This window comes from Streptomyces sp. CB01635, from assembly GCF_002803065.1.
In the GTDB taxonomy this organism is placed as follows: domain Bacteria; phylum Actinomycetota; class Actinomycetes; order Streptomycetales; family Streptomycetaceae; genus Streptomyces.
On the sequence record NZ_NNBL01000003.1, the window covers coordinates 1433762 to 1491432 of the forward strand.

General features: G+C 68.9%; 49 protein-coding genes and 5 pseudogenes (1 of these 54 cut by a window edge). 31 read left to right on the forward strand and 23 right to left on the reverse strand.

What is annotated here, in order from left to right:
• Both CG723_RS14680 and ligD read left to right on the forward strand, forming a co-directional pair.
• Window positions 1-967, forward strand: the 3' portion of a protein-coding gene (locus CG723_RS14680) for a transketolase (RefSeq protein ID WP_100593701.1). It extends 881 nt beyond the left edge of the window; the window shows 967 of its 1848 coding nt (coding positions 882-1848); its start codon lies off the left edge, out of view; its stop codon occupies window positions 965-967.
• A gap of 15 nt (window positions 968-982) precedes the next feature.
• A pseudogene (gene ligD / locus CG723_RS47525) lies at window positions 983-1195 on the forward strand (non-homologous end-joining DNA ligase LigD); the annotation flags it as partial.
• A gap of 32 nt (window positions 1196-1227) precedes the next feature.
• Here the strand turns inward: ligD and CG723_RS14690 are convergent.
• A complete protein-coding gene (locus CG723_RS14690; protein ID WP_442802548.1) occupies window positions 1228-1479 on the reverse strand; it encodes a hypothetical protein in 252 nt (83 codons plus the stop codon).
• A gap of 130 nt (window positions 1480-1609) precedes the next feature.
• Window positions 1610-2266 (reverse strand): endonuclease, encoded by a 657-nt coding sequence (locus tag CG723_RS14695; RefSeq protein WP_100593703.1) that lies wholly within the window; start codon window positions 2264-2266, stop codon window positions 1610-1612.
• An 888-nt stretch (window positions 2267-3154) separates the two neighbouring features.
• Between CG723_RS14695 and CG723_RS14705 the strand changes: the two genes are divergently transcribed.
• The 6 genes from CG723_RS14705 to CG723_RS14730 are packed head-to-tail and all read left to right on the forward strand — an operon-like array spanning window position 3155 to window position 9438.
• Window positions 3155-4435, forward strand: a complete 1281-nt coding sequence (locus CG723_RS14705) for an ABC transporter substrate-binding protein (protein WP_100593704.1) — start codon at window positions 3155-3157, stop codon at window positions 4433-4435.
• A 41-nt stretch (window positions 4436-4476) separates the two neighbouring features.
• A complete protein-coding gene (locus CG723_RS14710) occupies window positions 4477-5445 on the forward strand; it encodes a carbohydrate ABC transporter permease (RefSeq protein ID WP_100593705.1) in 969 nt (322 codons plus the stop codon).
• A 2-nt stretch (window positions 5446-5447) separates the two neighbouring features.
• Entirely contained in the window at window positions 5448-6326 is an 879-nt protein-coding gene (locus tag CG723_RS14715) for a carbohydrate ABC transporter permease (protein ID WP_199841745.1), read from the forward strand.
• Between the two features lie 15 nt (window positions 6327-6341).
• Entirely contained in the window at window positions 6342-7082 is a 741-nt protein-coding gene (locus CG723_RS14720) for a DUF624 domain-containing protein (RefSeq protein ID WP_107489199.1), read from the forward strand.
• Window positions 7079-8080, forward strand: a complete 1002-nt coding sequence (locus CG723_RS14725) for a LacI family DNA-binding transcriptional regulator (protein WP_100593708.1) — start codon at window positions 7079-7081, stop codon at window positions 8078-8080. Before CG723_RS14720 ends, CG723_RS14725 begins: the two co-directional genes overlap by 4 nt.
• Before the next feature lie 2 nt (window positions 8081-8082).
• Entirely contained in the window at window positions 8083-9438 is a 1356-nt protein-coding gene (locus tag CG723_RS14730; protein WP_100593709.1) for a Gfo/Idh/MocA family protein, read from the forward strand.
• A 59-nt stretch (window positions 9439-9497) separates the two neighbouring features.
• Here the strand turns inward: CG723_RS14730 and CG723_RS14735 are convergent, their stop codons facing one another.
• Both CG723_RS14735 and CG723_RS14740 read right to left on the reverse strand, forming a co-directional pair.
• Window positions 9498-10676: a Gfo/Idh/MocA family protein gene (locus CG723_RS14735; protein WP_100593710.1), complete on the reverse strand. Its 1179-nt coding sequence runs from the start codon at window positions 10674-10676 to the stop codon at window positions 9498-9500.
• A 569-nt stretch (window positions 10677-11245) separates the two neighbouring features.
• Window positions 11246-12154, reverse strand: coding sequence for a LysR family transcriptional regulator (locus CG723_RS14740; RefSeq protein ID WP_100593896.1), 909 nt, complete (start codon window positions 12152-12154; stop codon window positions 11246-11248).
• A gap of 78 nt (window positions 12155-12232) precedes the next feature.
• Here CG723_RS14740 and CG723_RS14745 point away from each other — a divergent pair, with 78 nt between their 5' ends.
• The 3 genes and pseudogenes from CG723_RS14745 to CG723_RS47530 form a co-directional block, all read left to right on the forward strand.
• Entirely contained in the window at window positions 12233-13207 is a 975-nt protein-coding gene (locus CG723_RS14745) for an EamA family transporter (RefSeq protein WP_100593711.1), read from the forward strand.
• On the forward strand, window positions 13204-13899 hold the full coding sequence (locus CG723_RS14750) for an NAD(P)-dependent oxidoreductase (protein ID WP_442802549.1): 696 nt from the start codon (window positions 13204-13206) through the stop codon (window positions 13897-13899). Before CG723_RS14745 ends, CG723_RS14750 begins: the two co-directional genes overlap by 4 nt.
• Window positions 13900-13911: 12 nt before the next feature.
• Window positions 13912-14781: pseudogene (locus tag CG723_RS47530) on the forward strand (beta-1,3-glucanase family protein); the annotation flags it as partial.
• Between the two features lie 64 nt (window positions 14782-14845).
• Here CG723_RS47530 and CG723_RS46190 read toward each other — a convergent pair.
• Together CG723_RS46190 and CG723_RS14760 are read right to left on the reverse strand one after the other, a co-directional pair.
• Window positions 14846-15139, reverse strand: a pseudogene (locus CG723_RS46190) (TetR/AcrR family transcriptional regulator); the annotation flags it as partial.
• Window positions 15140-15515: 376 nt separating this feature from the next.
• Window positions 15516-16541, reverse strand: coding sequence for a LacI family DNA-binding transcriptional regulator (locus CG723_RS14760; RefSeq protein WP_100593713.1), 1026 nt, complete (start codon window positions 16539-16541; stop codon window positions 15516-15518).
• Between the two features lie 1172 nt (window positions 16542-17713).
• Here CG723_RS14760 and CG723_RS14770 point away from each other — a divergent pair.
• The 3 genes from CG723_RS14770 to CG723_RS14780 all read left to right on the forward strand — a co-directional run bounded on the left by CG723_RS14770 (window position 17714) and on the right by CG723_RS14780 (window position 22709).
• Window positions 17714-19090: a lectin gene (locus CG723_RS14770; protein WP_100593715.1), complete on the forward strand. Its 1377-nt coding sequence runs from the start codon at window positions 17714-17716 to the stop codon at window positions 19088-19090.
• A gap of 135 nt (window positions 19091-19225) precedes the next feature.
• Window positions 19226-21382 (forward strand): RICIN domain-containing protein, encoded by a 2157-nt coding sequence (locus tag CG723_RS14775; protein ID WP_234374318.1) that lies wholly within the window; start codon window positions 19226-19228, stop codon window positions 21380-21382.
• A gap of 34 nt (window positions 21383-21416) precedes the next feature.
• A complete protein-coding gene (locus CG723_RS14780; RefSeq protein ID WP_100593716.1) occupies window positions 21417-22709 on the forward strand; it encodes a ThuA domain-containing protein in 1293 nt (430 codons plus the stop codon).
• Window positions 22710-22713: 4 nt separating this feature from the next.
• On the opposite strand, the gene CG723_RS46195 is transcribed toward CG723_RS14780, so the two are convergent.
• The 8 genes and pseudogenes from CG723_RS46195 to CG723_RS14810 form a co-directional block, all read right to left on the reverse strand.
• The gene (locus CG723_RS46195) at window positions 22714-22878 is read right to left on the reverse strand and encodes a hypothetical protein (protein ID WP_159032456.1); all 165 of its coding nucleotides are present in this window, start codon (window positions 22876-22878) and stop codon (window positions 22714-22716) included.
• A gap of 56 nt (window positions 22879-22934) precedes the next feature.
• Complete coding sequence (locus CG723_RS14785; protein WP_199841746.1) at window positions 22935-23873, reverse strand: hypothetical protein; 939 nt, start codon at window positions 23871-23873, stop codon at window positions 22935-22937.
• A 12-nt stretch (window positions 23874-23885) separates the two neighbouring features.
• Window positions 23886-24722, reverse strand: coding sequence for a GMC family oxidoreductase (locus tag CG723_RS49205; RefSeq protein WP_442802550.1), 837 nt, complete (start codon window positions 24720-24722; stop codon window positions 23886-23888).
• Window positions 24723-24780: 58 nt separating this feature from the next.
• Window positions 24781-25482 (reverse strand): annotated as a pseudogene (locus CG723_RS49210) (GMC family oxidoreductase N-terminal domain-containing protein); the annotation flags it as partial.
• A complete protein-coding gene (locus CG723_RS14795; RefSeq protein ID WP_100593900.1) occupies window positions 25479-26048 on the reverse strand; it encodes a DUF5987 family protein in 570 nt (189 codons plus the stop codon). The gene CG723_RS14795 and the pseudogene CG723_RS49210, both read right to left, overlap by 4 nt.
• Before the next feature lie 146 nt (window positions 26049-26194).
• Window positions 26195-26794 (reverse strand): hypothetical protein, encoded by a 600-nt coding sequence (locus CG723_RS14800; protein ID WP_100593717.1) that lies wholly within the window; start codon window positions 26792-26794, stop codon window positions 26195-26197.
• Between the two features lie 520 nt (window positions 26795-27314).
• Entirely contained in the window at window positions 27315-28454 is a 1140-nt protein-coding gene (locus CG723_RS14805; RefSeq protein WP_100593718.1) for a PQQ-dependent sugar dehydrogenase, read from the reverse strand.
• A gap of 348 nt (window positions 28455-28802) precedes the next feature.
• Entirely contained in the window at window positions 28803-29867 is a 1065-nt protein-coding gene (locus CG723_RS14810; RefSeq protein ID WP_199841747.1) for an ROK family protein, read from the reverse strand.
• A 203-nt stretch (window positions 29868-30070) separates the two neighbouring features.
• On the opposite strand from CG723_RS14810, the gene CG723_RS14815 reads away from it, so the two are divergent.
• The 5 genes from CG723_RS14815 to CG723_RS14835 are packed head-to-tail and all read left to right on the forward strand — an operon-like array spanning window position 30071 to window position 36917.
• A complete protein-coding gene (locus tag CG723_RS14815) occupies window positions 30071-31366 on the forward strand; it encodes an ABC transporter substrate-binding protein (RefSeq protein WP_234374294.1) in 1296 nt (431 codons plus the stop codon).
• On the forward strand, window positions 31363-32316 hold the full coding sequence (locus CG723_RS14820) for a carbohydrate ABC transporter permease (RefSeq protein WP_100593721.1): 954 nt from the start codon (window positions 31363-31365) through the stop codon (window positions 32314-32316). The genes CG723_RS14815 and CG723_RS14820 overlap by 4 nt, the downstream gene beginning before the upstream one ends.
• Entirely contained in the window at window positions 32316-33161 is an 846-nt protein-coding gene (locus CG723_RS14825; RefSeq protein WP_100593722.1) for a carbohydrate ABC transporter permease, read from the forward strand. Before CG723_RS14820 ends, CG723_RS14825 begins: the two co-directional genes overlap by 1 nt.
• The gene (locus tag CG723_RS14830) at window positions 33158-34483 is read left to right on the forward strand and encodes a Gfo/Idh/MocA family protein (RefSeq protein ID WP_100593723.1); all 1326 of its coding nucleotides are present in this window, start codon (window positions 33158-33160) and stop codon (window positions 34481-34483) included. Before CG723_RS14825 ends, CG723_RS14830 begins: the two co-directional genes overlap by 4 nt.
• Before the next feature lie 46 nt (window positions 34484-34529).
• Complete coding sequence (locus CG723_RS14835; protein WP_100593724.1) at window positions 34530-36917, forward strand: Ig domain-containing protein; 2388 nt, start codon at window positions 34530-34532, stop codon at window positions 36915-36917.
• 184 nt (window positions 36918-37101) lie between these two features.
• Here the strand turns inward: CG723_RS14835 and CG723_RS14840 are convergent, their stop codons facing one another.
• The 3 genes from CG723_RS14840 to CG723_RS14850 all read right to left on the reverse strand — a co-directional run bounded on the left by CG723_RS14840 (window position 37102) and on the right by CG723_RS14850 (window position 38641).
• Window positions 37102-37563, reverse strand: coding sequence for a DUF2269 family protein (locus CG723_RS14840; protein ID WP_100593725.1), 462 nt, complete (start codon window positions 37561-37563; stop codon window positions 37102-37104).
• Between the two features lie 2 nt (window positions 37564-37565).
• The gene (locus CG723_RS14845) at window positions 37566-37886 is read right to left on the reverse strand and encodes a hypothetical protein (RefSeq protein WP_100593726.1); all 321 of its coding nucleotides are present in this window, start codon (window positions 37884-37886) and stop codon (window positions 37566-37568) included.
• Between the two features lie 65 nt (window positions 37887-37951).
• Entirely contained in the window at window positions 37952-38641 is a 690-nt protein-coding gene (locus CG723_RS14850) for a DJ-1/PfpI family protein (RefSeq protein ID WP_100593727.1), read from the reverse strand.
• Window positions 38642-38851: 210 nt separating this feature from the next.
• On the opposite strand from CG723_RS14850, the gene CG723_RS14855 reads away from it, so the two are divergent.
• Together CG723_RS14855 and CG723_RS14865 are read left to right on the forward strand one after the other, a co-directional pair.
• Window positions 38852-39790, forward strand: a complete 939-nt coding sequence (locus tag CG723_RS14855) for a GlxA family transcriptional regulator (protein ID WP_100593901.1) — start codon at window positions 38852-38854, stop codon at window positions 39788-39790.
• Between the two features lie 712 nt (window positions 39791-40502).
• Window positions 40503-40937 carry a hypothetical protein gene (locus CG723_RS14865; RefSeq protein WP_234374295.1) on the forward strand — a complete coding sequence of 145 codons (435 nt, stop codon included), beginning with the start codon at window positions 40503-40505 and terminating at the stop codon, window positions 40935-40937.
• Between the two features lie 599 nt (window positions 40938-41536).
• Here the strand turns inward: CG723_RS14865 and CG723_RS14870 are convergent.
• Window positions 41537-43369 (reverse strand): glycoside hydrolase family 15 protein, encoded by a 1833-nt coding sequence (locus tag CG723_RS14870; RefSeq protein ID WP_100593729.1) that lies wholly within the window; start codon window positions 43367-43369, stop codon window positions 41537-41539.
• 290 nt (window positions 43370-43659) lie between these two features.
• Window positions 43660-44235 (reverse strand): NADPH-dependent FMN reductase, encoded by a 576-nt coding sequence (locus CG723_RS14875; protein WP_100593730.1) that lies wholly within the window; start codon window positions 44233-44235, stop codon window positions 43660-43662.
• A gap of 189 nt (window positions 44236-44424) precedes the next feature.
• Here CG723_RS14875 and CG723_RS49215 point away from each other — a divergent pair, with 189 nt between their 5' ends.
• The 3 genes and pseudogenes from CG723_RS49215 (at window position 44425) to CG723_RS14890 (ending at window position 47368) form a co-directional block, all read left to right on the forward strand.
• Window positions 44425-45042 (forward strand): MarR family winged helix-turn-helix transcriptional regulator, encoded by a 618-nt coding sequence (locus CG723_RS49215; RefSeq protein WP_442802559.1) that lies wholly within the window; start codon window positions 44425-44427, stop codon window positions 45040-45042.
• 2 nt (window positions 45043-45044) lie between these two features.
• Window positions 45045-46310: an RNA-guided endonuclease InsQ/TnpB family protein gene (locus CG723_RS14885; RefSeq protein WP_442802551.1), complete on the forward strand. Its 1266-nt coding sequence runs from the start codon at window positions 45045-45047 to the stop codon at window positions 46308-46310.
• A 283-nt stretch (window positions 46311-46593) separates the two neighbouring features.
• A pseudogene (locus CG723_RS14890) lies at window positions 46594-47368 on the forward strand (transposase family protein).
• A gap of 48 nt (window positions 47369-47416) precedes the next feature.
• On the opposite strand, the gene CG723_RS14895 reads toward CG723_RS14890, so the two are convergent.
• The 3 genes from CG723_RS14895 to CG723_RS14905 form a co-directional block, all read right to left on the reverse strand.
• On the reverse strand, window positions 47417-48229 hold the full coding sequence (locus CG723_RS14895; protein ID WP_100593902.1) for an alpha/beta fold hydrolase: 813 nt from the start codon (window positions 48227-48229) through the stop codon (window positions 47417-47419).
• Window positions 48230-48475: 246 nt separating this feature from the next.
• Complete coding sequence (locus CG723_RS14900) at window positions 48476-49705, reverse strand: metallophosphoesterase (protein WP_100593733.1); 1230 nt, start codon at window positions 49703-49705, stop codon at window positions 48476-48478.
• Window positions 49706-49988: 283 nt separating this feature from the next.
• Complete coding sequence (locus CG723_RS14905; protein WP_100593734.1) at window positions 49989-50552, reverse strand: TetR/AcrR family transcriptional regulator; 564 nt, start codon at window positions 50550-50552, stop codon at window positions 49989-49991.
• Between the two features lie 188 nt (window positions 50553-50740).
• On the opposite strand from CG723_RS14905, the gene CG723_RS14910 reads away from it, so the two are divergent.
• Window positions 50741-51604, forward strand: a complete 864-nt coding sequence (locus CG723_RS14910; protein WP_100593735.1) for an SDR family NAD(P)-dependent oxidoreductase — start codon at window positions 50741-50743, stop codon at window positions 51602-51604.
• 110 nt (window positions 51605-51714) lie between these two features.
• Here the strand turns inward: CG723_RS14910 and CG723_RS14915 are convergent, their stop codons facing one another.
• Window positions 51715-52278 carry a TetR/AcrR family transcriptional regulator gene (locus CG723_RS14915; RefSeq protein ID WP_100593736.1) on the reverse strand — a complete coding sequence of 188 codons (564 nt, stop codon included), beginning with the start codon at window positions 52276-52278 and terminating at the stop codon, window positions 51715-51717.
• An 87-nt stretch (window positions 52279-52365) separates the two neighbouring features.
• On the opposite strand from CG723_RS14915, the gene CG723_RS14920 reads away from it, so the two are divergent.
• From CG723_RS14920 to CG723_RS49220, 6 genes are all read left to right on the forward strand, one after another.
• Window positions 52366-53175, forward strand: coding sequence for an SDR family NAD(P)-dependent oxidoreductase (locus CG723_RS14920; RefSeq protein WP_100593737.1), 810 nt, complete (start codon window positions 52366-52368; stop codon window positions 53173-53175).
• A 527-nt stretch (window positions 53176-53702) separates the two neighbouring features.
• A complete protein-coding gene (locus CG723_RS48930; RefSeq protein ID WP_324903161.1) occupies window positions 53703-54083 on the forward strand; it encodes a DUF6417 family protein in 381 nt (126 codons plus the stop codon).
• A 272-nt stretch (window positions 54084-54355) separates the two neighbouring features.
• A complete protein-coding gene (locus CG723_RS14935; protein ID WP_234374296.1) occupies window positions 54356-54652 on the forward strand; it encodes a hypothetical protein in 297 nt (98 codons plus the stop codon).
• 280 nt (window positions 54653-54932) lie between these two features.
• A complete protein-coding gene (locus CG723_RS14940) occupies window positions 54933-55304 on the forward strand; it encodes a nuclear transport factor 2 family protein (RefSeq protein ID WP_234374297.1) in 372 nt (123 codons plus the stop codon).
• A 507-nt stretch (window positions 55305-55811) separates the two neighbouring features.
• Window positions 55812-56540 carry a glucose 1-dehydrogenase gene (locus CG723_RS14945; protein WP_100593740.1) on the forward strand — a complete coding sequence of 243 codons (729 nt, stop codon included), beginning with the start codon at window positions 55812-55814 and terminating at the stop codon, window positions 56538-56540.
• Between the two features lie 541 nt (window positions 56541-57081).
• On the forward strand, window positions 57082-57303 hold the full coding sequence (locus CG723_RS49220) for an LLM class flavin-dependent oxidoreductase (RefSeq protein ID WP_199841748.1): 222 nt from the start codon (window positions 57082-57084) through the stop codon (window positions 57301-57303).
• Window positions 57304-57671: the final 368 nt, after the last annotated feature.

Genomic DNA, 57671 nt, shown 5'->3' on the forward strand with positions numbered 1-57671 from the left:
CGACCTTCCCCGTTACGAGACGGGTGACGAGGTCGCCACCCGCGACGCCTACGGGAAGGCTCTCGCCGCTGTCGGAACCGCCCGTGGCGACGTCGTCGCCCTGGACGGCGAGGTGAGCGACTCCACGCGCTCCGAGTTCTTCGCCAAGGAGCACCCCGACCGCTTCTTCGAGTGCTACATCGCCGAGCAGCAGATGGTCGCCACGTCGGTCGGGATGGCGACGCGCGGTTGGGTGCCGTACGCCTCCACGTTCGCCGCGTTCCTCACCCGCGCGTACGACTTCGTGCGCATGGCCTCGATCAGCGGGGCCGGGATCAACCTGGTCGGGTCGCACGCGGGCGTCGCCATCGGTCAGGACGGGCCCTCGCAGATGGGGCTCGAGGACCTGGCGATGTTCCGGGCGATGTACGGCTCGACGGTGCTGTACCCGTGCGATGGCAACCAGACGGCGAAGCTCGTCGCGGAGATGGCCGACCTCGAGGGCATCCGCTATCTGCGCACCTCCCGCGGCGACACCCCCGTCATCTACAGCCCCACCGAGGAGTTCCCGATCGGCGGAAGCAAAGTGTTGCGCGCATCCGGCGAGGACCGACTGACCGTGGTCTCGGCGGGCGTCACCCTCCACGAGGCGCTGAAGGCCGCCGAGTTGCTCGACCGCGAGGGCATCCAGGTCCGGGTGATCGACCTCTACTCCGTCAAGCCCGTCGACCGCAGCACCCTGCGCGAGGCCGCCGAAAGCACCGGCTGCCTCCTGACAGTGGAGGACCACCGCGCGGAGGGCGGTATCGGGGACTCGGTGCTCGACGCCTTTGCCGACGGCCGTCCCGTACCGCGCCTCGTGCGCCTGGCTGTCCGGACGATGCCCGGCTCGGCGACTCCCGCGGAGCAACTGCACGCAGCCGGTATCGATGCCGAGTCGATCGCGGCGGCGGCGCGGCTGCTGGTCGAGACGGCCGTCGTGCGCTGACCGAAGGACACCGAGATGACCAGCTCCGAGACGGTCCGTGTGGGCCGTCGGACCGTCGACGTCCACCGCCCGGACAAGGTGCTGTCTCCCGCGAGCGGGCGCGGCGAGGCGTACACGAAAGGCCACCTCGTCGAGCACTACCGCGCGGTCGCACCTGTCATGCTGCCGCACCTGCGGGGCCGCCCGCTGATGCTGGAACGGCACCCGGACGGCATCGACTCCGGGCCCCCTGTGCCGGAGCTGTCACCTGGCGCGGAGCGTCAGCCGGACGGTTCGTCGGGCACGGGGTGCTCGGGGCTCGGGCTTCCGGAGTGCGGGGTGGTCCCCCGTCGGCCGGTACCCGCTTCGTCTGTGTCGGGGATCTCCGGGTCGGGCTCGGGCGGCTCCCCATCGGTCGGCTGTGCCACATCGCCTGCGGCGTCCCAGGGATCAGCGCCGGTGCCTGCCTGCTGGTCGGGCATGTCCCTCGGGGTGGGCCCCGGTACCGGTTCCTCGGGTCGGCGGTCACTCACAAATCTCTCCCTTCCTCGGTGGGCTGGTGTGGCACGCGGGTACCCACGTGGATGGAAAGGATGTCTGATACTGGCGGCTCTGTGTCCCAGGTTCCCCGCACAGGACGGGTCGTGCCGTTGAGAGGAGCCGTCAGGCGACGCGGTCCAGGCAGTCCGCTGCGACTGCCTCGTCCAGGGCCGCACGCACCAGCGCCGAGGCCATCTCCGCGTGCGTCCCATCACCGGCGAGCCGGACGAGCTCAGAGGCTCGCCGCGGCAGTCCCAGACGCGTGGCGCCCTGAAGAGCCTTGGAGTCCACGAAGGGGGCGAACTCCGGCCACACGTCCTGAACCTCCCGCAGGAAGATGTCCGCCCCGACCGGACCGACCCCCGGCAATTCCCGCAACAGGTGCCGCAACTCGTCCGCATCTCCGTCCGCCTGCTCCCGCATCCTGCGCAGGTCGCCGCCCCAGTGGTCGATCAAGATGTGGCCGCCCTCACCCAGTTGGGTTGCCGTGCGCTCGTCGTAGCGGCGGTAACCACCACGCCCGAGGGCATCGACGCGCTGCTGCCAGGTGGCTGCGCACATGCGTTTCGGGTCCCTCAGTCCGGCCTCGTACAGGGACCGCGACGTCGAGACCGCGGCAGAAGCACGGATCCGCGCGCTGAGCAGGTGCGCCAGGACGAGCGTCCGGTAGAGGGGCTGCGGTGTGTTCTTCAATTGGATGTGGGCCTCGGCGGCATAGGTCTGCCCGTGATAGCGGAGCAGTTCCCGCATGACTTCCTTGTCTCTCTTGTTGTGGGTCATGGCTACAGCTGCTCCTCTGCGTGATTGCTCAGCCCCTACCGCGGGCAGCTCGCCCGGCGACGGCTGGTGTAGGGACCACGTACGCATGGCAGATCGCGGAATGTCACGTTCCCCGGGTGTCCCGGGACGGCGGGGGTATTCGTGGTCAGCCGCGGGCGGCGCTCGGTGTTCGGATGCCGCCGACGATGAACCGCTGGTCCACCCCGTGGACCAGCCGACCGGATTGATCGGAACGTGATCGGTGAGGCGCTGCGGCTATGGCCCGCGAGCCTCGCCCCTGGGGGCGGCGTGACGCACGTGGGACCGCCCCCAGGCCCGGCTCCGGTGCAGGGGCAGGGCGCGCGGGACGGCGTACCAGCACGGACATCTGCAAGACCGTGGGGCAGCGAGGAACAGCGCCCTCGTAGGAGCCGATCTCTCCCTGTCCGTCGGCGTCATACGATCCGCCGACCTCGTACAGAACGTAGGGATTGTCCGGGTGCTCGGTCAGCAGTTGCTCGAAGAAGTCGACGGTCGGCTGTAGGTTCGCCCGGTCCCGGCGGGCGAACGCGTCTTCTATCGTCGCGGCCAACTCGGGTCGGGGGCCAGCGTTCGAAGACGCCGGTCAGGCGGCCGCCCTCGGCCGCGCTGTCCCCGGGTTGGGCGCCGGGGTGGCCGCGACGTCAAGCCTGCGACCTTGCGGCCATCGTGCTCTGCGAGCGCTCGCAGGAGTTGTCGAGAGTACCGATCCGCAGAGCGGACGCGGCTGCATGCCCGCTGCCCGTCCCATTGCGACCCTTGTGAGAAAGCGCTTGCTGGAAGCATTGACGGCTCTGCGAGCGCCTGCAAGAGTCGCGCCTCAACAAGAAATTGACGCAACGCAGTTGACCTACCTCGCGGAGGAGCCGCATGGGCAATGACGCCCCCTCCCGCCGTACCGCCCTGGCAGCCCTGCTGTCCGCGGGACTCGCCACGGGCTGCAGCAGCGGCGCGCGTTCGGTCGCCTCCGGCGGCACGGCCACGCTGCGCTACTTCTTCTGGGGTGATGCCGGCCGGGCCGAACTCATCAACCAGTGCATCGCGGTATTCGAACGCGATCATCGGCGTATCCGGATCAAGACCAGCTTCGTAGGCTTCGACGCGTACTGGCAGAAGGTGACCACCGCGCTCGCCGGCGGCAATCCGCCCGACCTGCTGCACGTCGACTATGCCTGGCTGCGCACCTTCGCCAGTCACGACCTCCTCGCCGATCTCGCCGAACTCACCGGTGCCGGCAAGGAGATCGACGCGAGCGCCGTCGTGCCCGCGCTGCGGACCGCCGGCCTGATCGAAGGTCGCCGCGTCGGCGTTCCGCTGTCGCGCAACAGCATCGCGCTCATGTACGACGCCGGGCTCTATGCCGAGGCGGGGGCCACTCCGCCGGATCTGAAGACGGGTTGGGAGACGTTCGCCGAACAGACCGCCAGGATCTCCAAGTTCACCAAGGGCGCACAGGTCGGTGTCGACAACCCCGGCCAGAACTACATGGGCGTCGAGATGTGGATGATGCAGCACGGTAAGACGGCGTGGACCGAGGCCGGTCAACTGGGCTTCACACCCGACGACTTGCACGGCTACCTGTCGTTCATCGAGCGCTGGCGGGACGCCGGCGGGATCGCGGGTGCCCGGGTCATCCTGGAGGCGAAGCCGGGCGCTCCAATCACCGCGCGCCGCGCGGCCTCGATGTTCGAGTGGGACAACCAGGTCGGCAGCCGGAGCGAGGCGCGCGGGACCCGCCTGAAGCTGACCACCCCGCCCACCGACACCGGCACGAGCGGCCTCTACGCCAAGCCGGGCATGCTGCTCAGCGCTTCGGGCGCGACGCCGTACCGCAGTGAGGCCGCGCAGTTCATCAACTTCATGATCAATGACCGGCGCGTCGCGAAGATCCTCGGCACCAACATCGGCATGGCGCCCACCACCCGCCAGGAGGGCGCGGCCAGTACCGACGACCCGTTCGTGCGCCTGACCCAGGGCTACGAGAAGCGGATCGCCGGCGTGGCAGCGGCAACACCGCCTGCCCCCGGAGTCGGCGGCTCCACCCTGAACGTCCGCCTGGAGCGCATCGCCGAGAAGCTCGGCTACGGCGTCATCTCCGTGGACGAGGCCGTCGACCTCTACTTCGACCAGGCGAAGGTCGTCCTCTCCTGACGACTGCCGGCCCGAGAACCCCCACGACCTATGGAGAACCCATGGCCGGTACGACGACGACCGAGGCCGCGATACCGGCGGCCCGCCGAGACCCCCACACTCGCCGCGTCGCCCCGGGCAAGCGCCGCCGGGGCAGCGATCGTGCGGCGTATGTCTTCCTGACTCCCTGGATGATCGGCGCGGGTCTGCTGACCCTCGCTCCGATGTTCTATTCGCTGTTCATGTCCTTTACGGACTACAACCTCTTCGACACCCCGAACTGGATCGGCCTCGAGAACTACCGGCGTATCCTCTTCGACGATCCGCAGGTGCGCGACTCGGTCCTGGTCACGCTCCAGTACGTGCTGATCGCCACTCCGCTCAAGCTTGCCGTGGCCCTCGGTGTGGCGCTGCTCCTGCACACCAAACGCAGGGGCCGCAACTTCTACCGGGCCGCCTTCTATCTGCCCTCGCTCATCGGCGCCAGCGTCGGCGCGGCCATCGTCTGGAGGTTGCTCTTCTCCACCGGCAGCGTCGTCGACCGCGCCGCCGGCATCCTCGGCATGGACACCGGCGGCTGGGTGTCCAACCCCGACTGGTCCATGATGTCCCTGGTCGCCCTCTCCGTCTGGCAGTTCGGCGCGCCCATGGTCATCTTCCTGGCCGCGCTGCAACAGATCCCGCGGGACCTGTACGAGGCGGCCGAGGTGGACGGCGCCGGGCCGATCCGCCGCTTCGTCTCCGTGACCGTGCCGATGCTCTCTCCGGTGATCTTCTTCAATCTGGTCCTGGAGATGGTGCACGCCTTCCAGATGTTCAATTCGGCCTTCGTGCTCTCCAACGGCACCGGCGGCCCGGCGGGCTCCACGTACGTCTACTCGATGTACCTGTACGAACTCGGCTTCAACGACTTCCGGATGGGCTACGCGGCCGCCCTGACCTGGGTGCTGCTGATCGTCATCGGTGTCGTGACCGCGGTCCTGTTCAAGACGTCGGGCCGCTGGGTCCACTACGCGGGCGAGGAGAAGTGACCATGACGACCCCGACCATCCCTCGAACCCAAGGGGTCCGGCACAGGCCGTTCGACCGGGGCGCCCTGCTCTGGCACGGTGGCGCCGCCGTGCTGCTGCTCGCCCTTCTGTACCCCGTGGTGTGGGTGTTCACCTCATCGGTCAAGCCGCCCCAGGAGATCCTCTCCAGTTTCGACCTGCTTCCCTCTCGGCCCACGTGGGAGGGGTTCCGCACCGCTCTCGAAGGCATCGCGGAGGTGCCGACCTGGCGATTCTTCTCCAACTCGCTGATCCTCTCGGTGGGTTCGGTGATCGGCAACGTGCTGTCGTGCTCGATCGCGGCGTATGCGTTCGCACGGCTGCGCTTCCGCGGCCGCGGCGTCATGTTCACCGCGATGATCGGCACCATCCTGCTCCCGCACCACCTGCTGCTCATCCCGCAGTACACGATGTTCCAGCAGGCCGGCCTGGTCGACACCTTCGTGCCACTGCTGCTCGGCAAGTTCCTCGCCACCGACGCGTTCTTCGTGTTCCTGATGGTGCAGTTCATCCGCAATCTGCCGCAGAGCCTCGACGAGGCCGCCCTGATCGACGGCTGCGGCCACTTCCGGATCTTCTGGCACATCGTGCTGCCGCTGCTGCGACCCGCACTGATCACCACGGCCATCTTCACGTTCATCTGGTCGTGGAACGACTTCTTCGCCCCGCTGATCTACCTCCAGTCGCCGGAGAACTATCCGCTGCCGCTGGCCCTGCGTCTGTTCGTCGACTCCTCAAGCGCCACCGACTACGGAGCGATGCTGGGCATGTCGGTCCTCTCCCTGTTGCCGGTGATCGCCTTCTTCGCCGCGTTCCAGCGCCTGCTCATCGAGGGCGCAGCCACCTCCGGGCTCAAGGGCTGAAGGGCGGTCACGGTCATGACGTATGCGATGGCGACCCGGCGCGACCCCGGTCACCGAGACGGCCGGGTGCGCGATACCCCGTACGGTGAACGCTTCACGCTCTTCGCCGAAGTCATCTGGATTGGCGTGCTCGTGACGCTGGCTTCCCTGCCCCTGGTGACCTGGCCCGCAGCGATGGCAGCGGGCTGCGCGGCGGTGCGCCGCTGCGTGCCCGACGGCCCGAGCGTGGGCACGGCCCGCCGCTTCGCCGCCGACTGGCGCCGCGCACTGCGCGGTGGAACCCTGCGCGGTACGGCGGGGCTCGCGTCCCTCGCGTTCCTCGCGGCCGACCTGCGGATCGCCGCTGTGGCCGGCGATCTGCCCGGCCACGGACTGCTCGTCGTGGTGTGTGCGGCGGCCGGCGTCGCCGTGGTCGTCGTGCAGCTGCGCGCGGCTGCCGCGTGGAGCGAGCCGGGCGATGCCGGCCCTGCGACCCTCGCCAACGGCTTCGCCGGGTGGCGGCGCGTCGCCCTGGCGCGCTCCCGCGACGACCTCGTGGGCTCGGTGATACTCGCGGCCGCCGTATGCGCGACGGCAGTCTGCGCCTGGCAATTGCTGCTCCTCCTCCCGCTGGTGTCGGGCGTCCTCGCCCTCGCGGCTGTGGCCGTGGAGCGACGCGGACGCGAGGAGAAGGCCGCGCGGACAGAGTGTCGCCGTCACGGTGGGACGGTCCTGCGCACAGGACAGTCGAGCTCTTCTGACGGGTCGAGTTCATGACTGCAAGCGCCGAGGACGTGGCAGGGGAGGCCGGGGTGTCTCCCTCCACCGTCTCCCGCTGCTTCGCGTCGCCCGAACAGGTGAGACCCGAGACCCGTGAGCGGGTCCTCGCAGCGGCGGCCCGGCTCGGCTACACACCCAGCCGCGTCGCCCGCTCGCTCGCCCTCGGCCGCACCCGGACCCTCGGCCTGATCGTGCCCGACATCGCCAACCCCTTCTTCGCGGTGGTCGCCAAGGCAGTACAGGCCCGCGCCCGCCGCAAGGACTATGCGGTGTTCCTGGCAGACACGGACGAAGACCCCGACGACGAATACGAGTTGGCCCTCACCCTCGCCCGCCAGGTCGACGGGCTGCTCCTCGTCGCGCCCCGCATGGACACCGAGCGCCTCGACGAGATTATCCAGCAGGTACCCAGTGTCATTGCCAACCGGCCCGTGCGGGGAGTGCCGACGGTCGTCATGCCCACAGCCGACGGGTTGCGTCAGGCGGTGGCGCATCTGCATGCCCTCGGGCACCGTCACCTCGCCCTCGTCCTGGGCGCCCGCGACTCCTGGTCGAGCGAGCAGCGCGGCCACGCCGTGCGCGCGGCGTGCGAGGAACTGGGCCTGAAGATCAGCGAGTTCGGCCCGCACGAACCGAAGTTCCATACCGGAGCGCAGGTCGCCGACCTCGCCCTTGCCTCCGGTGCCACTGCCGTCGTGGCGCACAACGACCTGCTGGCCTTGGGGATCCTGTCCCGGCTGAGCGAGCGCGGTGTGCGCGTGCCCGACGACGTCAGCCTCGTCGGCGTGGACGACATACTCCTCGCCGCGACCTCCACCCCGGCGCTCACCTCGGTGCGCCTGCCGCTCGATGCGCTGGGGGAGCAGTCCGTGAATCTCCTTCTGCGCCGCATTGAGGGCGGCGGACCGCAGTCGGCCGGTCCCCAGCAGGTCGTCCTCGACAGCGAGTTGATCGTCCGCCGTTCCACCGGCCCCGCCCCACGGAAGGAACCCTGACCATGACCGCCCTCACCACCCGGCGCGCCGCCGTCGTCGGCACCGGACACCGTGCCCAGATGTACACCCGGGCCCTCGGCGCCCGCGCCCACTACGACGTGGTGGCGCTCGCCGACCCCAGCCCGACCCGAATCGCCCACCACAACCGGCTGCTCACCGGCCTCGGCCGTCCGGAGGCAACCGCCACCGCGCCCGACGACTTCGCGGACCTGCTGCGGCGCGAACGGATCGACGAGGTCGTCGTCACCACCGTCGACGCCACCCACGACCACTACATCATCACCGCCCTTGAGGCGGGCTGCCGCGTCGTCACGGAGAAGCCCCTGACGACCGACGCCGCCAAGTGCCGTGCGATCCTCGACACGTTGGAGCGCACCGGCGGCGACCTGTCGGTCGGCTTCAACTACCGCTACAACCCGGCCCACGAAAAGGTCTGGCAGCTGCTCGCCGACGGCGCGATAGGTGACGTGCGGTCGGTGCACTTCGAGTGGCTCCTCGACGTACGTCACGGCGCCGACTACTTCCGCCGCTGGCACCGCGAGAAGCGGCACAGCGGCGGTCTCCTCGTGCACAAGTCGGGCCACCACTTCGACCTCGTCAACTGGTGGTTGAACGCGACCCCCTCACGCGTCCACGCCGAGGGCGGGCTCGTCTTCTACGGCCGGGGCAACGGCGAGGCGACCGGACTGCGCCGCGACTACGAGCGCGCGCACGGCGACGCGGCGGCAGCCGACGACCCGTACGCGATCCACCTGGCGGACGACCCCGGGCTCACCGCTCTGTACCTCGACGCGCAGGCCGCGGGTGACACCTATGTGCGCGACCGCAACGTGTTCGGTGACGGCATCGACATCGAGGACGACCTGGCGGTCCTGGTCCGCTACGACACCGGCGCCACCATGACGTACCACCTGACGGCGTACTCGCCCTGGGAGGGCTACCGCGTCATGTTCAACGGCACCGCGGGCCGCCTGGAGCTCGAGGTGGAGGAGAACACGTGGCAGCCCCCGCGTACCGCGGCCCCTGGGGGAGAGGCTGCGCATGGCGGCGTGCCGATGGCCAACCCGGGCCGTACGCGCATCCTGCTGCGTCCCCTGTGGGAGGAGCCGCGCGAGGTGACCTTCGAGGTGGCGGCGGGCTCGCACGGCGGTGGGGATCTGCGCATGCTCAAGGAACTCTTCGGTCCGCTCGGCGACGGCTCCGACGAGGGGGCGGCTCCGGCAGCGGGCAAGGGTGCCACGGCCCGCGACGGCGCGTTCGCACTGGCGGTGGGCATCGCCGGCAACGAGTCCCTTGCGACGGGGCGGCCCGTGGACGCGACGGACCTGTTCGGGGAGCGCCACTCGACGAAGCACTGACGGCCGCGGCCGACATGCTGTCGCCCCGAGGGCAGCAGCCGTGGGGCGGAGGCCGGAGGTCAGCCCTCCGTCGCCTTCGCCCAGGGCGCGTCCAGTTCGGAGAACAGCGCGAGGCGACCGGCGCTCGATGCGGTGAGGGCGTCGATACCAGGGATCACCCGACGCTGCTCGGCACCCTCGCCGAGCATGTGCCAGACGCCCGGGGGCAGGCGAACCGGCTCGGGCGCGATGCGGACAGCCTCCAGCACCCGGGTGAAGGCGCCGCTGCGTTCCAGCGGGCTCAACAGCTCGTCGCCGTCACGGAGATGAGCGATCAGGTTCTCCAGGAGGTCCGTACGTGGATGTTCGTACTCCTGGGATACCTGGCCCCGCCGTTCCAGAAGTACACGGTCCTCGGTGTAGTGCAGTGTGATACGGCCCTGTTCGCCGTGCACGACGATGTAGGGCGCGACGTTCTGCTCGGCGCACAGGGTCGCGGCCAGCGTGATGGTTGTGTCGTGTGCAGTCGTCACACGGACACATGAGGTGTCGTCGGCCTCGATGTCATGGGCCCGGTAGAGCTCCAACTCCACGCCGGCCACGTCGTCCTGGCGATCGCTGCCGTCCACACGCAAAGCGGTGGCCAGGGCGTGGGCGAGGGGATTGGTCAGCACGCCGTCGACGACGTCCACCATGTCCTGCGCCCCGGGGCCGACGGCAACGCGGCGGCGTCCGGCCCAAGGCGAGCGGGCGTAGTACCGGGCCTCTCGCACCCACGCCCCGGCGGCACCGATGCCCACGGGCCGCCCGATTGCGCCGTCCGCTATCAACTGCCGTACGGATGCCACCGCCGCGGAGCCGAAGGACTGGAACCCGACCTGACACACGCGACCGGACCGGTCCAGTTCCTCGGCGAGCTGCTGGAAGCCGGCCAAGGAGGACGCGGGCGGCTTCTCGAGCAGTACGTGCGATCCGGCCCGGACGGCGGTCAGCGCGAGTGGGACGTGCGTATGGAGGGGTGTGCTGATGATGGTCACCGCGGGGCGGGTGCGCTCCAGGAGTGCCTTGAGGTCCGTGGACTGCGAGATGGACGCGAAGGGCCCGAGCCCGTCCAACTCTTCCGCGTCGAGGGGGCTTTGGTCGCAGACCCCGACGACCTGGACCTGCCCTTGTCCGGTGAGCCGACGCAGGTTCGCACGGTGGATGCGGCCGAAGCCACGGCCGCCGACGAGGACGACGGCGACGGGCTGCGCCGTCACCGTGCGGTGCGGCGGACGAACGCCGTCCGGGTGCACGGGCTTTGATCGCGGATGCAGTCCGACGCCAACGCGTTCATGTGTCTCCTAGTGGGCCGTCCTGTAAGCCGGCCTGGACGGTGGGCTGGTGTGGAACGGGCCTACGGCTGGCGTAAGGGGCTTGCGGCCACAGCCTTCCAGACGTGACCCGGTAGTTGGTCACATGGTCGGACCCTGTCCCGCGGGTTTTTGGCACTTCGTCTCGTTGTTGTCCGACCGCCCGAACACCTTGTCTCGCGTCGTGAGATGGGTGCGGACGAGGTCAACTTCCGTTCGGCCGGGGGTTGTTTCGGCATGGTACAGCGCTCTGGGGCCATGATCCAGAAAGCGCTTTCTCCGAGTTCTGCAATCAGCTCTGGAACGGAAGCCGAAGGAGCAGCCCCACATGCCCGCAGCGCCCCCCACCTCACATCCGTGTCGCCGCGATCGAGTGGCAAGAGTGGAGCGCCATGTACAAACACGGCGATGACCGGCCTGGCGAGACGAGACCCTCGAGTGGACGAGTGGTGAGAGGCTCCCTACCGGCCATCGCATTACAGGACCTCCTGTTCCAGCGCCTGTCGTCCGACCCCGAGTACCTTGAGCATGGCTCGAGTGGCTGGGCTGGGGTTGAATCGGCTCCAGGCCAGATACTCGATGCGATGAGGGCCGTCGACCACTGGGACCAGTGCCAGTTCGGGGGTGTCCGTGACCAGTGGTCGGATGAAGGCTGATGGCAGCAGCGCAATGCCGAGCCCGCGCGCAATGAGCCGGGTGATCAGCTCGACGACGCCGGACTCGTACGCAACGTCGCGGACCAGGCCTGCGGCGGCGAACGCCTGATCGGACTGGGCTCGGGCCGGTGTCCCGGCCACGAAGTCCACGAACGTCTCGTCGGCGATCTCCCGCAGGGTGACATGGGATACGCCCGCAAGACGGTGACCGGCCGGTACCGCCAGTACGTGCTCGTCGTGATCGAGCACAACGCTCTCCACACCGGACGGCCGATCACCCTCCGGAAGGCCGAGGAAGGCGATGTCCAGATCGCCGTTCCGGATCGCCGTCGCCAGTTCGTCACTGCGTCCGGAGCGGAGGGCGACGTGGACGTCCGGGTGCTGGGCGCGGTACCGCTGCAGCAGATCGGGTACGTCGACGGCGGCCGTGGTCACGATCACGCCGACGGCGAGGCGGCCGCGTATCACGCCGGTCGCGGCGGCAGCGTCGGCGACTGCGCGGTCGGCAGCGGCCAGACACTCACGCGCGCCCGCGACGAACGCCGCACCGGCGCTGGTCAGTTCGACCCGCCGGCTGGATCGGGCGAACAGCTTGATCCCGAGCTCTCGTTCCAGGCCGGCGATCCGGTGACTGAGTGACGACTGCACCACGGAGCAGCGTTCCGCGGCGCGGGTGAAGTTACGGGTTTCGGCGACGGCGATGACGTAGCGCATCTGCTGGAGGTCCACACTGCAATCGTTCTGGTTCATGGCTGCCATCGCAAGCATGCGTTGGATTCATGACGCGTTGTGCTGAGACTTCATCACATGCACTCCTTGACCAAGCGGTCACCCGGCCTGCGGCGGACCCCGCACGCGCAGCAGGTGGCAACCGTCGCACTGACCGCACTCGCTCCCGCTTCCTGGGGCACCACGTACGTCGTGACCACGGAACTGTTACCGCCAGGGCATCCGCTCTTCGCCGGGCTGATGCGCGCGTTGCCGGCCGGGTTGCTCGCGCTGGCGATCACCCGGGTGCTCCCGCGCGGGGACTGGTGGTGGAAGGCCGTCTTCCTTGGCGTGCTCAACATCGGAGGGCTGCCTCTGCTGTTCTTGGCGGCCGAACGACTCCCCGGCGGCGTCGCCGCCACACTCGGCGCTGCCCAGCCGCTGCTGGTCGCAGGCTTGGCCATCGCGGTGCTCCACGACCGACCCACGCTCTGGCGACTGACCTGGGGTGTGATCGGCGTGGCCGGTGTCGGACTCGTCGTGCTCGGTCCGGAGGCCCGGCTGGACGTCGTCGGGGTGCTCGCCGGCCTCGGCCATACGGCCCTCATGGCCGGCGGGGTCGTCCTCACCAAGCGCTGGGGCCGCCCCGCGGGCGTCGGTCCGTTGACCCTGGCCGGCTGGCAACTGACGGTCGGCGGCCTGCTGCTGCTCCCGCTCACCCTCGCGATCGAGGGGGTGCCGCAGCGGATCGATGCCGGAGCTGTCGGCGGCTACCTATGGCTCGGCAGCATGGGTGGGCTGATCGCGTATGCCCTCTGGTTCCGCGGGATCGCAGAGCTGCCGGTCGGCGCGTCCGCACCGCTGGTACTGCTGTCACCGCTGGTCGCGACTGTCATCGGAATCGTGCTGGGCGAGTCACTGAGCCCGCTGCAGACCCTTGGCTTCGTTGTTGCCCTGGCCGCCTTGCTCGCCGCGCAGTTCAACGCCCCGAGCCTGTCCGGCCGCATCGCGCGCGGCAGGTCGACAGAACGTCACATTCGAGAAGGCCAAGTTCGAGAAGGACGGATTCGATGAAGACCGATTCGACGAGGGCAGGCATGACGATCGCCGTGCTGGGTGCCACCGGGATGGTCGGCAGCCGGGTGATCACCGAGGCCAGTGCACGCGGGCACCACGTGCTTGCCCTGTCCCGGAAGCCTGCAAGCAAGGACCCGAACGTGACGCCACTCGCAGTCGAGGTGAGCCACGCGCACGCTGTGCGTGAGGCCCTTACGGGCTCCGTCGCGAACGGCACCGCGGACGCCGTGGTGTTGACCGTGCGGACCGTCCCGGTCGACGAGGAGTTCTTGGTCGGCGCTACCCGTACGGTGCTGGACATCGCGGCACGGCTCGGGATTCGTGTCCTCGTGGTCGGCGGCGCCGGCGCCTTGCGCAGCCCCGACCGTCACGATCTGCTGGTCGCCGACAATCCCGCGTATGTGTCCCCTGAATTGAAGACCGTCGCCGCTGCCGGGATCGCTCAGTTGCGAACCTGCCAGGCTCATACCGGCGCCGATTGGGCCTACTTGAGTCCGCCCGCCCTGCTCGAACCCGGTGAACGTACCGGCCACTATCGCCGGGGCACCGACACCTTGCTCACCAGCGACGAGGGCCGATCGTGGATCAGCGCCGAGGACCTGGCCGTCGCGGTGGTCGACGAACTCGAAGCCCCTGGCCCCGAACATCACATCACGGTTGTCCACCGCGACAAACGGCCATCAGCGTAGGCGGTCAGCCACGTGCTGTGGCGGCAGAACGTCAGCAGCCTGCCGAGCGGCTTCGCCCTCGAGTACTGGTTCACGTACGAGAAGAACGGCCCGCTCTACGACACCCCGCACTTCACCTACACAGTGGGCAGCGGAGGAGGTGGTGGCGGGGGAGGAGGTGGCGCGGGCACCTTCCCGATCACCTTCCAGAACAACACCCGTGGCGTCTACGCCGGTTCACAGATCTACATCACCGTGCTGGGGCAGGTGAGGCCCGGCCAGTGGTCGTACATGAAGGCCGACGGGACGATGGCCCACATCAGCCACCTGGACCCGACAGCACCAGGCCATCTCACCAAGGGTGGCGTGAACTACCCCAACATGTCGTTCACGCTGACCCAGGTGGGAGGCTCCGTCCCCTCACCCACATCCATCCGCGGGGGACGGATCTACGTCTCGCTCGGATCCCCGATGTACATCCCGGTCTCTCCCGACGACCAGGGCTGGGGCGGCCCTGACCTGCGCAACCCCAATGACCCCAACACCGACGTCTACTACGACTGGTACGAGTACACCTACGTCCACGGGCAGGTGGCGTTCGGCGGAAACACCACCCAGGTCGACCAGTTCGGCTTCCCCATGACCGCGCACCTGACGCAGGCATCCAGCGGCTATGACAACACCCAGGGCATCACACTGACCCGCGCGCAGGTCATGTCCCGGTACGCGGCCTCGGTAGGCGAGGCCTTCAAGCCGCTGCAGAGCACCCATCGCATCATCGCCCCGCGCTCCTCCAACCTCTTCCTGGCAGGAGGCCCGCAGGCGAACTATCTGCAGGCGTACATCGACCAGGCCTGGAGCTACTACGCCACCCATCCCTTCAAACTGACCCGGCTGGGCGAGACATTCAGCGGCCAGGTCAGCGGCACCACGCTCACCTTCACGAAGAATGGCACGGGCTCCTTCCGCCGAGAGGGCCGCCACCGCCGGGGCGCAGCAGCGTCCGGTAGAGGCCGGCGTGCGGGACGACGCCGGCGAAGAAGGCGCTCAGCGCGGGCGGCGGGCTCGCGGGGTCCGGGGTGCCGCGCCAGGCGTGGAGGGCGTCCACTGCTTCGCGGACCACGTCGGCGCAGGCGTCCACGGCCAGCGCCTCCAGGTCGCCGTAGTGGACGTAGAACGTGGCGCGGCCGACCCCGGCCCTGCGTGCCAGCGCGGCGACGCTGACGTCCGCCAGTGGGCGCTGCGCGCACTCGTCGAGCACCTGCGTTACGGCAGTTGCACCTTGTTCCGCCTCCGGGTCGACGAGGGCGCGACGCTTGGCCTACGACCTGAGCAGTGACAGCACGTTCGACCGGCCGAGAGGTGCCCGTGGTTTCGCGATCGCCCCGGTCACGCGCTGGGAGGAGTACGAGCAGTCCCGGGCCCTGTGCGTCGGCCACCGCACTCCGCCGGCAGTCCGCTCGGTGGCATGGTCCGGCTCGAGGCCTGGAGTGCGACCGGCAATGCCGCGTCGAATCTGCAGACCGGCAGGGAAGCCGGCACCGATGACGCCTTACAACTGATCACTGGGCGGGCCGCCGCAAGGGGCAGCTCACGCCGGGGCATGCGGCGTCCCGTGCCGCGTTCCCTGGGAGCTCTCAGGCAGAGGCGCGCCGCACCAGGGTCGTCGGGGTGATCACCGACGCCGGGGCCTCGCCGTCCGCGTTGTCGAGCCGCTGCATCAGAAGCTTGACCATCAGCCGGCCCATTCCCTCGATGTCCTGCCGGACCGTGGTCAGCGCAGGCTCCGTGGTCCGCACGACGGACGCCATGTCGTCGAAGCCGACCACGGCCACGTCCTCGGGTACCTGCACTCCCCGTTCGCGGAGGGTGCGCAGCGCGCCCGAGGCCATGAGGTCGTTGGAGACGAACACGCCGTCGACGTCCGGCCGCCGGTCGAGCAGTTCGGCCATGGCGCGGGCGCCGCTCTCCTCGGCGAAGTCGCCCTGGCACAGCAGGGCGGGATCGGCCTTGAGCAGCACGTCGTGGTAGCCGTCGATCCGGTTCAGCGCGGACATCTGGTCGCGCGGGCCCGCGATGTGCGCGATGTGCCGGCGGCCGAGCGACACCAGATGCCGGACGGCCTCCCGCGCGCCGCCCCGGTTGTCGCAGTCCACGAACGGCACGTTCAGGCCGGAGCCGGCGGCGGGCCTTCCGCCGAACACCGCCGGTATGCCCGTCCGCCCGATGAGGGCGGGCAGTTCGTCGTCGTTGTGCAGGGAGAACGCCAGCGCCCCGTCCACGTGCCCGCCGCCGAGATAGCGGGCGATCCGGTCATGGTCGCCGGGCCCCTCGACCCACAGCAGCACCAGCTGGGCGTCGTGCTCGGTCAGCTCCCGGCTGATGCCGCGGACCTGTTGCTCGAAGAACGGGTCGGAGAAGATCCGGAGTTCGGGCTCCGCGATGATCACCGCGACAGCACCGTTGCGCCGGGTGACCAGTGTGCGGGCCGCGTGGTTGGGAACATAACCGAGCTCCTCGACCGCCCTGCGCACCTTGTCCACCAGCGGGGCGCGCACGCCCGCGCCGCCGTTGACGACCCGGGACGCCGTGGCCCGGGACACGCCGGCATACGCGGCGACAGCTTCCAGCGTGGGGCGGGACCCCGTGGTCTGCTCGGGCAAGGCGGGCGCTCCTTCTGCGGCGCTGCTCGGTCTGCGGTGTGGGCTCGGGTCGGCCGGGCGGTCGACGCCGACCAGGATATCCGCAGACGCAGACGCAGACGCAGACGCAGACGCAGACGCAGACGCGCTGAGAGAGCTCCCGCGTGCCCGGGGTACGGCAGGAAAGTGCCCGGTCGGCGCCTTCGTCAGATAGGGCGGCTGCGGGCGGGCGGGACTTCAGGCTCCGCGCGTGGCGGTGACGAGGAGCCGTACTCATGACGGCCATGCGTCTCGACCGTGAGGCCGGGGACGCGGCTGCCGCCGGCCTGCGCATCGGGCCGGCGGGGCAGTCGACGATCGGCCTCGGCGCCAGTCCGGCGACGGGGCCGATCCCCACATTGACCACGATCGTGTCCAGGCCGCCCAGCTCGCGGGCGCCTCCTCGACTACGGCCGGCCGACTGCCGCGCCTCCATGGCGTCCCGGGCTGTTCAGCCGGATGAACGCGACGATGCGGTTCCTGATCGGGGGGCGCGATCCCCTTCGGGGCGCTGCTCATCGGCCTGCTGGTCTCGACGACCGGCGTCCGCGGCACGCTGCTGGCCGGGGCAGTCGGCCAGTCGCTCACCTTCCTGCCCGTCTTCCTGTCGCCGTTACGCCGGATGCGCGAACTGCCGTCCTACGCGGAGCCGTCGGGGGAGGGGCGCCCCGGCGCCGGCCCGTTGGCGCCGAGATAGTCCTGAGAACGGGGGTGACCGCAGCCCGTACGGTGATGAGACGGGATGGATCGGCTCGAGAGGCACGTGCGGCAAGGCCTTCTTGCCGGGACCGGCCGGGCGTCGTGCAGTCGACGTGTGCGATCAGTAGGACGACAGCCGGTTGCGCAGCAAGCCCTCATTGCCCCCGACGTGCGGGCTCCGGAGCCGGACATCTGGCGCGGAGTCGTTCGCCGAGTAGGTAACGCGCCTTGGGTCAGCAGAGGTTGAGGCCACTGGGACGTCCTACGGGGCCCTTCGCGCGTTCAACTCCTTGCGAGCACAGCTCGGTTCAGGCCCTTCTTGCTTCACCTCTTGACGTCGTTGGTGCAGACCTTTAGGTTCCGGATCGCCACAGCTTCATGAATGCACTCTCTGTTCATCAACGTGGACAGAGGGACCCCCACCGCCGGCCTCCCATGAAGGGCTGTGATCCCCGATGACCAGACCACCCCTCGCGCGATCCACCGTGATCCGCGGCGCGCTCACCACCACGCTGCTTGCGCTCTCCGCCGGCGCCTTCGGTGCGGCATCCGCTTCTGCCGCTACCGGCACGATCACGGGTCTCGCCGGCAAGTGCCTCGACGTGGCCGGGGCGAGCTCGGCGAACGGCGCGGCCGTTCAGCTCTACGACTGCAACGGCACCGCCGCCCAACAGTGGACGGTCGGTTCCGACGGAACGATACGAGCCCTCGGCAAGTGTCTTGATGTCACCGGCAATTCGACCGCCAACGGGGCCAAGCTCCAGCTGTGGGACTGCACGGGCGGCTCGAACCAGAAGTGGTCGGTCTCCGCGGCCGGCGACATCGTCAACCAGCAGGCCGACAAGTGCGCCGACGTTACGGGCAACACCTCGACGAACGGCACCCCCGTCCAGATCTGGAGCTGCACCGGCGCCGCCAACCAGAAGTGGACCGCGCCCACCGGCGGCGGCACCACCCCCACCGCGCCGATGGCGGTCGCCCCGTACCTCTACAACGGCTGGGGCAGCCCGCCGAACCCGACCACGGTCATGAACGCCACCGGCGTCAAATGGTTCACCCTCGCCTTCGTGCTCAGTAACGGCACCTGTAATCCGCAGTGGGACGGCAGCCGCCCGCTGACCGGTGGCGTCGACCAGCAGACCGTGAACACCGTGCGGGCGAACGGCGGTGACGTCATCCCCTCGTTCGGCGGCTACAGCGGCAACAAGCTGGAGAGTTCCTGCACCAGTGCCGGCGCGCTGGCAGGCGCGTACCAGAAGGTCGTCAACGCCTACGGGCTCAAGGCGATCGACATCGACATCGAGGCCGACGCCTACAGCAATCCGACGGTCCAGCAGCGCACCGTGGACGCACTCAAGACCATCAAGGCCGACAACCCCGGCATCAAGGTGTACGTCACCATCGGCACCGGCCAGTCCGGCCCCGACACCAGCCTCATCAACCGTGCCGCCAACTCGGGTCTGACCGTGGAGAGTTGGACGATCATGCCGTTCGACTTCGGTGGCGCCGGCCAGAACATGGGCACGCTCACCCAGCGCGCCGCCGAGGGACTCAAGACGGCCCTCAAGAACGCCTACGGCTACAGCGACGACCAGGCGTACCGGGACATGGGCATCTCCTCGATGAACGGGATCACCGACCAGAACGAGACGGTCACCGTCGCCGACTTCCAGACCATCCTCACGTACGCGCAGCAGCACCACCTGGCGCGGCTGACGTTCTGGTCGGTCAACCGGGACCGCCCCTGCACGGGCGGCGTCGCCGACAGCTGCTCCGGCGTGAGCCAGCAGAACTGGGACTACACGCGCGTCTTCGCGAAGTACACCGGCTGACCTTCCCCACCCCCCCATCAGCGTAGGAGGGCCACCATGCTCAGAACCACAGTCGCCCCAACCACATCGAGAAGAGCCTCCGGCCGCCACCGGATACCGAAGGTGCTCACCGTGCTCGCCCTCATGGCGAGCAGCATGTCCGGCGTGGCAGTCGCCGCACAGGGCAACGCGACCGCCCGGGAGCCGGTCACCGCCCAGGCGGCCGCCCCGCCGACCGGCTGGGCCACCGTCGTCAACGCGGGCAGCGGCAAGTGCGTCGACGCGCGGGCCGCCGGGACGACGGACGGGACCGCCGTCCAGCAGTACACCTGCAACAGCACCCAGGTTCAGCAGTGGCGGATCGAGGCCACCTCCGGTGGGTACTCCCGGGTCGACAACCGGGCCGACGCCGGCAAGGCATGGGACGTCACCGACGTCTCGACGGCGGACAGCGCGCCGGTGCAGCTGTGGACGTACAGCGGCGGCGCCAACCAGCAGTGGCAGGCCGTCGCCGAGTCGAGCGGCGCGTACCACTTCGTGAACCGCAACAGCGGCAAGTGCCTCGACGTGCCGAGCGCCTCCACCTCGGACAGCGTGCAGCTGACGCAGTACACGTGCAACGGCACCGCGGCCCAGTCCTTCTACGTCAATCCCGTCGATGTCACGCCGCCGCCCGGGACCCCGGATCTCGGCCCGAACGTCACCGTCTTCGACCCGTCGACGCCCGCCGCCACGATCCAGAGCAGCCTGAACGCGGCCTTCGCGCAGCAGGAGACCAACCAGTTCGGTACTGCTCGCAAGGCCTTCCTCTTCAAGCCGGGCACGTACGACGCCAACGCCAACGTCGGCTTCTACACACAGGTCGCGGGCCTGGGTCTGTCCCCGGACGACGTCACCATCCGTGGTGCGGTGCACGCCGAGGCCGACTGGTTCCAGGGCAACGCCACCCAGAACTTCTGGCGGTCGGCCGAGAACCTGTCGGTGACCCCTACGGGCGGCACGGACCGCTGGGCGGTGTCGCAGGCCGCCCCGTACCGGCGCATGCACCTGCGCGGCAACCTCGCCCTGGACGACGGCGGCTGGTCCAGCGGCGGCTACATGGCCGACACGAAGATCGACGGGCAGGTCAACTCGGGTTCCCAACAGCAGTGGCTGTCGCGGAACACCGAGTGGGGCAGCTGGACCGGATCCAACTGGAACATGGTTTTCGTCGGCGCCAAGAACGCTCCCGCGAACAGCTTCCCCAGCCCGCCGTACACCACCGTCGCCCAGGCGCCGGTCACTCGCGAGAAGCCGTTCCTGTACGTCGACGCGGCAGGTTCCTGGAAGGTGTTCGTCCCCTCCGCGCGCGCCAACACGAGTGGCACGACATGGAGTTCAGGCACACCTGCGGGTGCGTCACTGCCCCTCGACGACTTCTTCATCGTCAAGCCGGGCGCCACGGCCGCGCAGATGAACGACGCGCTTGCCGCAGGTAAGAACCTCCTCGTCACGCCCGGGGTCTACCACCTCGGCCAGACCCTGAAGGTGACACGACCCGACACCGTCGTCCTGGGCCTCGGCCTCGCCACACTCATTCCCGACAACGGCATCACCGCGATGACGGTCGCCGACGTGGACGGCGTCCAGCTCGCCGGTCTGCTGATCGACGCCGGGACCACCAACTCCGCGCAACTCATGGAAATGGGCCCCAGCGGCTCCTCCGTCGACCACAGCGCCGACCCCAGCGCGCTGCACGACGTGTTCTTCCGCATCGGCGGGGCGGGAGTCGGCAAGGCCACCACCAGCCTGACGATCAACAGCGACGACGTCATCGGCGACCACCTGTGGCTCTGGCGAGCCGACCACGGCAGCGGGGTGGGCTGGACCAGCAACACCGCCGACACCGGGCTCGTCGTCAATGGCGATGACGCGACGATGTACGGCCTGTTCGTCGAGCACTACCAGAAGCACCAGACCATCTGGAACGGCAACGGCGGACGCACGTACTTCTACCAGAACGAGATGCCGTACGACCCGCCCAACCAGGCAGCCTGGATGAACGGCTCCACGCAGGGCTACGCCGCCTACAAGGTGGCGAACTCGGTGACCAGCCACCAGGTGTACGGCTTCGGCAGCTACTGCTACTTCAACGTCAACCCCGGCGTCGCCGCCGAGCACGCCATCGAGGCGCCCAACAACGCGAATGTGCGCTTCAAGGACATGGTGACGGTCTCACTGGGCGGCACCGGCACGATCCGGCACGTCGTCAACGACCGGGGCGGCCCCTCCAACTCCTCCACCAACGTCGCCAACCTCGTCAGCTACCCGTGAGCGCGTGACCAGCCTGGAAAGGACCGATCCAACGATGCACACCTTCAGATCCGGCTCGGCGCGCGTGACCCTGCGAGTCCTCCTCCTGCTGGCGACGCTGCTCACCCTGGCGGCGCCGCCCGCCGCCCGGGCGAGCACGGCGGCCGCGCCGTTCAAGGTGCTCGGGCTGTACAGCGGCACCTGGGACGCGGCGCATATTGATTTCGAGAAGGAGGCGAACGACTGGTTCCCCAAGCAGGCCGCGGCGAACGGTTTCACCTACACCGCCAGCAACAACTGGGACCTGCTCAGCAACGGCGGCGTAGATGCCTATCAAGTCGTGCTGTTCCTCGACGACGTGCCGCAGACCTCCGCCCAACGGGCCGGATTCGAGCAGTACATGCGCGGTGGTGGCGCCTGGATGGGTTTCCACGTCTCGGCCTTCACCACCGACGCGGCGAGCTGGCCGTGGTACCACAACCAGTTCCTCGGCAGCGGCAATTTCAAGTCCAACACCTGGGGCCCGACGACCGCGGTTCTGAAGGTCGAGGACCGCACCCACCCGTCCACCAGGAACCTGCCGGCCACGTTCACCTCGTCGGTCAGCGAGTGGTACAGCTGGTCCAACGACCTCCGGCAGAACCCGGACATCAAGATCCTGGCCTCCGTCGACCCCAGCAGCTTCCCGCTGGGCACGGATCCCAACCAGTCCTGGTACAGCGGCTATTACCCGATCCTGTGGACCAACACGAAGTACAAGATGCTGTACGCGAACTTCGGCCACAACGCGATGAACTACGACACCAACACCCGCCTTTCGTCGACGTTCGCGAGTGAGACCCAGAACCGGTTCCTGCTGGACGGGCTGAAGTGGCTGGGCGGCGCAGACCCCACTACACCGCCGGAGGATTCGATCTCCGAGACCTCCTGGTACACGCTGGGGAACAGTGGCAACGGCACCTGCGTGGACGCCCGTTCGGCTGCCACGGCGAACGGGACAGCGATCCAGCAGTACGCCTGCAACGGCACGCAGGCGCAGCAGTTCCGGCTCCGCTCGACCGAGGGCGGATACCGTCAGATCGGCATACGCGCCAACCCGCAACAGGTCATCGACGTCACCGGCGCCTCGACCGCCGACAAGGCGCCGTTGCAACTTTGGAGTTACGCCGGAGGGCAGAACCAGCAATGGCTGCCCGTCAAGGAAGGTGCTGGGCGTTACCACTTCACCGCCCGACACAGCGCCAAGTGCCTGACGGCGGCGAGCGCCGCGACGAACAGCACACAGCTCACCCAACGCACCTGCGACGGCTCACCTGCGCAGAGCTTCATGCTGACGGCACAGTCCTGACCGTTCAGAGCGGAGGCCGTAGGAGGGTGCCCCCGTCGCCGCAGGCCGGCGACGGGGGCACCTTCGCTTCCCTGCTGGTCGAGTCCCAGGTGGCGATGCCGTCGGCGTCCGAGCGCCAGTAGCAACAGGCCTTGCCGCCCTTGGACGGGTGCCCCACGCCGGCATTCACCGATATTCCCCTCCCCAGGAGCGCAGCAGGACCGCCGCAGGCCGTGAGTACACCCCTCACGGGCGCGTTCCCACCTCCGCGTGACCCGTGCGATCCAGATGCCAGCGGTGTTCCACCTCGAAGCGGTGCAGCCCGGTGCGGCGTTCGACGATCACGTCGACGGTGGCGCGTTCCGTGTTGGTGCACGTGGCGGTCGCTCCGTCGGGGTCGGTGTAGGAGAGCTGCACACAGTCGGCCGGGTCCTGGGTCACATCGATCCGTACCCTGCGCCGCGCGGTGCCGCCTGCGACCGACCAGTCGGGCAGCCCCATCCGTGCGCGCAGCAGTGGCGCGGTCAGCAACGGGTCGCGCGGCCAGTCGGTGCCACCGATCCGCAGTTGGAGCATGGGCAGAGGTGGCAGCCACCGCATCGTGGGACGGCGGGCGACAGCGGCCACCACTTCCAGTACGTCCCCGCCGCCGAGGCCCGCATGGAGCCACGCCCATCGCTGGGCATTGCCGTGACCGGCGATCCGGGCGACGCCTCCCACGGCCCCGGAGGGGGTGAACCGCCGCTCCCCGACGACGAGTTCCCCTTCGAAGACCGCGTCGGGGGCAGGCAGGATCTGGGCGGCGGGCAGCAGTTCACGCTGCCAGGACCAGCGCGGAAAGGTGTAGAGGGGCTCGCCGCCCCCGGTGACCGTCAGGCGCCAGGTGATCGCGCCCGCGGTGCCCTCCAGCAGCCGGGGCGTTGCCCGCACCCCCGGCACCTCGAAGTACGCCTCGCCCTGGGGCGGCGGGGAGTCCGGGACCCCGAACCGCTCGGTGACCGGCGGCCCGTCCGGCGGGAAGACAGATATCCAGCCATGCGCCCGGGCCGGGCCGCCATGCTTGGGCGCCACCACTCCGTGGTGGATCCACACGCCGGTCCCGGTCCGGGGATCGGTCAGCGTCGCGTACCAGACTTCGAGCCGCCCTGGACGACCGGTCATCCGCGGCGGATAGAGCGAGCTCACGAGGGATTCCTTTCACCGGGGCGCGGGGGCCCCGTATCGTGCGCGGACGCCCGTCTCGGCGGTGCTCTCCACGATGCCGGGACAGGCCCGTTCGGCCAGCGCCGCGATCGTCAGTGAGGGGTTGACGCAGAGCGAGGTCGGTACTGCCGAGCCGTCGGTGACGAACAGGCCGGGATGGCCTCGCAGTTCGCCGCGTTCGTCGAGCGCCGAGGTGGCCGGATCGTCACCCATACGGCAGGAGGCAAGAGGGTGCGCGCTCACGGACCCGGCGGCGTTCTCGCTCCAGGGCCGCACCCGCGCAAGACCGTCGCGCTCCAGCACCGCCCGGGCCTCGGCATCCGCGGCGGCCCAGCCACGCAGGGTGTTCGCTGTCGGCCGGTACGAGAGGGTGGACAGGCAGAGCGATGTGGCCACGCGCGTCGAGCTTCCGGTGGGCGGCGGCGGGCCGAAGACGCCCTCGTTGTCGTCCTCGGTCATGGCGAGCACGGAGAGCCACGAGGGCCAGCGTGCTCGCATCTCCTTCTTCCGGACGCCGAACCAGCTCGTCGCCGGGGTGTCGGTGGCCTGGGCCAGCAGGTCGGTGATGCCGGGGAAGTAGATCTGCTGAAGGGAGAAACGGGTGAACTCCGCCGTTGCCGGGTCGAGCCGGTCGTACGACATGGAGCCGATGGGCTTCCCGATGGGGAAGCCCTGGTACGGGATGCCCGGGGCGCGCTCGAGACCGAGCAGGTCGCGCACCTTGCCTTCGTCGACGTCGGCGATGGACACGCGGTCGCCGTTGCCCGAGAAGTAGCGACCGACGGCTTGCGGGACACCGCCGAGCAGGGGAGCCGAGCGCTGCAGCAGCACCGGGCTGGGCCAGAGCGCCCGCGGCCAGCACCACGGTCTTGGCCTCGATCGCCCCCACGCCGGCCGGCAGCCGGTAGTCGCCGGCGTCGAGCTGTGTGTACGAGACGCGGTAGCGGTAACCGGGTGTGGTGGCCGGTGCGATCGTCTGTGCCTCGTGGAGTGGGCGGATCTCGGCGCCGTGCGCGGTCGCGGCGGGGAGGTAGTTCAGCAGCATGGAGCGCTTGGCGTCGAAGTGGCAGCCGTTCAGCATCCAGTTGCAGTTGGTGCAGCGGGCCAGGTCGACGGCGACGGGCACAGGGTTGCAGGTGCGGCCCGCACGGGCACACGCTGCAGCGAACAGCCCTCCGGGGTAGGGGACTTGGTCCCAGCTCGGCTCGGCGACGGGCAGAGCCTCCTCGACCCGGTCGTACCACGGGTCGAGTGCCGCGCGCGTCAGGGTCGAAGGCCACAGGCGGTGGCCCAGACTGCCGCGGCGGTCGAAGACGAAGCCCGGAGCCCGCAGCGAAGCGGCGAAGTAGACCACGCTGGACCCGCCGACGCAGTTCCCGGCGACGACGGTGATGCCGTCGCCCTGCACGAGGTCGACGATCCGGGTATAGCTGCCCAGTCGCAGGTCATGGGTGAAGTCGGGGGCATTGAGGTGCGGTCCGCGTTCGAGGATCACCACCTTGGCGCCACCCGCGGCCAGATGGTAAGCGGGGATGGCGCCCCCGAAGCCGCTGCCGATGACCAGCACGTCGGTGCGTTCGGTGACGCTCATGCGGGGTGCCCTCCGGGGGTGGTGAGCGGGTGCTCGGAGGCGAGCCTTCTGCCGTACGAGTAGTCGGGGAAGCGCCACAGTCCGTCGGCGTCGGGCGCCGGGAAGCCGATCCAGGCCAGGCCCGGGTGGCGTTGCCGGATGGCTGCGGCGGTGTGCAGGTGGGCTGCGGTGTCGAAGGCCGCGGCGGCGAAGAGTGCGAGCAGCACGTACAGCTGGCGGTCCGGGGCGCCGGGTGTGAGCAGCTCTCCGGCGAGCGCGGTGCGGTCGGTGAACCGCAGGGCGACGAAGGGAGGTTGAGTGGGCAGCAGGACCCGGCCGTGGGTGGCCGCGTAGGCGAGGGCGCGGGTGTTGACGAGCAGTGCCAGCTCGGGCAGCAGTACGCCGATGCCGAGATCGGGAAGGTTGAGCAACTCGACGGCCCCCGCCTGTACGGCGCCGGGACCGGGGGCCGCCCCGGCGATCGCCACGTCACCGCCGTACCGCTTCTCGCCCGGGACCATGGTGTCCGCAAACGCCTCCAGCGTGGCGGTCGTCGGGTCGGGCAGCGCGAGGGAAGCCGGCTGCAGCCCGGCCCCAGCCACCGGGACCGACTCGGACACAGGACGCGCCGACGGCGCGGCCTCGGCGGTCAGCTCCCCTGCCCGCAGGGCGGCGACGGCAGCGGTCAGCCCGACGAGCAGCCGGCGCCGATCGGGACGTGCGGGCGGTTCGCTCAACACAGCCCGCTCACCGGCAGCCGCACCTTCACACCCGCGGCGTCGCGCACGAGCGCGTCGGCGAGCCGGGCGTCGTACGCCCGGATCACCTTCGCGGCGTCCTCGGCCCGCGCGGGCTGCCCGGCGACGGTGATGTTGCGTACCCTCGCTGCGGCGCTGCCCTCCGCCTTGTCGAACCAGTAACTGCCGTCCCAGCCGACCAGTTCGGTTCCGCCGGCCGTGGCCTGCACGCTCCAATGGTCCAACTGCCAGTAACGGCAGGCCGGTACGGCGATCGCGAAGCGCGCCGGCTCGGCCAGCAGAAAACGTGCCGCGCCGCCGTTGGTCACGGTGATGTCCCGCTTGGCGTACTCGACGCACAGCGGGTCGGCGGCGAACAGGGAGAGCGGCGGCGTCTCGCCCTCGCCGTAGCGGTGGAAGGTGCACGCGGAGGCGTACGGGGGGTCGGTGTAACCGCCGACGCCTGGTTCTGCAGCTGAGACTGATGTGGCGGGGATCAGGGCGGCGGCTGCCGCCACCACTGCGCCGAAGACGGTGAGGCGGAGGTTTGTGGACAGGGCGCCGAGGGCGTTCGGCGTGTGGCGAAGTACGGGCACAGTAGGACCTTCTTCACGTCCTAGCCCTGATGGGCGACGGTTACCGGCGGTCACATGCGGTCAGTATCTTGATCGCTGCGCGCCGTCGGCACAAGACATGGGACGGAGGTGATCCCGGTCGCTGGAGAGGCATGGGTGGCAGAGCGGACCTGCTTCGGCCCCGTCCCAGTGAAGACCACCGTCGAGGGAAGCAAGATTGCCGACATCATGGTGCTCCAGCACCTCAGCGACAACCCGCGGTCACGGTGTCTCGGCCGGGCGGGGGCCAGGGCGAGGGTGTCCGGCGCCCAGTTTCGTCCACGTTTCACAGCGGCAGCAGGATCCCGTAGCAGAAGACGCAGACGAAGTCTCTCAGGCCGTGTGGCCACTGGTGGTGGCCGTCTCCTGCCGTGGGTGGTCCGGCGGGTCGCCGGCGACGGGGGCGCGGTGAGCCCGGGCACGACGACGACATCCCGCCCGATCGAGACGATCGGACGGGATGCCGCGAGCGGCTTACGCTCCTACGAGCCGACTGAAGCTGTTACGCCGGGTCGATGCGGGAGATGCTGCCGCCAAGAGCGAGCACGTACAGCTCCCCGTCGCCGTCCTCCACGAACGAGACGACCTCGCCGCCGTTGACTCCGAGGTCGCTCCGGCCGGTCACCTCGCCGTTCTCGATCGTCAGACCGCGCATGGTGCCGTCGCAGTAGTCGCTGTACAGGTACTGCCCCTGAAGGTCCGGGATCGCGTCGCCGCGGTAGACGTATCCACCGGTCACCGAGCAGCCCAGCCCGTTGCGGTCGTACTCATGGACCGGCGGCACGTGGTTCGCGGGCTCCGTGCCACCCCGGAAGGGATGAGTACCCTCCATCGAGGCCCAGCCGTAGTTTTCGCCGCCCTCGCTGTCCGCCGAGGCCCAGTCGATCTCTTCCCAGTCGCTCTGGCCGACGTCACCGATCAGCAGGTCGCCGGTGCCCGAGTCGAAGGAGAACCGCCACGGGTTGCGCAGCCCGTACGACCAGATCTCGTCCTTCGCGTCCGGGTCGTCCACGAACGGGTTGTCCGCCGGGACCGCGTACGGCTCGCCGCCGCTCGGGTCGATCCGCAGGAGCTTGCCGAGCAGCGTGTCGAGCCTCTGCCCGTTGCCTTGCGGGTCACCGCCCGAGCCGCCGTCGCCGAACGCGATGTAGAGGTAGCCGTCGGGGCCGAACTTGATGTCGCCACCGTTGTGGTTCTCGTACGGCTGCGTCTGGGTGAGGACCGTACGCCGGGAGTCCGTCTGGATCGCGCCGTACTGCACGGCGAACTCGTCGATGGTGCTGGTGCCCTCGAGGTCCGTGTACGAGATGTAGAAGTGCTCGAACCCGCTGTCGAACGCCACGCCCAGCAGGCCGCGTTCACCGTCGGTGGTCGTCTCACTGGATATGTCGAGAACGGGCTCACCGAGCCCTCGGTCGTCCAAGACCCGTACGGTGCCCGCGCGTTCGGCTATCCAGACAGTGCCGTCGGGCCCGGCGGCACCTGCGGTCGGATTCTGGGCCGTGGCCACTTCCGTGAGCGCGACACCTGCCGCCGCCCGGGGCGGGGCGGCCGGCTCGTCGGCGTACGCCGTGGCGAAAGCGAGGGAAGCGGCAAGACAGATGGTGCCGATGATCGCCGAGCTTCTGGTGCGAAATTTCACCGTGACTCCTAGAGGCGGCGAGTGGGGGGAGTTCACCCGGCTGCTTTGGGCGGAGTTCAGCGGGCGTCGCCCGCGCCGGCACGCAACGTGGGTGGGGGGATCGTGTGCCACTGGCTACGGGCGAGGATACTGGGGACAGGGGCGGTTGGCCTAGACCAATGCCTCACCTGTCTGTGCCGAGCACCTTGACCCTTCTTGGGGCAACCGAGCGCCACTTGGCCAGGCGCGCCAACTGCAGTGCTCTTCCACCGGCCCCGGCCGACCTGCTGTTCTCCGAGCGCGGCCGCGATCACGCGGCGCGCGGGCGGGCCTGAGGGGCCGTCCCCGTGCGTGCTGCCGAAGGTGGCTTCAGTGCTCGATGCTGAACAGGCGGCTCTCCACTCCGTCGAGGGCGAGCCGGAGCGCTCCGTGGGCCACCGCCTGGTCGCTGAGTTGGGAGGCGACCACGGTCACGGGGAAGAGGCAGAGCTCGGCGAGGCGGCTGCGCAGGGGAGCGAGGAGGAGTTCGCCGGCACGGGAGAGGCCGCCGCCGATGACGACCGCCTCCGGGTCGACGGTGAGGACCACGGCGGCGACGCCCTGGACGAGGTCGGCGGCGAAGTCGTCGAGGGCCTTGATCGCCGAGGGGTCGTCGCAGCGCGCCGCGTCGAAGAGCCGCTCCGGCGTGCCCCACCGGTCCAGGAGCCGCCGGTGTGCGTTGTGCCAGCCGGAGCCGGGCAGTACGCCGATCTCTCCGGCCGCGCCGTGCCGGCCGTGCAGGACGGTGCCGTCGAGCAGGATGCCGGCCGAGATGCGGCGCCCCACATGGATGTAGACGACGTCGCGGGCGTCGGTGGCGCCGCCGCGCCAGCGCTCGCCGAGCGCGGCCAGCTTGGAGTCGTTGCCGGCGACGACGGGCGCGCCGAAGGTCGTCTCGAACGCGGACGCGAGATTCGTGCCCTGCCACTCGGGCAGCACGGCGCTGATCGTGACGGTGTGGTCGGTGTCGACGATCCCGGTGGTGCCGACGCCCACAGCCCGTACGGCGCCGGTCTGCTGCCCGGCGCCGCGCAGCGTCCGGTGGCCCAACGCCCGTGCCGCGGCGATGCGTTGGTCCGGGTTCAGCTCGGGCCCCATGGCGGTGCGGCGCACCCCGAGCACGGTGCCGGCCAGGTCGCAGACGATGGCGAGCGCCTTGTGGACGCCTATGTCGAGGCCGAGGACGCAGCCGGACTCGGCGCGGAAGCGGTAGCGCTTGGCGGGGCGGCCCAGGCGTCGGGGCGCGTCGGGGTCGGGGGCGACCTCGGCGGCCAGGCCCTGGTCGACGAGTCCGGCAAGCGCGTTCTCGACGGTGGCGCGGGCGACTTCGGTGGCCTTGACCAGCTCGGTGAGGGTCAGCCCGGTGTCCGCGGCGGCGTGCAGGGCGCGCAGCACGGCGGCCTGGTTGAACCGGCGCAGCAGTGAGGAATCGGCCCCCGATGTGGCAGCGATGTGAATCGACCCCCTTGACGTGGTGGCGGCCCGGGTGGACTATCGAGCCGCTTTATTTCAGAAGGTAGCAGAAATAAAACCGCACGGGCGGCAGCGCGTTCCCGTCCGCCGCGGCCGTCGACCTCCGCCTGAAACGAGCGTGATCCGTGCACCGTATCGCCCGAACCACCATGCCCCTGCTGCTTCTTGGCCTTGTCGCCGGTGCGTGCAGCCCGGCCGGCACGACGTCCGCCGACGACGGGGACGGCAAGGCCACCTTGACCTTTCTGACCTTCGAGACGCCGAACCTGGACGCGAAGTACTGGGACGCCGCCATCGCCCGTGCGGAGAAGAAGGTGCCGGGGGTGCGGATCAAGAAGCTCGTCGCGCCGAGCGCCGACCGCACCGGGTACGCCAAGCAGCTGCTTGGCTCGGGTCAGTTCCCGGACGTGATGATCGCGGTGTCGCCGTCGGGGTTCGCCGAGTCAGGGCAGCTCGCGCCGTTCAGCGACGCGGAGTTGAAGTCGTTCACCTTCCCCCGCTCCAACCCCATCGGCGGCAAGATCTACCAGCTCCCGTACAACACCCAGCCGACGCCGCTCGTCTACTACCGCAAGTCCATATTCCGCACAGCCGGTATCGAAGCGCCTCCGAAGACGTACCGGGAGCTGCTGGAGGACTCCGCCACGCTGAAGAAGGCGGGCGTCGACCCGTTCGTCGTGGGCGGCGGCGGCAAGGACTCCTTCGCGGCCTCGTACCTGTGGACCGCGCTCGTCGGCACCGACGTGTACGGGAAGAGGCCGGACTGGCTGGCCCAACGCCGGGCGGGCAAGGTCAAGTTCACCGATCCGCTGTTCAAGAACGCCACCGGGAAGTTCGTCGGTCTGGTCGACAAGGAGTACGTCGACAAGTCCGGCCTCTCCCGCGACTACGCGGCGACCGAGAAGGCGTTCCTGGCCGGCAAGGGTGCGATGTACCCGATGGGCGGCTGGTTCGCCACCGCCGCCGACAAGAGCCCGGTCAAGGACGACATCGGTGTCTTCCCGTTCCCGACCGAGGACGGTTCGACCGTGCTCCCCTCCTACACCGGCGGCGGCATGTCGGTCAGTGCGAAGTCCGCGCACGTCGACCTGGCCAAGAAGTTCGCGCTCGCCTTCAACGAGGACCGCCAGAACCTCGACGCGGTGGTGAAGTCCGACGGCGCCATCATCGCCGAGAAGGGCTATACGCCGCCGCGGGGCATGGGCCCCGTCTACCGGGCCACGGCCGAGGTCTACGACAGCGCGGTCGCGGCGGACGGCGTCGTCAACGCCTTCCTCGTGGAGACGGGCGACGACGCGATGCTGCCCGGCACGGTCGACCAGTCGTACGCCTTCGCGCAGGACATCATCGCGGGCCGCAAGAACGCCGACCAGGTCACCAAGGCCCTGGACGAGGCGTGGGCGAAGGCCGACACCGAATGAGCACGCTCACCGACGACCGTGCCACCGCCGTGCGGTCCCGCCGCACGGACCGCGCCGACTCGTCCGCGCGCCGCAGCCCGTGGCCCGCGGTGCGGCACTTCCTCGGCTTCGGCGCTCCGGGGCTGCTCTTCTACGCCTGCTTCGTGGTCGCCCCGATCGCCCTCAGCGTGGGCTACAGCTTCACCAACGCCAACCAGTTCGCCCCGCACACCCGCTTCGTCGGCCTCGACAACTACACCGAACTCCTCACCGACGACACCTTTCTGACGGCCCTCAAGGTCACGACGATCCTCTCGCTGGTCATCGTGATCGTGCCCAATGTCGCGGGCCTCGCGGTCGCCGTCCTGCTCGACCGGCGCGGCCGCCTCTACCACGCGCTGCGCGGTGTCTTCTTCGTCCCGGTCGTCCTGTCGTCGGTGGTCGTCTCCGTTGTGTGGCAGGCGATGCTCACCGACGACGGGCTCGTCAACACCCTCCTGCGCTCGGCGGGAGTCTCCTCGCCGCCGGGCTGGCTGTCCGACCCCGATCTCGCCCTGTACTCCGTCGGGTTCATCATCAGCTGGCAGATGCTCGGCTTCTGCGCCGTCGTCTATCTGGCCGGACTGCAGGGCGTGCCCGGCGAACTGCGCGAGGCGGCGCAGCTCGACGGCGCGGGGCCGTGGCTCCAGTTCCGCAAGGTCACGTGGCCGATGCTGGCGCCCGCGCTGACCATCAACACCGTCATGCTGCTGATCACCGGCTTCAAGGCGTACGACCACATCCAGGTCCTCACCGCCGGCGGGCCGGGCACCGGCACCACCGCCACGCTCGCCTTCAGCGTGGTCCGGACCGGGTTCACCGCCAACCGCACGGGCGAAGCGTCCGCCATGGCCCTGCTGATGCTGGTGATCGTCGCCGCCGTCTCCAGCGTCGCCCTGCGATTCCTGCAGCGCCGAGAGGTCGACTTGTGATGACTGCAGCCAACTCCCGTACAGCAAAGGCACCGTGGGTCCGACCCGTGGCCGCCCTCGTAGTCACCGCCGCGTTCTTCCTGCCTCTCTATCTCGTCCTCACCAATGTCTTCAAGCCGGGCAAGGACATCGCCGGGCACCCGGCGTCCCTGCCATGGCCGCCCACCCTGGACAACCTTCGCGCCGCCCTGGACCGGCCCGACCGGCTGTTCTGGAACGGCCTGATCAACTCGGTGACGATCACTCTCTTCTCGATCGTCGTCCTCACCGTCGTCTCCGCGCTGCTCGGCCACTACCTCTGCCGCTCACGCAGCCGCCTCGCGCGCCTGACCCTGCTCGTGCTGCTCGCGGGCCTGATGATCCCGCCTCAGGTGATCCTCGTCCCGGTCACCGAAGTCCTCCGCCTGACCGGGATGATGACGACTCTTCAGGGGATCGTCGCGTTCAACGTCGGCTACTACGTGCCCTTCGGCGTCTTCGTCTTCTCCGGGTTCATCCGCACCGTACCGCTCGAACTGGAGGAGTCCGCACAGCTCGACGGCGCCGGCCGGTGGCGCACGTTCTGGCAGGTCGTCTTCCCGCTGCTGCGGCCGGCCACCGCCAGCGTGCTGATCTTTCTCGGCGTGTGGATCTGGAACGACTTCCTCAACCCGCTGATCATCCTCGGCCCGGCCGGCGGCACCACCGTCACCGTCGGCGTCTACCGCGCCATCGGCGAGCACCAGGCCGACTACGGCCAGGTCTTCGGCCTGATGTTCCTTGCCGCGCTGCCCGTCCTGATCTTCTACCTCGCTCTCCAGAGGCATTTCGTCAAGGGCCTCACCGGAGGAGCGGTCAAGGGATGACTTACGTGACCCAACTGCACACCCACACCGCCCCGTTCGCCAATCTGCACGCCCATCACGGCCGCACCCTCGAACGCCCGCTGACCCTCGCCGTCGCCGGGGCCGGGGCGCGCGGCACCGGATATCTGGAGCTCGCCCACCGCGCGGAGACACCCGTACGCATCACGGCGATCGCGGAACCGCGAACCGGGCGCCGTACCGCACTGGCCCTGCGTCACGGCGTCCCGGACGACGCCCGGTTCGCCGACTGGCGCGAACTGGCCGCCCGGCCACGGCTCGCCGACGCCGTAGTCGTCGCCGTACAGGACGCCCAACACCTGGAAGCCGCCCAGGCGTTCGCGGCGCTCGGCTACGACCTGCTGCTCGAGAAGCCGATGGCGCTCAGCGCCGAGGACGTCGACGCGATCGCCGCCGCAGCGCAACAGGGCGGGGTCTCGCTGACCGTCTGCCACGTGATGCGGTACGCGCCGTACACGCGCCGCCTCAAGGAGTTCCTGGACGCGGGACGCATCGGCGACATCGTCTCCGTCCAGCACCTGGAACCCATCGGCTACTGGCACTACGCCCACTCCTTCGTCCGCGGCAACTGGCGCCGCACGGATGAGTCGACGTTCGCGCTGCTGTCCAAGTCCTGCCACGACATCGACTGGCTCAGCCACATCGTCGGACGGCCTGTGCGCGCCGTCTCCTCATTCGGTTCGCTGCGCCACTTCCGGCCGGAGAACGCGCCCGCCGGCTCGACCGAGCGCTGCCTCGACTGCCCATTGGCACAGCGCAGTTGCCCCTACGCGGCGCAGAAGCTGTACCAGGTGGGTCTGCGCGAGGGCGGCGTCAAGCAGTACTTCACCCGGATCGCGGCAGAGGAACTGACCGAGGAAGCAGTCGACCAGGCCCTGCGCACCGGACCGTACGGACGCTGCGTGTACCGCAGCGACAACGACGTCGTCGACCACCAGGTGGTGAACCTGGAGTACGAGGGCGGGATCACCGCCGCGTTCACGCTGACCGCGTTCACCCCGCAGGAAGACCGCCACACCAGGATCTTCGGTACGCGCGGCCAGCTCACCGGTGACGGCCGGACCATCGAGATCTACGACTTCGCCACCGACGAACGCACCGTAGTCGACACGGACAACGGCGGCTCATCGGCCCCCGAGGGCCACGGCGGCGGCGACGAAGGGCTGATGTCCGCGTTCCTGCGGGCCCTGCACGAAGGGCGCCCCGAACTGCTCCTGACCGGGGCCCAGGAGAGCCGCGAAACCCACCGCATCGTCTTCGCCGCGGAACACGCGCGGCGCACGGGACAGGTCGTGCACCTGTAGCCCGTGCCACCCCGACCTGTGACCACTGTGGAAGAAGGAGAGAGCCATGAGCACGCACCCGTCCCGCAGATCGATCCTCGGCGTCGGCGCACTGGCGCTGGGCATCGGCGTCACCGCGACCGCACCCGCCGGCGCCGCCGGACAGTCCGCTGAGGCCGCGCCGCAGCACACCAAGGGCACGCTCACCCTCACGGCAGGACACCTCGCCGTCGGCCTCGACGCGGCAGGCACCGTCGTGTCCCTGCTCGACACCCGCACCGGCCACGAGTACGCCGCCGACGGGAGATCGGCCTCGCTCGTCAGCCTCGTCGTCGACGGGAAGCAGGTTCGGCCGACCCGCGTCGCCCGCGTCAGCCACTCACTGCTGCGGTTCACCCACGACACCGCGGGAGTGACCGTCGACGTGGAGGTGCGGGCGAGGAGCACCTACACCACGCTCGAAGCCGTACGGGTCCAGGGCCCCCGCGGTGCGGACGTACAAACGCTGCTGTGGGGCCCGTTCGCGACGAACGTGACGCAGACGGTCGGCGAGTGCGTCGGCGTCGTACGCGACGACACGTTCGCGCTCGGGCTGCGTCCGCTCACCGACCGCACCGAGGGCGCCTGGCCGCAGGAGTACCAGGACCTCGGCTGGGAGAGCGAGGTCGCCGACAACCCCTCCGACCTCCAGGTGGCCCCGCACGAGGAGTGGAGCGTGGCCGGGCGCACCCCATGGGGCTCCGTGCTGCGCGCGTTCACCTTCGACTACACCAAGGAGCGCCCGCGCGGGACCCGCGCCGGATACCGCATCCCCGTCGGCCCGCTGCCCGGCGGCCAGGGGCGAGTGACCGGCTCGCGCATCGCCCTGTTCGGTGCCGCACCCGACCTCACCCCGACCGTCCTGTCGGCCGTCGCCGCCGGCGAAGGACTGCCGTACCCCACGCAGAACGGCCAGTGGCAAAAGATGGCCCAGGCCAGCAGCGAGTCCTTCCTCGTGTTCCACGACCTCAAGAGCGCGAACGTCCCGGACGCGGCCCGTCTCGCGCAGGCCGCGGGCGTCGGCTGCGTCTACTCCCTGCCCAACGCCGTCGGCCCCTGGCAGACCACCGGCCACTACCAGTTCGACTCCTCGCTCGGCGGCGACGACAGCGGCGCCGCGGCCGCCGTGCGCGCCGCCGAGGCCGACGGCGTCCACCTGGGCGTGCACACCATCTCCGACTTCATCTCCACCAACGACGCCTACGTCAAGGCCCCCGCCGACCCGCGCCTCGCGCTCGGCGGCCGCGCCCGTCTCACCCGCCCGCTCACCGCGACGGACACCACCCTCACCCTCGACGCCGGCGCGCTCCTCGACAGCGGCCCGTACGGCCAAATGCTGCGCATCGGCGACGAGTTCGTGCAGTACACGTCCGCCACCCAGGCAGGTGACGCGTGGGATCTGACGGGCATCAAGCGCGCCCAGTGGGGCTCGACCGCCGTCGCCCACGCCGACGGCGCCACCGTCGCGCGCGTCCTGCTCAACAGCTACAACAGCCCCATCGGCGGCATCGGCATCATCGACGAGATCGCCGACCGCCTCTCCACCGCCTGGAACACCACGGGCATCCGCGCCAACTCCTACGACGGTGTGGAGTCGGCGGGAGAGTCGGGCTGGGGCACCTACGGTATGGCGCGCCTCATCAACGGCACCTACAGGAAGAACCAGCGCAAGGACGGTTTCATCACCGAGACCAGCCGGATGTCGTCCAACACCTGGGACGCGCTGACCCGGGCCAGCTGGGGCGAGGTAGGCGTCACCTCCTGGAACCAGGTCCTCGTCAACAACGACTTCTACCGCGCCAACTTCCTTCCCGGGATGCTGGGCTGGATCAGCCTCAAGTCGTCCGAGACGCTCGTCAGCATCGAGGGCAAGCTGGCGCGCGCCGCGGGCCTGAACGCAGGCGTCGGCTTCCAGGGCAGGATCGCCGACCTGGGCGCGGGCGGCGACCAGGCCCTGCGCATCCTCGACGCCATCAAGCAGTGGGAAGCGGCCCGCAACCTCGGCGCGTTCACCGACGCACAGCGGACCCGGCTGCGGGACCTGACGACGAACTGGCACCTCGACCTCGTCACACCCGGCAAGGAGTGGTCCCTCCAGCAGACCGATGCGGACGGCACCCCGATCGGCACGCCCGAAAGCGTCCTCACCCCTACCCCCGCCCTGTCCGCCGACGCCCTGCCCACCGCAAAGCACAACCGCCTCTACGGGGCCCGCGTCACCACCAACACCCCTGCGACGGTCCGCTACGAGATATCTGCGGGCGCCCTGCCCCACGGCCTGCACCTCAACCAGGACACCGGGGGCATCACGGGCACACCCACCGCGCCGGGCACAGACCGCTTCACGATCACGGCACGCAGCACGGCGGGCCTCGCGGACGCTTCCCGGACGTACCGGCTGACCGTCGGGCGGTGAGCGAGCACGCGGCGCGCGGGGTGGGGCCCTGACCTCGGTGGTGGGCACAGCGGACGGGGCAGGGGAGCAGGGTCCCGCGACAGGGAGATGGGCTTGAGGTGCGCGGTGGCGAGGTTGGCCAACATGATGACCAGTGAGACGAGTTCGACATGTGCGGCGATGCGCAAGGGGCGATAGCGCACGGTCATGCTCCTGTGGTGGAGCCGGGACGGATGATCATCAGGACGGTGACCGTCGCCCACAGGAGGTTGAACACGCCGGTAAGCATGGCGAGGCGGCCGGCGGCTCGGGAGCCGGGACCGGGCGTCTGCGCGACAGCGAGAGCGTTGTCCTGGGCGGGAAGGATCAGCAGCGCAAGGGTGGCGGCGGCCGCGGCGGTCAGCAGGATCGAGGCGATCAGCCACCCGCTGCCGAGGACGCCGAGGCTGCCGGCCGTGGCGAACCCGAAGACGGGAACCGCGATGCCGACGGCTGCGTAGACGCGGCAGATGCGGTGCAGCATCCGCAGGGTCAGGATCGCCTCGTGGTCACTCGGGTCGGCGTCGATGCGGCGCAGTGCTCTGGGGAACATGCTCGCGGCGACGGTGACTGGACCGATGGCCAGCACGGCGGCCAGGACGTGCAGGGAGAGGAGGAGTTTCGTCATGGTCAGTGTTCCGTCGCCGCTCGGACGGCACGGCGCCGGCCGGTGACCTTCGATGCCGGGAGGCGTCCGGCCTTGGAGGTGCCGGTCAAGGTGTCGCCACTGATCGTCACGGCGAAGGCCAGGTTCAGGCGCAGGGGCTTGGTGACGGTCTGCTTCCAGGTGAGCCGGTCGCCGTCGAGGGCGATATCGCTGAGTGGGACTTTCTCTCCCGTCCCATGGGCGACCCCGGACAGGACACCGTCCTGGCGCAGTAGTTCGACGACGGCCTTGATCTTGCCGATGGGGGTGGAGACGGACAGGTCCCACGTGCCTTCAACGGACATGCTGTTGTTGCTTCCTCACGGTGCGATGTGAGCAGAGGTGATACGGGTGGAGGTGCGGTGTGTGGTCAGAGGCCGACGGGCGCCGGGCCATGATGACGCCAGACGGTGCCGCGGCGTTCATGGGCGAACAACTCCTCGACGGCGTGGGCGATCTGGGGTCCCACCTCGCGCTCCAGCAGGTACAGGCCCAGGTCGAGGCCGGAGGTGACACCGGCGCCGGTGACGAGGTCGCCGTCGTCGACGACGCGGGCGCTCACCGCGTGGACGCCGGTGGCATCGAGCATGTCCAGGCCCAAGTGGTGGGTGGTCGCATGACGGCCCTCCAGCAGGTCTGCCATGGCCAGGACGAGCGAGCCGCCGCACACCGCGCCGACCGTCACCTCCGGATTGTCCATCGCCGCCTTCAGCAGCGCAGGCAGCTCGGTGGTCAGGGTGCGGCCCAGTAGCACGGGGATGAATTCGTCCCGCTGCCACTCCCCGGCCCCCGCGTCATGGTCAGGGACTTCGCCGGGTTCTCCCACGCGGCCCGAGGCGCCGGGGACGAGAATCAGGCCCGCGCGTGTGGGGTCGAGGGCGGCGGTGGCGCGCAGCACCAGGCCCCCGGTGCCGCTGACCACCTCGCGCGGGCCTTCGGCGGAAACCAGCTCCACGCTCACCGCACCGCCGGAGGCGGTGCCGCCGGCGTACAGCACTTCATAGGGGCCGATGGCATCGAGCGGATCGAAGCCATCGAACAGGACGATCTGGGCGTGCATGAAGGGTTCCTTCGGAGTGCGACAGGCCCGGTCTGCACCGGGCTCACTCCCGACGCTAATCGGCTTCCGATTCCTACCCCAGTGGCATTAGTGACACCTTTCAACGGGATAGCGCCATCACCGGTGAAGAGGCCACTGAGCTGGCCAAAGAAGGAATCACAGGGTGCGCGGGCCAAGGCCGTGCACCTGCGGGAGCGGTATCTTCTGGCCATGCACACTGTCGCTGTCCTGGCACTGGACCGGGTGATCCCGTTCGACCTGTCCACCCCGATCGAGGTCTTCACCCGCACCCGTCTCCCGGACGGCCGTCCCGGCTACCAGATCCGTGTGTGTGCGGAGACGCCGGAGATCGATGCGGGTGCCTTCACCCTGCGCGCGCCTTGGGGGCTGGAGGGGCTCAAGGGCGCGGACACGATCATCGTGCCTGGCACCGACGCCCCCGCGGCGCCGCTCGCCCCCGCCGTTCGCGACGCGTTGCGAGCGGCGGCCGAGGACGGAACGCGCATCGCCTCCATCTGCTCGGGCACCTTCCCACTGGCCGCGACCGGGCTCCTGGACGGCCTTCACGCCACCACGCACTGGATCGCGGCCGACCTCCTCGCTGCCGCCTACCCGGACATCGAGGTCGACCCGGACGTCCTGTACGTCGACAACGGCCAGATCCTCACCTCCGCCGGCGCTGCCGCCGGCCTGGACCTGTGCCTGCACATGATCCGCAAGGACTACGGCTCGGCCGTCGCCGCCGATGCCGCCCGGCTGTCCGTCATGCCTCTGGAACGCGAGGGCGGACAAGCGCAGTTCATCGTCCATGACCGCGCGCCCAGCCCCCAGGGCTCCGTCCTCGAACCCCTGCTCAACTGGCTGCAGGAAAACCTGGGCGCCGACCTCACGCTCGCCGACATCGCAGCCCATGCCGGAACGAGCACCCGGACCCTGATCCGCCGCTTCCGGGAACAGACCGGCACCACGCCGCTCCAGTGGCTCCACCGCGCCCGCATCCGTCAGGCCCAGCACCTCCTCGAGACCACACGCCACTCCGTCGAACGCATCGGCACCCAGGTCGGCTTCGGCTCACCCACCGCCTTCCGTGACCGCTTCAAGCGCACCACCGGAGTCAGCCCTCACACCTACCGGCGCACGTTCAGCTGATTGAAGATCGTGGTGGGTCGGTGTGGTTGGCGGTACACACCACACCCAGCCGTCCCTTTCGGGCGGAAGCGGGATCGTGGTCAGCCGCAGGTTGTCCATGGTGCCGGGGGCGGAGAGCCGGACGGCGCGCATCGTGGCCGGCGAGGAGGTCATGGGCCTGCCTTCTTCCAGGGGTACGACAGTGGGAGGGCGCTGGTCAACAGGCAGCCGCTGCGACTTCATTCCCGACTCGCCCCGGTTTTCCGTCTGTTGAGATTCATCCCCGAACATCTCCCCTTACGTCCGCACATGCTCCTCCCGCCTCTACCCGGGGTACCGCCGGATCCGCACCATCTGGAAGAGGGCGACCAGGCCGGGGACCGGCTGCACGCAATTCCACCGGCGGACGCCCATCGGGCTTCGGCCGGGAGCGCTATAAGGCGCCCGCCACCGCGTCGTGTGCCGGATCTGGCTGTTGAAGCAGGCCAGGGCGGCGCGACATGGCCGCCAAGCTCGCCGCCGCTGCGAGGCGATCATCCAGGTCACCCTGATACGGCAGTACGTGTGAACTCATCGAAACTTGTGAACTCATCGAACCCATCACCAGCCGGTGCACGCCAGCACCGCCTAGGACCGAGTCAGCCTGCAGCGGAACAAGCACACCGGCCCGCTGACGATCCCGACAGCCCTTCGCACTACCTTTGGCCGGATGGAATCACAGCAGCCTCACGCCGTGCCTGCCCAGGCAACCACTCCCATAGCAACCTCGGCGTCCCGAAGCCGTACGACAACTGTGGTTGTCTCGCTGCTGCTGGGGCTCGTGCTCGGCGGCGGGGGAGTAGGAGTGGCTTGGTCACTCGGCGACGACAGCAGCAGCGCCACGGCCGCGGGATCCACCCCGGCAGGCGACGCCCGCGCGGCCTGCCAGGCACTCGACGGATTCGATGAGTCGAAGTACGTGGCGAAGGGACCGGACGGCGACATCGCTGTCAACCGCTATGCCGCAGCGGGAGCACTCTCCGCCTCCGCTACCGCGGGGGACGCCAAGTACAAGCCGCTTGCGCAGGCCATCCGCCGCTCCCAGGACCGCCACGCCCGAGTCTTCGACTTCGACGCGAAGGTGAAGAAGGAGCTGGACGAGGCCCGCCGGATCTGCAAGGACCTGTAGCCCAGACGCGGATGATCAGTGACGCTCGCGCCCATGACGGGTTCCACGGAAGGCCGACGCCATCAGGGCGGGATCCTCGCAGGCGCGAAGCTGCGACCCGCAGGTGGACAAATTCCGCCGGTGGGCCCGCCCCCCCACAGCATTGCGAGCCAGGCACCTTCCATCAGGATTTGCGAAAGCTCCGTGAGCGGTCGTCGTTCCGCGCTCCCGGGCATCCACACTCTGAGGAGCAGAGGCCCGGGAGCCACGAGTACGACGAAGATCGCCAGGAGCAGGAGGCCCAGGCCCCTCGTCTTCGTGAGAGCTGGAGTTGTTGTGCCGGAAGTCCGTGGCTGTGTCGTGGTAGGTGTCTGCCGAAGCGCCGGCAACTCCCGCAACGGCGGCAGCCGGGCGGGGACAGCGACAAGGCGGGCCCGGTCAACGGTGCGCTGATGCCGGCCACGGTGGCCGGCGAGTTGGTGGCCCCATGGCTGGCAGCACACTGTGGCCACCGCGTGCTGTTGGGGGCGGGGTTGTTGCGGCTGGGTGCTCCGGCGTCGGCCTTCCAGGTGGCGCAGTTGGCCGGCTGGAGTGCTCAACATCAGATTCTGTGAGCGGCGTCAGCCGAGTGCGCGGTCGAGGTTGAAGGCGGCGCTGATCAGCGAGAGGTGGGTGAAGGCCTGGGGGAAGTTGCCGAGTTGTTCTCCGGTCGGGCCGATCTCCTCGGCGAACAGACCGAGGTGGTTGGCGTAGGTGAGCATCTTCTCGAAGGCGAGCCTGGCCTCCTCCAGTCGGCCTGCGCGGGTCAGTGCCTCGACGTACCAGAAGGAGCAGATCGAGAAGGTGCCCTCGGGGCCGTGCAGGCCGTCGGGGCTGGCGGCCGGGTCGTAGCGGTGGACCAGTGAGTCGGAGACCAGGTCTGCGGTGAGGGCGTCCAGGGTGGAGAGCCACTTGGGGTCGGTGGGCGCGATGAACTTGGCCATCGGCATCATCAGCAGCGAGGCGTCCAGCACGTGGCCGTCCAGCCCCTGGACGAACGCCTCTCGCTCGGCCGACCAGCCGCGCTGCATGATCTGCCGGTAGATCGCGTCCCGGGACTTCCGCCAGCGGGTCAGGTCCGCCGGCAGTCCGCGGCGGTTCGCCATGCGTATCGCGCGCTCCAGTGCCACCCAGCACATCAGTCGCGAGTACACGAAGTCCCGCCGGCCCCCGCGGGTCTCCCAGATTCCCTCGTCGGGCTGGTCCCAGTGCTCGCAGAGCCAGTCCACCACGGCACCGACCTCGTCCCAGTGGTCGCTGCTGATCGGCTGTCCCCACTTGTCGTAGAGATAGATCGAGTCGATCAGCGCACCGTAGATGTCCAGCTGGAGCTGGCCGGTGGCTGCGTTGCCCACCCGGACCGGTGCGGAGCCGAGGTAGCCCTCCAGGTGCGACAGCTCGTACTCGGGCAGCTCGCTGCGCCCGTCGATGCCGTACATGATCTGCAACGGACCGCCCTCCCCCGTGCCCCGCAGGATGCCCCGCTCGGAGATGAACCCCATGAACGCCTCGGCCTCCGAGGTGAACCCCAGGCGCAGCATCGCGTAGACGCAGAAGGCGGCGTCGCGGACCCAGACATAGCGGTAGTCCCAGTTGCGCTCGCCGCCGATCTGCTCGGGCAGGCTGGTGGTCGGTGCCGCGACGATCGCCCCGGTCGGCGCGTAGGTGAGCAGCTTCAGCACCAGCGCGGAGCGGTTCACCGTCTCCCGCCACCGGCCGTGGTAGCGCGAACCGGCCAGCCAGCGGCGCCAGAACCGGACGGTCGCCTCCGCCTGCTCCTGCGCCTCGGCGCGCGGGCACGACCGGGCGGGGACGTCGTCGCCGATCTGGTCGAGGGCGAACACGTTGGACTCGCCCTCGAGGAGTTTGAAGTGCGACCACACGTCCAGGCCGTCGCTTTCCAGGGGTGCCGTGGCGGTCAGCGCCAGCGTCAGTGACGGGGAGCGGAACACCGCCGTGTGGCCTTCGAGGTGCGTGGTGTGCGCTTCGGCGCCGTAGCCGAAGCGGGGGGCGATCCGTGCCTTGAAGGGGAGAGTTCCGCGGACGCAGATCACCCGCCGGATCAGCCGGTGTCGGGCTGCCTCGCGCGACTCGTCGACCACGGGCATGAAGTCCTGGATCTCCGCCACCCCGTCCGCGGCGAAGAACCGGGTGATCAGCACGTTCGTGTCGGGGAAGTAGAACTGCCTGGTGCGGGTCGGGACCTCGGCGGCCAACTCGAACGATCCGCCGCGGTCGGCATCGAGGATGGACCCGAAGACGCTGGGCGCATCGAAGCGCGGGCAGCAGTACCAGTCGATGGTGCCGTTCGTGCCGACCAGGGCGGTCGTTCGAAGATCGCCGATCAGACCGTGTTCGGGGATCGGAATGTAGCGGCTGTCGGCCTGCTCGAAACCAGTCGTGTCGAACGCCATGACGGCCTCCCTGCCGCTGCGGCACGGGCCTGGAGATGAAGCCTTACCTTTCATGCTAGGCGGCTTTTGTGGAGTTCGCTGCTGACCCTTGGAGGCCTGCGCATTGACGGTTCAGGGCTTGGCCGACTGCGGTGCCGACCGGCTCGGTGGTGGTGTGGACGCCCCGTTGGTTGAGCTGGTCAAAGGTGTGGTGTGGGGGCGGCGGGTAGCTAATTGCGCCTTCGAGATCCCGTCGATCGTCAGTCGGCGGGACCTGAAGCTGGATGGGTCAACAGGGCCAGGCGGGCAGCTCAGGCGGCGACGGCCGCGGCCGTGCGCAGCGGTGCGAGCGCGGTGCTCCAGGCGATTACCTGGTCGAGCATTGTGTTCAGGGCGGGCAGGTTGTGGGCGCCGGGCTTGAAGGCGCTGAAATTCTCGAATTCGGTGATCATCGAGAGTGCGACCTGCTGGCGTACGTCAGCCATCTGGAGCTCGGCGACGACGAGACGCAGGTGTTCGACGGCCCGCACCCCGCCGACCCCGCCGTAGGACACGAAGCCGACCGCCTTGTTGTTCCACTCGGCGTAGAGGAAGTCGATGGCGTTCTTGAGCACGCCGGGGATGCCGTGGTTGTACTCCGGTGTCACGATGACGAACCCGTCGAACGACGCGATCTTGGCCGCCCATTGCTTGGTGTGCTCGTGCTGGTACTGACCGAACATCGGCGACAGAGGCTCGTCGAAGTGCGGCAAGGGGTGGTCGCGGAGGTCGATGAGCTCAAAGGTGGCGTCGTCGCGGCGCGAGGCGGTGTCGAGTACCCATTTCGCCACCTGTTCGCCGTTGCGGTTCGGGCGGGTGCTGCCGAGGATGATGCCGATCTTGAGCATGACGTTTGCCTTCTCATCTGCGGCGCTTCGTCGCGGAAGTGCGTCGTCTGATAGATCGCATGCTGCGCAGATGATGTGTGCAACAACGAGTGGGCCGGTGTCATTCCTGTTATGAGTACCGAGACACCGGCCACGCCGGTCGGCGGTGTCGACGTCGCGGGGGACTTCGGTCTCTGCCTCCTCGCCCTGATGCGCGGGTACCGGACCGTCGTCGCATCGGCCCTGGATGACGTCTCGCAGGGTGCCCGCGGCTACCAGACGCTCGCCGTCGTCGTCCGAGGTGACCAGCAAAATCTGCTCGCCCTGGCCACGTACCTGGGGATCGACCGCACGCTGATGACCTACCTGATCGACGACCTCGTCACGGCCGGCTTCGTCGAGCGCCGGCTCGACCCCGCCGATCGGCGCCAGCGCAAGATCGTCGTCACCGCCCGGTGCGTCAACACCCCTCAGGACCTGCAACGGCAGATACGGGAAGCCGAAGACCGGCTTCTTGAGGCGTTCGATGAGAATGAGCGCCAAACCTTCCGGACCCTCCTCAGCCGGGTCGCCTGCGGTGTCCGGAACGTGGACTTGGCCGCTGCCCCCTGCGACGTCAGATCCGACCCCGCGACATCGCCGAACTCGGGTCCTAGCTCGACCGCGTACCCACCGGCGCGCGCTGGGCGACGACCCGACAGGCCGGCCGGTCACCGGATTCCTCCGAGGATGCGCCGGCCTTTGGGCCGGGGAGGTATCGGACTCCTGGGGAGCAGGGCAGAGAGAGCCGGATCGTCGGCAGGGCGATCCGGCGTCCACCTCGCGTGATGATGAGGAACCCCAGCGAGATCGGTTGTTCTCAACTGTCAGTCCTCCCAGATAGGTTGTGTTTCGTGACGAGCGGAGCGTTGACGGCAGGTGGCGGGCATGCCCGCCACACTTTCCGGCTGCGTCTGTCGTCCTCGGCGGTCCGCGCGCTGGAAGCGGAATGGGCGCGCTGCCGCTGGGTGTGGAACGAGTCGGTGGCCAAGTCGAAGGCCGTGCATCTGCACAACAAGGCCACCGGCGAGAAGACAACGTGTGGCCCGGCGCAGCTCGACAAGATGCTGACCGCGGCCCGTACCGCGAACGCGTGGCTGCGTGAGGGCTCCAGCGTTGTGCAGCAGCAGTTGATACGGGACTTCGCGAAGTCCCGGGCGAAGGCACTGAAAGACATCAAGGCCCAGTTGCCGATACGGCAGCGGGCCGGTATGCCGAAGTACAAGAAGAAGCATCAGGTCGACCCGAGCCTGAACTACACCCAGCGCGGTTTCCGGGTGAAAGACGACCGTCTGCATCTCGCCGGCGGCATCGCGGCGACGGTCGTGTGGTCGCGTGAGCTGCCCGAGCCGCCGTCCAGCGTGCGCGTCTACCGCGACAGTCTCGGCCACTGGTACGCCTCGTTCGTTGTCGCCACAAGCACCCAGGCGCTTGTCGAAACCGGCTGCGTGATCGGCATCGACTGGGGTGTGAAGGAGACCGCGACCACCACATCCGACGACTACGACCTTCCCCATCCCGAGCATGGCCACAAGGCCGCGCAGCGCCTCGCCCGCTACCAGCGGATGATGGCCCGCAGGAAGCCGAAGAAGGGCCAGCCCTGTTCGAACGGCTACAAGGTTGCCAAGAAGCAGGCGGCGAAGCTGCACAAGAAGGTGGCCCGGCAGCGTCAGGACACCGCCCGCAAGTGGGCCAAGCGTGTGGTCCGCGACCACGACGCCTTGGCGGCAGAGGACTTCCGCCCGAAGTTCCTGGCGAAGTCGACGATGGCCCGCAAGGCCGCTGACGCTGCGATCGGCGCGACCAAGAGCGCCCTGGTCGAGATGGCCCGTAAACACGGCCGCGCCGTGCACCTCGTCAACCCCGCGCACACCACCATGGACTGCGCGCACTGCGATGCGAGAGCCAAGCATCGCCTGCCTCTCTCCGAGAGAACGTATACGTGCACCGCGTGCGGAACCGTGTCCCCCAGGGACAAGAACTCCGCCCGCGTGATGCTCGTCCGGGCTGGTCTCAACCCGGCTAGTGCTGATCTTGTAAGCCCTGCCACCTGCTAGGTGCCAGGCAAAGTGAGCTAGGAATCCCCCTGCTTCAGCAGGGGGAGGACGTCAAAGGACTGTTCAACTGGCATGGCCACGCACTGCGTCGGAGGCGTCCCCGCCTCCGACTGGGGCATGGACGTGGGCAAGGAAAACGCCCTGTGCACGCCGGGAATGTACTGAGCCTGTTCCAAGCTGAGGGCGGGGTTGGGGCGTTGGCGGCCCGCGTCTGCACGGAACGACGGAACTCCTGGTAGAGGGGTTCTCGACCAGGAATTCCCGTGTCCGCCAGAAGCTTCGCGTGTTTGTCCACCCGTCGTCGATCGACCTGTCCAGCCACAGTCTTTGGCTTCTGACCGCGCAATCTTGGTACCAGGCATCGCGAGATCGGCACATGCTCCCGGCGGCTCCCGGCGGCTGCGGCTCCCTGCGGGCCGGCAGGCCCTGCTCGCCCTGGCCCATCTGTGCTACGGCGACACCTGCCGTCAGCTCGCTGCCGGGTTGCGCATCGGCATCGCGACCGTCTACCGCTCCATACGCGAGGCCATCGACGTCCTGGCCGCCCTCGCTCCGGCGCTCGCCGAGGCGATGAAGGCGATGAAGGCGATCCAGGCGAAGGCGTTCGTCATCCTGGACGGACGGCACGCTGCTGCCGATCGACCAGATCGCCGCAGACTCCGGGAAACACAAGCGTCACGGCATGAACGTCCAGGTTCTGACCGATCCCTTCGGGAGGCTGTCGTGGGCCTCGGCCGTGCTGCCGGGGGAGACCCACGTCCTGACCGCCGCGCGCACCCACGGGATCACCGACGCCCTTGCCGACACGGGTCTGAACTGCTGGGCAAACGAGGCGTATCAGGGCGTCGGCCGCGACGTTCGGGTGCCCTTCCTAGGCCGCAAGCTCAAGCGGTGGAAGTGACGCCACAACCCTCCTCACGCCAAAAGCTGCTGCGTCGGCGAACAGGCCATGGCCACCCTCAAAGGGATGGCGACTACTGCGGAAGCTCCGCTGCACCACGAACCGGGTCACCGACGTCGTCAAAGTCGTCGTCGTACTTCAACACGCCTCAACGTGAGGTTGGAGACAGCTCAGTGCCTTCAGCTGATGGGGCGTCTCGGATGCTTCACGTGTGGAGAACTTGTTCCGCCATGTCCCGGATGGCGTTGGCCAGTGTGTCAGGAGCGGTGAGGTGAGCGATGTGTCCCTGGCCGGGGAGGGTGACGATCCGTGTGTTCGGCAGGGTCGCCGCCAGATCGGCCAGGCGCTCGCGCAAGTGGGTGGGGCTGAGGTCTCCTTCGATCAGGGTCGTCGGCGTTTCGAGGTTCGCGAAGCGATCAACACCGACGCCGAGCGCGTCGATTGCCTCGTCGTCAGCGATCTGGGCCACCGCGTAGGCGGCGAACGCCGCTTGCACTTGCTGGTCGGCGAACATCGCGTCGACCATGTTCGCGGGCATGCGGACGATGTCGCGCATGTGGATACGCATCGCTTCGACCGGGTCGCCCGCGTCGAGCGCGGCACGCGCATGTGCTCCCGCCGCGCCGGCGATCAACTCCCGGGTGGGCATGGGAGGTTCGTAGAGGCATAGTCCGGCGAATGCCGACGGGGCGAGTAGCGAGGCTTCCAGCGCGGCGACGGCGCCCGAGGAATGCCCCACGAGAAGCACCGGGGAGTCGAGGAGTTCTGCGACGGCGACGATGTCGGCCGCCTCGACGCCCATCGAGTGGGGTAGCGCAATGTCGGTGTCTGGTCCGGGGGAGTAGATCCGTCGGTGGATCCTGACGACGCGAAAGTCGTCGGTCAGGTGGCGGGTGACGCTGTCCCAGGTGGTCGCGTCTCCGCCACCCGGGTGGACCACCAGCAGGTTCGGCCCGGATCCGTCGTCGAGAGCGGTGATGGGGTGGGCGTCATCAGATGATGCGAGAAGCTCGGCCATGCGCACAAGTTTGTACGTGGCGGCCGACATCGCACCGACAGACTGCCGAAATTCTGTGCTGCCGACAGCGGTCGGCCGGCGATCCTGCCGAATTGCAGCTCCTCGGCCCTACTTCGGAAGGCACCTGAGCGAACAGTGAGAATCGTGACCCTCGCCACCCGCCCTACATTTTCCGCCTGTCTCACCCCGCACCTGCCGCACCCCGGAAGCCTTTCCGGGGCGCGGCGTCTTGGCATGGCGGGTCCGTCAGAGGGCTGCCGTCAGGGCGGACATGGTGGTGAAGCTGTGGGCCAGGCTCGATGTCGACGTCGCCGCGTCCACGGTGTAGGCGTCGATGGTGAGGCTCTTCGCCGATGCCTTGAGGACCATGAAGCCGTTGTGCGAGAAGTCCTGCCAGCGTGCCGGGTGGGTGCCGTGGGTCTTGCCGTCGCCTGACTTGCCGGCGGTGCCGCACACGATCTGGCGGGTGCCGCGGCTGCGTGCGGTCGGCTCGAGGATCTGCTGGGTGTGGTCGTGGCCGGAGAGGATGAGGTCGGCTCGTCCGCAGACCACTTCCTCGTACAGCTCCTTGAGGTGGATGCCGCTGGTGTAGTTCCCGATGACGAAGCCGTCGTAGGAACCGGCGCTGCCGTGCTTGCCGTTGTTCAGGTACGGGTGGTGGCCGACCACGATCTTCCATGTGGCGCGCGAGGCGGAGAGTGCGGAGTCCAGCCAGCGGCGCTGTTCGCGCATGTAGGGGCCGTTCCACTGGAAGTACGGGTCCAGTTGGGTCACGGTCGAGGCGATGGGGTTGGTGTCGATGGCGAAGAACTCGACGAGCGGGACGTCCGGGTCCGCGGCCGACGGCAGCGCGGTGGAGTAGTAGCGGGCCGGCATGTGCCAGCGCCTCGACGTCGTGGCGTAGGCGACCTCGCGGTCGCCTCGCGAGGGGTCGCCGCCGCTGCCGGGGATGAGGCCCGAGCAGTCGTGGTTGCCGAGAACCATCAGCCATGGGACGTCGATGCCGTCGTTGGGCTGCTCGAACTTGGTCGCGAACTCGTCGTCGTGCGCGGACTCCGGGCCGTTCTCGTAGAGGTTGTCGCCAAGGCCGACGGCGAGCGAGACGCCTTCGGTGCGGCATATCGCCTTGGCGGCCGTGGCCACGGCGTACTGCGCTTCATCGCCCGTGCCAGCGTCCCCGGTCAGGAGTACGGCGTACTGTCCGCCGCGGCCGGGCCGGCCGGGGAATGGGAACTTGGCCACCGGGGCATCGGCGGCGGTCGCCGATCTCGGTGAGGCGGCGGCTGCCTGCGGCAGCGCGGCCAGGGCGGCGGCCCCGGCCACGGCGCCGCCCAGCACGGTGCGCCGGCCGACCAGTCCGGACGGCCCGCCGGCGGTGGGTGCCGGGCGGCCCGTGGTGGTGATGGTCGTGTCCAGGTCCAGCCACTGGGACTCGGTGAGGTCGGGCCGCGGGGGGATGTACTCGTCATCGCACATCCCATGTTTCTCGCAGGTAACTTCGCCCGCCTGGTGAATGATCGGCGAACCTTGCGTGGAGGTCCGACGCAGGTGGTACGCCGGGCACGGCCGTCGCCGTCACGGTCCGGTTCGGGTGCGCGGAGTCAGCGCTTGTGGCAGCGCAGAGCGGCAACTAGCCCAGCGTGTGCCCGCTCAGGCGGCTGACACGGGGCTGCACACGCGCGCCAGACGTACTGCCGGTCCCGGGCGTGCCTCGCGGAACATCGTCTCCGGCGCTTCCGCTGCCGTCGGCGGCACTGCGCTACGGGCGCAGGCCGCGGAGCACGATGTCGAGGTAGGCGTCCGCGGACGCGTCGTGTTCCGCGTGCTTGGGGAGAGCAGAGATCAGGGCAAGGAGCTGAACTGCCGTGACGTCGCCCCGCACTGCGCCTTCGTCCTGCGCGCGGGCGAAGAGCCGCGCGAAGCTCGCCTTCATCGGCGCGCATGCCGAGGCCATCGGGGACCCGTCGTCGGCCAGGCCGTCTCCGACGCGCGTGCTCATGCCGCGGTACTCGGTCGCACTCCGGTCGTACCGGAGCAGCCACTGCACCAACGCCTCCCACACGTCCGGTGCGCCGAGGAACTCGCGAGCCTGGGTGTCCAGCAGGTCGACGCGGTCCTGCATGATCGCGACGAAGAGGTGCTCCCTGCTGGGGAAGTGCCGGTAGAGGGTGGCGCGCCCGACACCCGCCTCTTTTGCGACGTCGTCCATGGGTGCGTCGGTGCCGTCGCGCATGAAGACGTTCCGGCCCGCGGCGAGGAGCGCTTCGTAGTTGCGGCGCGCATCCGCGCGCGCCGGTTTCGCGCTGGGGATCGAGGCACTCATGGGATCAGGCTATTTGACAACCGGACACAGTGTCCATATCGTCGAAACGAATAAACGGACAGAGTGTCCGGATGCGGTTTCATGTGTATCGCTCGAGGCCGGCCCCGCCGCGCCCCGGTGGTGAGCCTGCGCGTGGCGGCGAGCGCCGGCGCCGCTCTGCCCACGCGAATCTGCAAGGGAGCACCACCATGGCATCACCGGGCAGCGACCCAATTGTGGCCGTCGTCACCGGCGCGAGCAGAGGAGCCGGCCGGGGTATCGCTGAAGCACTGGGCAGCCAGGGGGCGACCGTCTACGTGACCGGCCGCAGCCGGTCGGCCTCCGACTCGCCGTACGGGGGAACCGTCACCGAGACAGCCGCCCTGGTCGACGCGGCCGGCGGGACAGGCGTCCCCGCGGTCGTCGACCACGGCGACGACCAAGCGGTCCAGAACCTCTTCGCCGCCATCGGGCAGGAGCACGGGCGGCTGGACATCCTGGTCAACAATGCCGCCAATTTTGCAGGCGCACCCGTGCTGGGCGGCTTCTGGGAGATGCCCCTGGAGAGGGCCGATCTTCTGACCGTCGGACTGCGCTCGCACTACGTGGCGAGCTACTACGCAGCGCCGCTGCTGATCGCCAACGGCCGCGGCCTCATCGTCAACACCGGCCACTACGGCGCCGTGTCCTACCACCAAGGCCCCGCGTACGGCGCGCAGAAGGCAGGCGCCGACAAGATGGCCGCCGACATGGCAAAGGAACTGCGGCCGTACAACGTCGCGGCGGTCTCCATCTGGATGGGCGGACTCGACACCGAGCGCGCTCGGGCCTACATCGCCTCCCTGCCTTCGCAGGACCGGCCCACCGCGAAAAGAGAATCACCCCAGTTCACGGGACGCGTGATCGCAGCCCTCTATTCCTCGGACGAACTGGCGGCCCTTTCCGGCAGGGCGCTGATCGGCGCGGAGTTGGGCTCTTTGCTCTCAGTCACCGATATGGACGGCAGCACACCCCGGTCCATGCGTCATGTCCTGGGTGGACCGCCCGAACCTCACCCAAGCCTGCTGGGCTGACCGACCCACGCCGATCCTCTCGCCGTCGTTATGTGGTCGATGACCATGCTCGTGGGGTTGCATGGTGAGCGCCGGTTGGGGAGCCATCTGGGGCCCCGTTCATCGGGGAGCTATGGCCGCATCGCGACGGCCACGGCCAGAGTGAGCTTGTCGCGGAATTGCGGGCGGTCGGAGACGCGGTGCTTCCATCCCTCGCCGGCCGCGGCCAGGACCTCGGCGATCTGCCGCGGCGTGACGTCGCCGGTGGTCCCGCCGGAGGCACTGATGGCGCCGGCGAGTGCGTCGCGAAAGGCGGCCCGGTAGTCGTCGTACATGCTGTCGAGCTTTGTTGTGTCGTGCTCCAGCAGTGCGTCGACGCCCTCGTCGAGGTTGGTACCGACGTAGCGGCCCAGATGGGCGTCAAGCGCGGCCACCAGGCGCGCGTCGAGGTCTGAGTCGGGCGCGGCCAGCGCCGCGCGGACGTCTTCCAGGGCCTTGTCCAGCTCCTGCCGCATGGTCGCGCGGAACAGTTCCTGCTTGCTGGAGAAGAGGAAGTACAGGCCGGGACGGGAGATGTCCGCGGCCTGGGCCACGGCGTCCATCGACGTCTTGCGGTAGCCGAAGGTGGCGAACACGGTCAGTGCTGTCGCAAGCACCTGTTCGCGACGTTGGGCGTCACCTCGGGGCGTTGGCATAAGCACACCATACCCACTGGTCTTACTAGACAGAAATTACGTAGTTTGTTAAGTTGTGGATGGGGGTCGCAGAGAGAAGAGAGCATCATGAGCAAGACCGTTCTGATCACCGGCGCCTCGACCGGCATGGGCGAGGCACTCACCTTCGAGTACGTCGAGCGCGGCTGGAACGTCTCGGCCACCATGCGTGACACGGCCAAGGCCAACCCGGCCTTCGCCGACCTCGACAAGGTCCTGGTCACCCGACTCGATGTCACGGACCGGGCCGGCATAGAGAAGGCCGTCCAGGAGACGGTCACGCGCTTCGGCACCATCGACGCGGTCGTCAACGCCGCCGGCTACGGGCAGCTCGGCGCGGTCGAGGAAGTCAGCGTCGACCAGCTGCGCGACCAGCTCGAAACCAATGTGGTCGGCGTCGTCCAGGTCATCCAGGCCGTCCTGCCCCACATGCGGGAACGCGGCAGCGGCCACATCATCAACATCGGCTCCATGGGCGGACACGTCAGCCTGCCCACGATGGCCGTGTACTGCGCGTCCAAGAGCGCTGTGCAGAACCTGACCGAGGGACTGGCCCAGGAGGTCGGCCCACTGGGCGTCCACGTCACGCTGGTCGAGCCGGCGGGCTACGACACCAACTTCACGGCCAGCTCGAAGTTCCCCGCCACTTCCATCGCCGACTACGCCGACTCGTACGCCACCATGGCCGAGTTCGACAAGCAGGCGGTGCGGGGCGACCTCGTCAAGTCCATGGCGGCCGTCGCCGACATCACCGACGTCGACGAGCCTCCGCTGCACCTCGCCGTGGCCCCGGCGAGCCTCGAGATGGTACGCGGGCGCTTCGCCGAGCTGATGGCGGAGTACGACCGCTGGGAGCCGGTCACGGCCGCCACCCTCTGACGGTGACTCACCCGCACGGCCGCCCCGCGGATCGCCGTCCGGCGCTCCGACACGCGCGTGAGCGGGACCAGGTTGCCGGCGCAGGAGGGCTAGGTCCAGCGCCGGGCCGCGCCTACCTGTCCCAGGCGAATCCGCCGGGAAGAAAGTGGTCTCCCCGCTCGTGAAAAGACCTGGCCGGGGACGGGTTCCCGTCACGGTCGGACGGGTTTCCCGGCGCGGTCACATGCCGGGTCCACGACCTCGCTGGAGCGCCCTGCTACCGCTGCCTCGATGAGCATCTCGGCCGGGCCGGCTGTGGTCACCGGCGGCTTGTCCGCGCTGATCGGTGCTGCTGAGACCACCGCGATGCGGCAGCCGGACAGCGGACCGGCCGCAGGCACACGCCTGCCGCACCGGCCTGTGATGAGCTTTGGCCCGTTGGGGAGCAGCCGGACGACGGAAACCGCTGCAGGCGCCGGGTGGCGGGCCGCCCCGGCACGGGATCTTGTGCTGTCTGGGCGCCAGGTCCTCAGGCGGGGCGCCCGGCCATGACGAACACACCCGGCCCGCTCTGCTCGTCCGCGGGGAGCCGGAGTTCGGCGACCGGGTGCAGTCCGGCCTGCTCGACCTTTGCGGCCCTTCAGCCCTTTGACGGACAACGAACGGTACGTCCATGCGGGTACACGTCTGCACAACCGCCGTGCGGCCACGGCCCGGGCGTCGTTGAGGAACGTATGACCTCAGACGTGACCAGCCTCATCCCGGACCAGGACGCAGCCGCGCGCCGCCTGGAGACCCTCACGTTCGAGGAGGCGCAGGATCTTCTGCGACTGTTGCAGCTCATCGCCGGCGAAGGGCTGGACGAGTTGTCGCAGGAGGCGGAGTGGTTCGCCCGGGAGATCGCTGCCCGTATCCCCTCGGAGAGCTGAGGAATCGTTTCAACTGGCTTGCTCACTGGGCTGACTGCCGTGATGGCGATGGTCGATCGTCGGGTTCCTGACGGGGTGTGGGAGCTGTTCTAGCGGGTGGTCCCAGCTGCTCCGGTGCGTCGTGCGTCCGCCGGGGTGGTTCCCGCGTCGGGTACGGGGACCGGCGCGTCACGTGATTCCCGCGCCCTCGCGTCGTCGGCGAGTCGGTCGGAGGCTCGCCGGTGCCGACGTCACGTATCAGTGCGTTCTGTCAGGACGCGCGGATGACCTCAATGGACGTCCTGCTCACCGCTCCTGACGATCAGCCGCGTGCTCAACTTCTGGAGTCGGTCGGTGCCATCGAACCGTGGGACTACCTGGAGCACGCCCACCTGAACACCGCCACCCAGTGGATCGCCGACGAGCATCGCCTCTTCCTCACCGTCACCCGGACCCGGGGGATGGCGTACACACCGACGTCTCGCTGTGGTACCTCCTCAACGCCGACGCCGACGCCGACGCCGACGCCGACGCCGACACCATCACCCCCTACGACCGGAGCAGGCTCGACACAATCCGGTGGCGGCTGATGAGCAGGTACTCGAGGAGTCTGACGAGCTCCTCGACCCCCACATGCACCGCGTTACCCGCAAGCTCCAGCAGGTCCGGACCACGAGGCGCGGGTAGCACGCACGCCAAACCCTTCCTCGACCTCAAGTAGGAGTCGGCGAGGCGGGGATCGGCCACGTGCGCTTTGCGGCAGGGTGGGTGCCAGTCAATCGACATGGTGACGGGCGAAGGGATGCAGTGGCTACCTCGTGGAGGACCACATGACTGACCATGACTACTTCCCAACAGAACAAGGCACTGGTGCTGGAAGCATTCGACACGCTGTTCAACAAGCGTGACTACGTCGCCGCCGAAGATTTCTGGTCCGAGCGCTACATCCAGCACAGCGCGCACATCGCACCGGGACGCGCGGGTCTGTTCGACCTGATCCGCTCGTTGCCGGACACACTGCGCTACGAGCACCAGCTCGTCGTCGCCGACGGCGATCACGTCATGCTCTACGGCCGTTTCAGCGGCAATGGCAGCCCCGCCGCCTCGGTGGCGGCCGACGTGGTCCGCATCGAAAACGGCAAGCTCGCCGAACACTGGGACGTCCTACAGGATGAGGCGACCCAGGCCGAGTCCGCCAGCGGCCTGCCGATGTTCGGTGACCGGTTCCCGCCCGACCGCTGACCGGCTCCGTCGCATGATTTCCGCTCACGACGGCGACCAAATCCGCGGCCCGACGCGCCGCTGGAGGGCAACCCGAATGCCTTCACCCGGCGCGCACCCTGACGCAACCGTCAGGACGATTGGTCGAGCAGTTCCTGACGGTGTGTGGTGGCCCATGAGCCGAAGCCATGGGGATGAATGCCGGAGTCAATAGGTTTCCCGAACCCACATCGTGAACTGTTGTGAACCGCCCCACTGGCCGAATTCTGTTCACCTCGGGAGCAATTCACTCGCTGGATCGGTTCTCCTTCAGCTTTGAGTCAGCGGCCAGCGCGATCCGTGGGCATGGGCCCACCCGAAGCGTTCTCATGGCCTAGACACAGGACCGCCGCCTGGCGCTTTGATTCCGCCCTTGGGCGTGGGCATATCTGCTCGATCCGATCTCCGCGAACTAAGATGTTCGCAGGGCATCCGAGATGAACTCGAACCATCCGCCAGTCATGATTGAGAATGTCGGGAGTAGCGACTATGGGAAAGTTGCAGGGAAAGGTGGCGGTCATCACCGGCGGCACCGCTGGGATCGGACTGGCCACAGCAAGGCTCTTCGTCAGAGAGGGTGCCTATGTCTTCATCACGGGCCGCCGCCAGAAAGAACTCGATGAAAGCGTGAAGGAAATCGGCGGCAACGTATCCGGCATTCAGGGTGACGTCGCTGAACTGGCCGACCTTGACCGTCTCTACGAGACCGTCAAGGCGAAGGGGCGAATCGATATCGTTTTCGCCAACGCCGGGCTGGGTGAGTTCGCTTCACTGGAAGATGTCACGGAAGAGCATTTCGACAAAATCTTCAACGTCAACGTGAAGGGGGCGCTCTTCACGGTACAAAAGGCCCTGCCGCTATTGAATGATGGCGCCTCTGTCATTCTCGCGGGCTCCGTTGCGAGCGTCAAGGGAACACCCGCGTTCTCGGTCTACGGTGCGAGCAAGGCTGCCGTCCGAAATTTCGTCCGAGGATGGACGGTGGAGCTGAAGGATCGTCGTATCCGGTGCAACGTCCTCAGCCCTGGCCCGATCGAGACGCCGCTTGTGGCGGCGCAACCTCAAGATGCCATCGCGAAGATTGCATCCACCATCCCGATGGGCCGCATGGGGGAGCCCGACGAAGTTGCCAAGGCGGCGCTCTTCCTGGCCTCGGATGACTCCAGCTTCGTCACCGGGATCGAACTGTTCGTTGATGGCGGCAGAGCGCAGATCTAATTCCGCAACGGTGCGTGTGACCTTGTCGTTCAGTTCGCGGGGCCCGTCGTGACCACATGCCTGTGCAGAGCTGCGGATTCAGTCCCGCTCTCCAAGGCAGCGATACAGGCGAGTGTCTATCGAGTCCCGCCGGTGACCGCCGTCGGCGGGCCGCCGTTCGAGATCACCGATCGTGAAGTGCCGCAGCCGGCCCGACCACGTACGGGTTGCCGTGGTCGTCCGCGGAATCTGCCACGGCCCCACCGTGTTTTCGTGACCGCCCAGGTCCCGCCCAGCTTCAGGGGCCCAGGAGTGAGCCTGGGAAGTGGGGATTTCCTTACTCTCCAAGGAGGCTGACCGATGGAGGTGTCCTGTCAGTTCGCCACATCTCTGCACTCTCCTGAACACATCGCTACCCCTGAAGAGTTGGGCTCCGTCGCGCCTGACTCCACGACACCCCCGCCTAAAGACCTGACGTCTGGGCGATGCTTGCGCTGGCCGCCGAACGCACCCACCGCATCGGCCTCGCCCCGGTGTCCTCGTCCCGACGCTGCGCCATCCGATGGTCAACGCCTCCGGCGCCGCCACCCTCGCCGCTTTCGAACCCGGCCGAGTGGCCCTTGCCTTCGGTACCGGTTTCAACGGCACGCGCGCCCTCGGCGCAGCCCCAGCCACCTGGTCCTACCTCAGCACATACGTTCGGACGGTGCGCGGCCTACTGCGCGGTGACACTGTGGAATGGGACGGCGCCCCCATGCGCATGATGCATCCCGGCACGAACTGACCGCAGCGCCCCATCAACATCCCTGTGCTGGTATCCGCTCTCGGCCCCATAGGTCTCGCCCTCACCCATGAGATCGCTGACGGTCTGTTCACCGTCAACGGCGAAACTGCCCACGCCCACGAATTCACCTGGGCCGCCCTGGGCATCCACGGCACGGTCCTGGGCGAGGAGGAACCACTCGACTCTCCCCGTGTCCGCGCCGCCGCCGGCCCCGGCAACGCACTTGCCTACCACGCTGCCTACGAATTCGGCGGCGCCCACCACCCTGCCCGGCGGAGAAGCCTGGCTCGACGCCGTCACCGCCCCCCGCACCGAACGCCACCTCGCCGTACACGATCAGCACCTCACTGACCTCAACGCAGCGGACA

Coding starts and splice junctions, on each gene's coding strand:
- CG723_RS14695 (WP_100593703.1), bottom strand. CDS start 2,266: ATGACCCACAACAAGAGAGACAAGGAAGTCATGCGGGAACTGCTCCGC.
- CG723_RS14705 (WP_100593704.1), top strand. CDS start 3,155: ATGGGCAATGACGCCCCCTCCCGCCGTACCGCCCTGGCAGCCCTGCTG.
- CG723_RS14710 (WP_100593705.1), top strand. CDS start 4,477: ATGGCCGGTACGACGACGACCGAGGCCGCGATACCGGCGGCCCGCCGA.
- CG723_RS14715 (WP_199841745.1), top strand. CDS start 5,448: ATGACGACCCCGACCATCCCTCGAACCCAAGGGGTCCGGCACAGGCCG.
- CG723_RS14720 (WP_107489199.1), top strand. CDS start 6,342: ATGACGTATGCGATGGCGACCCGGCGCGACCCCGGTCACCGAGACGGC.
- CG723_RS14725 (WP_100593708.1), top strand. CDS start 7,079: ATGACTGCAAGCGCCGAGGACGTGGCAGGGGAGGCCGGGGTGTCTCCC.
- CG723_RS14730 (WP_100593709.1), top strand. CDS start 8,083: ATGACCGCCCTCACCACCCGGCGCGCCGCCGTCGTCGGCACCGGACAC.
- CG723_RS14745 (WP_100593711.1), top strand. CDS start 12,233: ATGCACTCCTTGACCAAGCGGTCACCCGGCCTGCGGCGGACCCCGCAC.
- CG723_RS14750 (WP_442802549.1), top strand. CDS start 13,204: ATGAAGACCGATTCGACGAGGGCAGGCATGACGATCGCCGTGCTGGGT.
- CG723_RS14770 (WP_100593715.1), top strand. CDS start 17,714: ATGACCAGACCACCCCTCGCGCGATCCACCGTGATCCGCGGCGCGCTC.
- CG723_RS14775 (WP_234374318.1), top strand. CDS start 19,226: ATGTCCGGCGTGGCAGTCGCCGCACAGGGCAACGCGACCGCCCGGGAG.
- CG723_RS14780 (WP_100593716.1), top strand. CDS start 21,417: ATGCACACCTTCAGATCCGGCTCGGCGCGCGTGACCCTGCGAGTCCTC.
- CG723_RS14820 (WP_100593721.1), top strand. CDS start 31,363: ATGAGCACGCTCACCGACGACCGTGCCACCGCCGTGCGGTCCCGCCGC.
- CG723_RS14825 (WP_100593722.1), top strand. CDS start 32,316: ATGACTGCAGCCAACTCCCGTACAGCAAAGGCACCGTGGGTCCGACCC.
- CG723_RS14830 (WP_100593723.1), top strand. CDS start 33,158: ATGACTTACGTGACCCAACTGCACACCCACACCGCCCCGTTCGCCAAT.
- CG723_RS14835 (WP_100593724.1), top strand. CDS start 34,530: ATGAGCACGCACCCGTCCCGCAGATCGATCCTCGGCGTCGGCGCACTG.
- CG723_RS14840 (WP_100593725.1), bottom strand. CDS start 37,563: ATGACGAAACTCCTCCTCTCCCTGCACGTCCTGGCCGCCGTGCTGGCC.
- CG723_RS14845 (WP_100593726.1), bottom strand. CDS start 37,886: ATGTCCGTTGAAGGCACGTGGGACCTGTCCGTCTCCACCCCCATCGGC.
- CG723_RS14850 (WP_100593727.1), bottom strand. CDS start 38,641: ATGCACGCCCAGATCGTCCTGTTCGATGGCTTCGATCCGCTCGATGCC.
- CG723_RS14855 (WP_100593901.1), top strand. CDS start 38,852: ATGCACACTGTCGCTGTCCTGGCACTGGACCGGGTGATCCCGTTCGAC.
- CG723_RS14870 (WP_100593729.1), bottom strand. CDS start 43,369: ATGGCGTTCGACACGACTGGTTTCGAGCAGGCCGACAGCCGCTACATT.
- CG723_RS14875 (WP_100593730.1), bottom strand. CDS start 44,235: ATGCTCAAGATCGGCATCATCCTCGGCAGCACCCGCCCGAACCGCAAC.
- CG723_RS49215 (WP_442802559.1), top strand. CDS start 44,425: ATGCGCGGGTACCGGACCGTCGTCGCATCGGCCCTGGATGACGTCTCG.
- CG723_RS14885 (WP_442802551.1), top strand. CDS start 45,045: ATGAGGAACCCCAGCGAGATCGGTTGTTCTCAACTGTCAGTCCTCCCA.
- CG723_RS14895 (WP_100593902.1), bottom strand. CDS start 48,229: ATGGCCGAGCTTCTCGCATCATCTGATGACGCCCACCCCATCACCGCT.
- CG723_RS14900 (WP_100593733.1), bottom strand. CDS start 49,705: ATGTGCGATGACGAGTACATCCCCCCGCGGCCCGACCTCACCGAGTCC.
- CG723_RS14905 (WP_100593734.1), bottom strand. CDS start 50,552: ATGAGTGCCTCGATCCCCAGCGCGAAACCGGCGCGCGCGGATGCGCGC.
- CG723_RS14910 (WP_100593735.1), top strand. CDS start 50,741: ATGGCATCACCGGGCAGCGACCCAATTGTGGCCGTCGTCACCGGCGCG.
- CG723_RS14915 (WP_100593736.1), bottom strand. CDS start 52,278: ATGCCAACGCCCCGAGGTGACGCCCAACGTCGCGAACAGGTGCTTGCG.
- CG723_RS14920 (WP_100593737.1), top strand. CDS start 52,366: ATGAGCAAGACCGTTCTGATCACCGGCGCCTCGACCGGCATGGGCGAG.
- CG723_RS48930 (WP_324903161.1), top strand. CDS start 53,703: ATGACGAACACACCCGGCCCGCTCTGCTCGTCCGCGGGGAGCCGGAGT.
- CG723_RS14935 (WP_234374296.1), top strand. CDS start 54,356: ATGGACGTCCTGCTCACCGCTCCTGACGATCAGCCGCGTGCTCAACTT.
- CG723_RS14945 (WP_100593740.1), top strand. CDS start 55,812: ATGGGAAAGTTGCAGGGAAAGGTGGCGGTCATCACCGGCGGCACCGCT.
- CG723_RS49220 (WP_199841748.1), top strand. CDS start 57,082: ATGGTCAACGCCTCCGGCGCCGCCACCCTCGCCGCTTTCGAACCCGGC.